Genomic DNA, 46648 nt, shown 5'->3' on the forward strand with positions numbered 1-46648 from the left:
AGCCCGTCTGGCAAATCACCAGGTCGGCCGCCACCAGCCCCGCTTCCAGCGCCGCCACGTCGTCGGCGCCGTCGTCCCCGCCCGCATGGTGCAGGAAGCGTCCGCCGGCCTGCTCGACGGCCTGCTGCGCCACGTGGACGCCGCCCGCAGCCTGGCCCGGCTCCAGATTTGCATAGTTGCCCACGTATAGCACGGCCTTTTCGCGCACGTCGGCCCGCAAGCCCGGCGCGGGCAACCACTGCAGGCGCAGCAACTCGCGCATCAGGTCCTGCACGCGCTCACTGAGCCACTCGACCTTGCGCGCCAGCCGTGCCCGCGTAGGCAGGCCCGGTGCGGCGGCCGCCAGTTCGGCCAATTCATCACGCGCCAGCGCCAGCCGCGTATCGCGGATCACGACTTGCGCCCGCGCGCGCATCAATTCCGACTCCAGCTGCGCGATGCGCGCCGCCTGCGCGGCCAGCTGCGCACTGCAGCGGGCCTGCGCCCGCCCATATTCTCCCATCAGCACGCGATGCTCATGCGCGATCGCGTCCTCGTTGCCATACACACTGCCCATCATGCCCTCCTTCACACCCGTGGCGCCACGGCGCCTGCCCATTGCACCCCCATAGCCACGAATTATAAATGAGAATCATTATTATTTGTGTATGCACATGCACGCAGCAGGGGTATGCGCTCGCCACCGGCGTCACGCGGCGGGCAAGCAGGACAGCAGGCGTTGCCAGACGTCGTCCTGCACTTGCCGCACATGCTGCACGCCATCGGGGCCGCGATAGATGTCCAGCGTATTCGGCCACGCCATGTCGATGAACAACTGCCGTGCCGGATCGATCAGCAGGGACTGCCCCACATAGTTACCCTTGATCTCGCCCTTGTTGACGGCCAGCAGGCGCGCGCCGCCCGCAAGCGCCCGCTCGTCCAGCGCCACGCCGCTGCGCTCGGCCACGTCGCGCAGCCAGCGCTCGCGCCAGCGCGCCTGCTCCTCGAACTGTCCCTTGGGTGGACGGTCCAGCTTGACGACGGCCGCCACGGGACCGCCTATGCCCGCCTGCAGCGAAAAGCCCATGCGTTCCTGCAGTTCGACCGTGTAGGCCTCGCCCTTGACGTCGATCTGGTAGCGCCCCGTCCCGTCCTGTACCAGCAGGTCGGCCTGATGGTAGGCAGGTTTGACGCAATTGGCGTACTGATAGACGAGCACATCGAGGAACGGCGGTGCGGCCGCGGTGGACGCCGCCATGGCGGGCGACAGGCTGGCCCATAAGGCCGCAGCGGCCGCGTATTTGATCTTGCTCATGCTTGCTCCTGTTCACGTAAAAAGACGATGACGGCCGAAAACACCTGCGGCACGCCATCGCGTCGCTCATATTATCTATTTTGAATCTTTCTTTCTGGCACACGATTCAATTGAATCGCGCTTGTTCGATCACTATTTCTAGTGTGTAATCTTGCAAACAAGTCATTACATCAACTGCCAGTACGAATACCTCACCACACGGATTCCCAAACAATGTCCGCATTTTTCCATGCAAGCGCATCTTCCTTACCCATCGATCACGACGGCAGCCGGACAAGATGAACAATCTTCCATTCACCGAGCGGCGCCGCCAGCAATTTCTGGATGAAGAACTGTATGTCAAAACGCGCAACAATCAATTTGCGCTGATTGCAGGAGGACTGGAAAACAAAAAAGTCACCGACTCAACGCAGGAAAATGCTTCCGTCCATCATTTTTTGTATTTAGAAGAATTCTGGCTCTGGATGCTCGACTATACGGCTGGCGAGCCGATTGATGCGCTGGCGCCGCGCATCGCGGACATCGTGGATAAGTTTGAAGAATGGAATGCGGTCGATCAACTCTATCAGCAGGATGCGGCGCTTGAGTTTCCAGAGTTTGGACCCTATGAATATCAGGGAGCACCAGAGTTTTACATCCTGTCCGACTATCAGGACACCTTGCAACTGCTGAGCATTGCAATCCTGCTGCGCGATCAGCGTTCGGTACTGCGCATCATCCACGTGCTGCGCAGCCATCGTGGCCGCGATGGCCTGTTCGAGCAATTGATCGACGGATATGTGGAGGATGGACAAGCACTCGACGCCTGCATCATCGCCAGGCCCTATGACACCCTGCTGCAAGTGTTCTATGAGGAGGATGAGGAAGCTACCTTGGCCCTGCTCCAGAAATACCTGAAACAATGGTATCCGGCCATGAAACATCATCCGCGCTGGTACAACGAGCATCTCAATATCAGCGAGGAAGGCTATGCCGGCTACTACGGCTACTGGGCATTCGAAGCGGGGGCGACGGTTTTCCTGCTCGACCTGGACGATAGCCAGGCCGGGCATCTGGTGTACCCCAGGGATCTGGTCGACTATGCGCGCCAATTACGCAAGGAAGGCCGCCACACCAGCCTGTATACGAATCCATCGGCGAATCCATCGGCAAAACGAAAAGCCGGCGAATAGCATGGAAAATAAGCCATTCAACGCTCGTCGTCGCCAACAATTCCTTGATCAGGATCAATATGAAAAAACCCTGGAAAATTCACGTGCCCTGCTACAGGTTCAGCTGAAAAACAAGGAATTGGCTGAATCCGCTGAAGATAGCAGTTTGGCGCACTATTTCTTATATCTCGAAAATTTCTGGATCTGGATGCTCGATTACACGGCCGGCGTGCCTATCGAAGAACTTGCACCACGGCTATCAGGCATCGTGGACAGATTTTCGCAATGGAACGAGGTCGACCAGCAACATCAACAGGAAACGCTGTCGCAGTATCCTGAATATGGCCCATACAAATACAGGGCAGCAACGAATTTCGGGGATTTTTCCGATTATGCAGATACCTTGCAATTATTAGGCATCGCCATATTATTACGCGATCAACGCTCGGTCAGGCGCCTTATCCGAATATTGCGCAGCCACCGTGGGCAAGACGGCCTGTTCGAACAGCTGATTGGCGCGTATGTGGACGATGCGATGGAGCTCGACACTTGCATGTTTGCAAAACCCTACGCTACCTTGCTGCAGGCAGTTCATGCAGACGACGAACCTGCGGCACGCATGCTGATCGAGAAGTATTTACAGCAATGGTACCCAGCCATGAAACAGCATCCGCGCTGGCACGACGGCCATCTGCGCATCAGCGAGGAAGGCTACGCACCCTATTATGGTTATTGGGCATTTGAAGCCGGCGCAATGGTCTTTGTTTTTGATGTCGACGATGACGGCATCAACCATATGGTCTATCCCAGGGACCTCGTTGACTATGCCCGAAAATTACGCGCAGAAAACCGTCACACCAGCACATGACCAGTTTCACCCGAAAAAGGAATCCAGGCATGGAAGATTTGCCATTTCACGAGCGGCGCCGCCAGCAATTTCTGGATGAAGAACTGTATGTCAAAACGCGCAACAATCAATTTGCGCTGATTGCAGGAAGACTGGAACATAAAAAGGTCGCCGATTCAGCGCTGGAAAATGCTTCCGTTCATCATTTTTTGTATCTGGAACTGCTCTGGCTCTGGATGCTCGACTACACGGCGGGCGAGTCCATCGAGGCCCTGGCGCCGCGCATCGCGGACATCGTGGACAAATTTGAAGAATGGAATACGGTCGACCAGGTCAGTCAGCGGGAAGCGGCGCTTGAGTTTCCAGATTACGGGCCGTACGCCTACTCCGGCGCGCCAGACTTTTCCATCCTGTCCGACTACCAGGACACCTTGCAACTGCTCAGCATTGCCATCCTGCTGCGCGATCAGCGCTCGGTGCTGCGCATCATCCACGTGCTGCGCAGCCACCGTGGCCGCGATGGCCTGTTCGAGCAATTGATCAGCGCCTATGTCGACGACAGCCAGGATCTCCACGCCTGCGTCCTCGGCAAGCCCTACAGTACCCTGGCGCAAGTCTTCTTTGAAGAGGACGAGCATGCCACGCTCGCCCTGCTCCAGAAATACCTGAAACAGTGGTATCCAGCCATGCGACATCATCCACGCTGGCATGACGGACATTTGAGAGTCAGGGACGCAGGTTATGCACCTTATTACGGCTACTGGGCATTCGAAGCGGCGGCGACGGTTTTCCTGCTCGACCTGGACGATAGCCAGAGCAGATCCCTGGTGTATCCCAGGGACCTGGTCGACCATGCGCGACGGCTACGAAAAGAAGCGCGCTACACCAGTGAAGTTGCATGGCCGCAACCATAATCAGCAAGGGACAAGAATGCAAACGCTGAACGAACAGGATTTTTTGGCGCGGCGCAGGGAAGCGCGGCTGTCCTACGCCATCTACCTTGAAAGCAAGGAAAGCCAGGACGAGTGCTACGACATGGTGGCAGCCGGCTTGCAACAGCCGGCGCACGTGCTGCAACATATCCCACCAGAAAATTTCATGACGGCCACGCGCCAGCGGGCCTGGGATGGCATCGACCAGCTCGCCCTCGCCTATAGCGCCGGCCACCCGCTCGACGAGTTGCGCGGCGCGTATCCGACGATACTCGCTTACTGGCTGACGTTTGCCCGCCATGACATGGCATTTGACGCTCAGGCCGGCGAAGCCGAACAGGGATTTCCCCACTTCACCCTGCCCGGCGACGGCTACGAACAGGTCAACCGCATGGTCTGCCTAGGCATTTTGCTGGGCTGCGGCAGTTTGCTGCCCCGGCTGGCGCCCGTCATCGATTTCAATAACCATGAAAAGGATGGCTTGCTGGAGCGGCTGCTGGCATGCTTCGTCGCCGGCAGGGATGCCGCCTGGCCAAAGTGCACGCGCCATCTGCCCTACGTCAATACACTCAAGATATTCGCGGCAGAAAAAGATGCCCGTCCCGCGCTGATGCAGGCCTATCTGCAGCAATGGTATGAGGCCAGCCGCCGCGAGCCCTATTACGACAGCCATCGGCGCGACACCTCGTTCTGGGGCTACTGGTCCTGGGAAGCGGCCGCCATCACCTGCGTGCTCGATATCGACGACAGCGGCTATCGCGGCGCAGAATTCTATCCGGCCGACCTGGTGGCGTTCCGCAGAAGGCAAGGGAAAGGTCCCGGCGCATGAAAGCTACCAGCGCCAGCATCGCCATCGCCACCGCCGTCACCGTGGTTGCAGGACTCTGCTTCGCCCTGCCCAGGCAGTCGCCTGCCGCCACCGATCCCTTTCCGGGCATTTATTCCATCATCGACCCTGTCACCGGCGAGACCAAGGATGTCCTGAAAGTGGTGCCGTTGCTGAATGAGTACCTGGTACGCGCGCGTTTTGGCGGCGACGGGCCATGGACGGGCCCCATCTACGCCAAAGTCATGGGCAGCAGCGACAGCTATGCGTCGCCGCCACTGTTTCAGCAGGACCGCATGGTCAGCGCGCTAGCGCTGGGAGAGATCGGCTACCTCTACCACACGCCGGGAAACAAGAACTCACGCGTCGGCCCGTCCGATACCGGCTATATCAGCAATATCGCGGCCTTCGGCATTACCACCCTGTTCCACCGGCCACTACTTGCGGACGAGCGCGGGGAGCGGGGCCGGGACGGCTCCACGTCCGGCGCCGGTGAACGGCAGTTGTCGGTCAGCACCTTGAACTACAGCCCGCGCATGATACAGGTGGGCATCAGTTCCGCCAGCAATCCCGACAACGCTGTCGATACCGATCCACTGCATCCTTACATGAGCAGCGCCGCCAGCTGCTGCCTTTTCCTGCCGGCGCAGGCCGCCGCGCCATTGCAGGTCAAGCTCGAATATCGCTGGCTGCCCAAGGGCAAGCCTGAAGTGCTGGCCCTGACCTTGCCGGCCTACGGCGACGCCGACGAACTGCTGATACTGGTGCAGGCGGATGGCAGCATGAGCGTGGAATTTCGCGCTCCCGGCAAGGACCTGGATCTGACGCCCGAGGGCGTCAAATCCATCAATGGCAAGCCGTATCCCCTGCCACCGGCCGCCGAGCGCAAGGCGCGCCTGGCTGCGGAACTGGTGCGAAGAAAACGCTTCTTGAAAGATATGTACAGGCTGCGGGACAAAGGCACGGGCGAATCTGTCGAGGCGACATATCAGCTGCGCTACCTGATCGACGAGTACGAGAAAACCATCACCTATCTGGAAACGTTTTCCGCCTGCACAGGCAGCCTGGCGACGTGCCACAAGCAAGCCATTGCAGCGGTTCGCGCGCCATAGCGCAGCAACGCCCACGAAACGCCATGCCGAACGGCATCCGGGCCGCCAGCCAGCCTGTCAGCGGCCCGGATGCGCGGGCGCGGCAAGCACGCCGGCAGCGGCGCCCGCGTCGAGCTTGAACACCCCCACTTCCCGCACCAGGCTGGCCGCCTGCTCTTCCAGGCTGCCGGCAGCGGCGGCCGCCTCTTCGACCAGGGCGGCGTTCTGCTGCGTGACCTCGTCCATCTGCGTGATGGCCTGGTTGACCTGTTCGATGCCCAGGCTCTGCTCCTGGCTGGCGGCGGCGATTTCGCTCATCAGGTCGACCACCTGCTTGACGGATGTCACGATCTTGTCCATCGTGGCGCCCGCCTCGTCCACCAGCTTGCTGCCCGCATCGACGCGCTCGACCGAGTCGCCGATCATGGCCTTGATTTCGCGCGCGGCGCTGGCCGAACGTTGCGCCAGGCTGCGCACCTCGCTGGCGACGACGGCGAAGCCGCGCCCCTGCTCGCCCGCCCTGGCTGCCTCCACGGCCGCATTCAGGGCCAGGATATTCGTCTGGAAAGCGATGCTGTCGATCACATCGACAATATCGACGATCTTGCGCGAGCTGGCATTGATGGCACCCATGGTATCGACCACGCGCCCGACCACCTGCCCGCCCTGCACGGCAAATTCGGACGCCGATACCACCAGCTGATTCGCCTGCCTGGCATTGTCGGCATTCTGCTTTACCGTGCTGGTCAGCTCCTTCATCGCGGAAGCCGTTTCTTCCAGCGAACTGGCTTGCGCCTCCGTGCGCGACGACAGGTCGAAATTGCCGGCCGCGATTTCACGCGAAGCCACCGTAATGCTTTCCGTGCTGCTGCGCACCTGGCCCACGGTGCGCGACAGGCTGCCATTCATCGCTTCGAGGGCCTGCAGCAATTGACCGGGCTCATCGGAAAAGCGCTTGTCGAGGCGATTGCTCAAATCGCCGGCCGCCACCCTCTGCGCGGCCCGCAGCGCCTCCTGCAGGGGGCCGGTAATGCTCCGGCTGATCAACACGGCACCGGCGATGCTGACGCCCAGCGATGCCAGCAGCAAGCCCGCCAGCAGCACGGTCGCCGAGCGCGCCCTGTCGGCCGACTCGGTCTCGAATGCGCCGGAACGCTTGCTGGTCATGTCGACGACGCGGTTGATGGCCGCCAGATGGCTATCGTAGCTGGCCGCCATCGCCGCCATGGCGGTGGCCACGCCAGCCTTGTCCTGCCCCTGCAGCGCGGGAATGAGGCGCGTGAATGCCATCTCATAGAATGCCACTGCAGGGGCGTGCGCCTGCGTCAGCAAGGTGTCGGCGATATCGTGATCGAGATCCTGGGTACGCCAGAACTGGTGGCGCGTGTCGTACTCAACCTTCAATGCCTTCAGGCGTTCGACCAGCTTGTCTTGCGCGCCCCGCTCTTCGGACGCCATCAGCTGGAAGGCGACCAGGTAGGATTCGAGGATGTATTCGGGCGGCGGCAGCACGTCAGCCACCAGATCCTTGCCCTGCACGATGCGGTGATACACGGGTCCGTTGACCTTCAGTTCGTGCAGCACGCGCAGCGACCAGCCGCCATACACGATCATGCCCAGCGAAAAGATGCCGACCAACAAGGCCAACCGGCGCGACAGTTTGACTTGGCGAAGCAGCTGCATGTGCGTACCCCCTCGGTTGTGCGGACCATGCCGTCCATGCCGCTGGCATAGGCCACGCTGGCCAGGATGAAGTTCTGCGCGGCATTTGCAGATTATGCAACTTTTTAAGGGGTTTGGGAGGGATGGGGGAAAGAATGTATTTTTTGGGGGGGGGCTGAGGCCGAAGTATGTGCTCGCAAAGGCGGCGTATATGCCAGCCGCTACTGCCTGAAGTGAATGCACGGCGCGGATAAAGCTCACTTCGGTCGGTTTGCATTTGACCACCAAAGCGGCTTTGGCGATCTTTAGGCGGATCAGCTTACAGGCGGTCAGCGTGGGCCGTTGGCAAGAAAGTGGAGAGGTGCTCGCGCAGCATCCCTGAACTGGACATGCAAACCATTCAATAGTCCGCTACCTTGGTCAGCATTGCCCCCGAAGGATTGCCGGCGCAAAATATGCTGGCGATACTCTTGTGACATGCCAGCAATCCATCTATCGTTGCGCCCATTTTGAATAGCAAACGGTTATTTAAAGGCGTTCGCTCCAGCAATGCCTCGTCCAGGCAATAACTGTAGACGCTGAATAGTGTGTCACCACCCGCCACCAATGGCTCTGGATTGTACGACGATTTTTTTCTATCCCAGCAGTCAAGCTGGCTTGTAAAGGTAAGATACCAATAGTCTTCGTGCCAAGCGCCCTTGTCATCGATATAAATGGCAGGATGCATATGCAAATCAGGAATATCCTTATCCAGCAGTTGCTCGCGTATATTTTTTTTGACCATGATATCCGCACCATCGAACAGAATGTCTGCGGCAGTATCCTTGATCTTCGCGGCCAGATTTTCCTGTTTCCAGCCGTTAAAAAAAATCAACGGTGGCGAGCCCATGTCTTGTTTTTCAAAGCGAAATCGCCGATCCTCAGTATTTTCATCCGGCATCAGCGATGGCAAATGATCATTATCTGCTTGCTTTTCTATGAAAAAATAATCTTGAGTGTAATTATTCATATTCTATTTTCCAACTTCTAATGTATATCGTCCGTTAGACTTATACTGCATATCTTCCGATCGCTGTCTGGCATGTTCGTTTGCTGGCTGGATTGACCCTCTCAATTTGACCCGTTCTCCATGCCCTCGCGAACGCCGCGATCCTGTCGTAAGACCCCTTGAAACCCAACTCCTTCAAATCCTCACGAATCTGTTTCAGCGTGCGCCGCTGCTTGCGTGATCGCGCCGCCTCGGTCTTCAGGAGTGCAGGAAGCTCACCAGCATCATCAAGCGGATCAGAGTCCGGGGGCGGGTGCATATCACGGCGTCGTTTTTCCCCAGCGCCACCAAGGCAGCAGGCAAGTGGCTGGCTGTTAGAGCGCTCCGTGGGCTTGTGCTCTGGCGCTGCGGCGCTGGCAGTGGCAAGTGACATGGGAAGGATAGGGGAAAGAATTTATTTGGGGAGGCAGAGGTCGGCGCATGCGCTGGCCGCTACTGCCTGAGATGAGGGGGCGGCGTTGGCCGCTGCGCGGCCAACGGGGCCGCGCGCAGCGCGGCAGATGGGCGATTCGGAGAGCCTGCGCGCCCTTCAGGGCGCTCCGTCTTCGAATTTCACCGTTCCGTCCAGACAAATAAAAAAGCCTCCCGCAGGGGAGGCTTTTTTATTTGATTCTGGCGGAGACGGTGGGATTCGAACCCACGATACAGGTATAAGCCGTATGCATCCTTAGCAGGGATGTGCCTTCGGCCACTCGGCCACGTCTCCTAGCTGATTACTCAACTATGTCTCTGTAGCTAACTGCGCTGCAGCGACGAACGTCATAATATCGATTGCCCCCCCTTTGGTCAAGGGCGTGGGGCAATATTTTTGGATATTTACGCTTTTTCCAGCTCGAACGCTTTATGCAGCGCGCGCACGGCCAGTTCCATGTACTTTTCATCGATCAGCACGGAGATCTTGATCTCGGAAGTGGAGATCATCATGATGTTGATGCCCTCTTCCGACAGGGTACGGAACATTTGCGAGGCGACGCCCACATGGCTGCGCATGCCGACGCCGACGACGGACAGTTTCGACACTTTCGCGTCGCCCGTGATGCTGGCCGCGCCCAGCGATTCGCGGTTCGCTTCCAGCACGGCCAGCGCGCGCGTGTATTCGCCGCGCGAGACGGTGAAGGTGAAGTCCGTTTTACCGTCGACCGACTGATTCTGTATGATCATGTCGACTTCGATATTCGCGTCCGCCACCGGTCCCAGGATGTGGTACGCCACGCCTGGACGGTCGGGCACGCCGAGCACGGTGATTTTGGCTTCATCGCGGTTGAAGGCGATGCCGGAGATGACTGCTTGTTCCATGTTTGTATCTTCCTCAAACGAAATCAGGGTGCCTGAATTGGCTTCTATTTCCAGCGGCAACATCGGGTCGGTCAGCGACGACAGCACGCGCGTGGGAACGCGGTAGTTGCCGGCAAATTCCACCGAGCGCGTCTGCAGCACTTTGGAACCCAGCGAAGCCAGTTCCAGCATTTCTTCAAAGGTGATGGTCTTCAGGCGGCGCGCCTCGGAGACCACGCGCGGGTCGGTCGTGTAGACGCCATCGACGTCCGTGAAGATCAGGCATTCGGACGCCTTCATGGCGGCGGCGATCGCCACGGCCGAGGTGTCAGAACCGCCGCGGCCCAGGGTCGCGATGTTGTCGTGTTCGTCGACGCCCTGGAAACCGGTAATGATGACGATCTTGCCCGCATCGAGGTCGCGTTTGACTTTTTCGTCATCGATCGACTGGATGCGTGCCTTGGTAAAGGCGGAATCGGTCTTGATCGCGACTTGCCAGCCAGCATAGGATACGGCTTGTTTGCCGATCGCCAGCAATGCCATCGACAATAGGCCGACGGACACCTGTTCGCCTGTCGAGGCGATCATGTCAAGTTCACGGGGATCGGGTTGATCCATGATTTCCTTGGCCAGTCCAATCAGGCGGTTCGTTTCGCCCGACATGGCGGATGGCACCACCACGATTTGATGCCCAGCGTCGTGCCACTTGGCAACGCGCTTGGCGACATTCTTGATACGGTCAGTCGAGCCCATCGACGTACCGCCATATTTGTGGACGATTAAAGCCATAAGAGTGAAGTTTCCGCTCAAGAAGAATAAAAAAGGAGGGCTTTACTCTACATGCCGCAATGCAAAATAACAAGCTAAAAAGCGCATTAGCTCATACCGATTGCGCATATGGAAATAACCAATCCATGCAGTCCAGCTGGCTTGAGCAGCCACTTGCCGGCCACCCCGAGAGTGGCCGTGGCGGCTGCCCCTGCGCTCAGCAGGAGACCCAACGCAAGGCGACGCGGGGACGATCCAGCAGACTCAGACAATGGCAATCGAGGCCGATACCAGCCGCGTACAGCAATTGTTGCGCCGCACAGACAAGGGGCAGGCGTTCGCGCTCCCAGGCGGGCACGTCGAACGCCTGATAATGGTATTTCAAGCTCTTGGTGGGACGGTTCAGGGCCAGTTTCAGGCGCTCGCCGCCCTGGCGGAAGTCGATGGTCAAGGTTTGAGCTTGCAACCAGGCAATATCGATACCCTGCCCGCCTTCTTCCACCGCATCGAAATGCAGTACGCCGCCATACGCGGGAAAGGCCAGGCTGGCCTCGCCCTGCCACGTAAATTGCTGGCCGGCTTTTTCCAGGCCGGGAATGCCCGCATCGCTTTTGTCGCGCATGCCGGCAAGGTCATTCAGCTTGGGCGTCAGGTACAGCCGGTCGCGGTGGCGCCGCACGTGGCATTCGGGATGCGTGACCAGCAGTTGCGCATCGGGCCGCGCCTCCAGCAGTTGCGCCAGCATTTCCGCCAGCCACGCCGTCGACGGCATGCGCAAGCCGCGCGTGCCGAACCAGTGGCGCAGCAGGTTGTAGCAGCGGTCCGCGCTCAATTCCCGCAATTTCGCCAGCTCGATGCAGTCGCCGTCGAGGCAAGCGGCCAGATCCTGCGTCGCCAGTTCCGTCAGCAGGCGCTGCGCCGATTGCGCATGCTGGGCGCTGCGGGCGAAGCGCTCCTGGAAACCGGGAAACGCCTGCGCCAGCACGGGCATCACCTGGTGCCGCAGGGCATTGCGGGCGAAGCGGGGATCGTCGTTCGACTCGTCGTGGATGTGCGCAATGGCATGCTTGTCCACATACGCTTCGAGTTGCCTGCGCGACACGGAAAGCAAGGGGCGCGCCATCACCAGGTCCGGGTTGCCCAGCAGCTCGGGCGCGCTGTTGGCGCCATCCATGCCGGACAGCCCCGCCGTGCCGGAGCCGCGCAGCAATTGCAGCAGCACCGTCTCGGCCTGGTCGTCCTGGTGGTGAGCCGTGAGCAGCAGGCGCACGCCGTGCGCGGCGCACAGCTCGCCCAGGGCCGCGTAGCGGCGCTTGCGGGCCGCCTCTTCCGTGCCCGTCTTCGCATTCTTTTCCAGGGTGACCTTGCGCGCCTCGAAGGCGATGCCCAGGCCGGCGCACGCCTGCTCGCAGTGGGCCAGCCAGGCATCCGCATTCGGACTCAGGCCGTGGTGCACGTGAAACGCGTGCAAGGCCACGCCCTGCTCCTGCGCCCAGGCATGCGCCAGGTGCAGCAGGGCCGCGGAATCGAGGCCGCCGCTGAGGGCGATGCCGACCGTCTCGCCGGCTTGCGGTCCGCAGGTTTCCAGCGCGCTGGCGAAGATGTCGGGCACGGTGGCGGTTTGTTGCTTTTTCATTCGGACTCCGGGAATGCAAAGAGGGACAGGTGGATAGCCGAATGTGTTCGGCTACCTGCCTGTCCCTGGTGTGTGATGCTTGCTTTAACCCAAGACCTTAACTGCCGGGGTCAGACCCTAAGGGTCTGACCCCAGACTCTGCCGTTGGGTTTCAACAAATTACTCGCTCGGCGTGGTTTCCTTGAACTTGCCGTAGCTCAGCAGTTTTTCATGGCGCGCGGCCAGCAGATCCTTGGTTTTCATGCCCTGGAACTGGCGCAGGGTGTCGGCCAGTGCGCGTTTGAGCAAGGTGGCCATCTGTTTCGGATCGCGGTGGGCGCCGCCCAGCGGTTCGTTGATGATCTTGTCGATCAGGCCCATGGCTTTCAGGCGGTGCGCCGTCAGGCCCAGCGCTTCGGCCGCGTCGGAGGCGCGCTCGGCGCTCTTCCACAGGATCGAGGCACAGCCTTCCGGCGAGATCACGGCATAGGTCGAGTATTGCAGCATCAGCACGGCGTCGCCCACGGCAATGGCCAGCGCGCCGCCGGAACCGCCTTCACCGATGATGGTGGCGATCAGCGGCACTTTCAGCTCGGCCATCACGTACAGGTTGTGGCCGATGGCTTCCGACTGGCCGCGCTCTTCCGCATCGATGCCGGGGAAGGCGCCTGGCGTGTCAACGAAGGTGAAGATGGGCAAGTTGAACTTTTCAGCCACTTTCATCAGGCGCATGGCCTTGCGGTAGCCTTCCGGTTTCGGCATGCCGAAATTGCGCATGGCGCGCTCTTTCGTGTCGCGGCCCTTCTGGTGGCCGATGACCATGCACGGCTGGCCGTTGAAGCGGGCCAGGCCGCCGACGACGGACAGATCGTCCGCGTAGCTGCGGTCGCCATGCAATTCGTGGAAATCGGTAAAGATTTCATTCACGTAATCCATGGTGTAGGGGCGCTGCGGGTGGCGCGCGATCTGCGCCACTTGCCAAGGCGTCAGCTTGGCGTAGATATCCTTGGTCAGCTGCTGGCTCTTCTTGGCCAGGCGGTCGATCTCTTCCGAGATGTCGACGGCCGAATCGTCTTGCACGAAGCGCAACTCTTCGATCTTGGAATCGAGTTCCGCGATCGGCTGTTCAAAATTGAGGAAAGTCGTTTTAGTCATTGTACCTCCAGGTTTTACCGGCCACGGCGCCAGGGCGCGCGGCGTCATCTATGTTTATTTTACCGTACCGGCTGGTGCGCCGGGGGCTGCATCGGGTGCGGCAGGGGCGGCTGCAGGGTCGAGACTGCGCCACAGATACCACGTCGCCACGGTGCGCCACGGTTCCCAATTGGCGGAAACTTCGCGGGCATCGCTGCGGGAAACTGGTTCGCCGGAAAAATAATTGACGCTGATGCCCTGGATCAAACCCGGGTCGTCGAGCGGCAAGACATTCGGCCGGAGCAGATTAAATATCAAAAACATCTCGGCTGTCCAGCGGCCGATGCCGCGGATCTGCACCAGTTCGGCGATGACGGCTTCGTCATCCATCTGATCCCACTGGCTCGCGTGCACGCGCTTGGCCTTGAAATGGTCGGCCAGGTCGAGGATGTATTCGGTCTTGCGTTTAGACAAACCGCAGGCGGACAGTTGCTCGGCGCCGGCCTTCAAGACTTGTGAAGGCGTGCATTTCGGGCAAGCCAGCAGCAGCTTTTTCCAGGCGGCATCAGCCGCCTTGGGCGTGATCTGCTGGCCCACCAGCGAACGGGCCAGGGTGGTAAACGGGTCGCTATGGCCGACCAGGTGCAGGTCGCCAAATTGCGGGATGAGTTTTTTCATGATGCGGTCGCGCTTCATCAGCTCGATCTTCGCCTCTTCCCAGTAGTGCGGCACCTGGATCACTTGCGCCAGGTCCGTCACCTTGGGCGCTTCCCCGTTTTCCCTGGACGTAGCCATCATGCGCGGCGCCAGTTGGTCGAGCCGTCAGGCTTGTCTTCAAGAATAATGCCTGCGGCCAACAATTCGGCGCGGATCTTGTCGGACTGGGCAAAGTCGCGCGCCTTTTTCGCCGCGCTGCGCGCCGCGATGGCCGCTTCGATGCCGGTCGCCTCGTCCTGGCCGCCGGCCGCGCCGACAGTTGCCTGCAGGAATTGCTGCGGCGTGCGCTCCAGCAAGCCGAACACGCCCGCCAGGCCCTTCAATTGACGCGCCAGGGCCGGCGACTTGCTCTTGTTGACTTCCGTTGCCAGGTCGAACAGGGCGGCCACGGCCAGCGGCGTGTTGAAATCGTCGTCCATCGCTTCGCGCACGCGCACGGCATGGGCTTCGCTCCAGTCGATGGCGCCCGCTTCCACCGCCACGTCGGCCAGCGCCGTGTACAGGCGGGTCAGCGACAGGCGCGCGTCGTCCAGGTGCACGTCCGAGTAATTCAGGGGGCTGCGGTAGTGCGCGCGCAGGATGAAGAAGCGGATCACTTCGGCATCGAACTTTTGCAGCACTTCGCGGATGGTGAAGAAGTTACCGAGCGACTTGGACATTTTTTCATTGTCCAGGCGTACGAAGCCGTTATGGATCCAGTAATTGACGCTGGTGTGGCCGAACGCGCCTTCGGATTGGGCGATCTCGTTTTCGTGGTGCGGGAATTGCAAGTCCGCGCCGCCGCCATGGATGTCGAATTGTTCGCCGAGCAAGGCGCAGGACATGGCCGAGCACTCGATATGCCAGCCCGGGCGGCCTTTGCCCCACTTCGAGTCCCATTTGACTTCTTCCGGCTCGGACTCCTTCGACGACTTCCACAGCACGAAGTCGAGCGGATCGCGCTTGCCCGTGTTCACATCGACGCGCTCGCCCGCGCGCAGGTCGTCGAGCGACTTGCCCGACAGCTTGCCGTAGTGGGGGAAGTTGCGCACGGCGTAATTGACGTCGCCGTCCGCGCCCTGGTAAGCCAGGTCCTTCGCTTCCAGCTGCTCGATCAGGCGCAGCATCTGCGGCACGTATTCGGTGGCGCGCGGCGTGTGGTCGGGCGTCAGGATGCCCAGCGCGGCCGTGTCTTCATCCATGTACCGGGTGAAACGCGTCGTCAGCTGGGAAATCGTCTCGCCGTTTTCCACGGCGCGGCGGATGATCTTGTCGTCGATGTCCGTAATGTTGCGCACATACGTGACGTCGAAGCCGGACGCCTTCAGCCAGCGGTAGATGACGTCGAAGGCCATCATCATGCGCGCATGGCCGATATGGCAATAGTCGTAGATGGTCATGCCGCAGACGTACATGCGTACCTTGCCCGCTTCCATCGGGACGAATACCTGCTTCTCGCGAGCCAGGGTGTTGTAAATCTTTAGATTGCTCATCGTACTTTGCAAGTGGAGCGGCCGCCAGCCTGGCAAAACGACAGACAGGCGCGGACACCAGGGGTGCCGCGCCACTGAACTGCCGTGTGCGCCGAGACTGTACGACCCGCTATATTGTTGTTCTTGTTTGTTAGAATTAGGGCGTTAGCGGTCAAGTATAACATTGATAAAAACCATACTGGCCCGATATGAATCAGGTTTTTACGATGTTCAACCGAATTTTCATTTATTTACAATTAAAGCAAGTTTAAAGAAAAATAACGATTAAGGACGCCTTCATGCAAGAAATCAAATCGAAACGCCTGTCTTTCCTGGCCCGCTTTTGCACCCTGTTTGCCGGCCTGACCCTGGGCAGCGCCGTCGTGGCAGCCGCTCCGGCGACCGCCCTCGACCCGACGCCCCACGTGGCCCTGAAAACCAGCATGGGCGAGATCGTGCTGGAACTGGACCAGGAAAAAGCGCCAAAAAGCGTGGCCAATTTCCTGCAGTACGTCAACAGTGGTTACTACAAGGGCACGGTGTTTCACCGCGTCATCGACGGCTTCATGATACAGGGCGGCGGCTTCGACAAGAACATGAAACAAAAAGCCACCAAGGCGCCGATCAGGAATGAAGCGCAAAACGGCCTGCAAAACGTCACCTACAGCATCGCCATGGCGCGCACGGGCGACCCGCATTCGGCCACCGCGCAATTCTTCATCAACGTCAACGACAATGGCGCGCTCGACTATCCTGGCCGCGACGGCTTCGGCTACACGGTGTTCGGCAAAGTCGTCAGTGGCATGGATGTGGTCGACAAGATCAAGGCCGTGCCCGTGGCCGACAAGGGTCCGCACCAGAACGTGCCGGTCACCCCCGTGGTGATCGAATCGGCGACTTTACTCAAGACAGCGCCCGCAAAACTGTAAAATAGCGTTTTTGCGGCGCCGGCCTGGCTGGCACCGCTGAATCAATTATTCATCCAATTTATTAAGGATCATCATGACCTCCGTCATCATCACCACCAATCTGGGCAAGATCACCGCTGAACTGGACGCCGAGAAAGCGCCGAAAACGGTTGCCAACTTCCTCGCCTACATGAAAGCTGGTCACTACGACAACACAATTTTCCACCGCGTCATCGACGGCTTCATGATCCAGGGCGGCGGTTTCGAGCCAGGCATGAAACAGAAGCCTGCCGACACCACCGTGGAAAACGAAGCCAAGAACGGCCTGAAAAACGACACGTACACCTTGGCCATGGCCCGCACGTCGGATCCGCATTCGGCATCGGCCCAGTTCTTCATCAACATCAAGAACAACAGCTTCCTCGACTATCCAGGCCAGGACGGCTGGGGCTACGCCGTGTTCGGTAAAGTCACCGAAGGCAAGGAAGTCGTCGACGCCATCCGCGCCGTGAAAACCTCGCGCGCCGGCATGTTCGCCGATGTGCCAGTAACCGATGTCATCATCGAAAAAGTCGAAGCAGTTTAATTCGGCTACTGCATCATGAATAACAGGCATTGCAGCGTTTGCGCCTCTCCATGCACTTCACTTCTTGGGAGCGTTGAACGATGACAATGCCTGCCGCACTCTTTATTTCCGACCTGCATCTGCAGAGCTCGCATCCGCGCACCAGCGCGGCGTTTCTTTCTTTCCTGGAACACCATGCGCAATATGCGCAAGCGCTGTATCTATTAGGCGACCTGTTCGAATACTGGGCCGGCGACGATGACCTGGAAGACCCGTTCAATGCGCGCATGACGGCCGCCATCCGCGCCGTCAGCGATGCTGGCGTGCACGTCTACTGGATCGCCGGCAACCGCGACTTTCTCGTCGGCTCCGGCTTTGCCGCCGCCGCCGGCGCTACCCTGCTCAGCGAACCGCACGTGGCAACAATTGCCGGCCGGCGCATCGTCTTGCTGCATGGCGACGCCGAATGCACGAAAGACGTCAGCTACATGGAGTTTCGCGCCATGGTGCGCCAGCCCGCCTGGCAAAAGCAGTTCCTGTCCATGCCGCTGGCGCAGCGCAAGGCCATCATCGATGGTTTGCGCCAGAGCAGCCGCGAGCACAATGGCGAAAAATCCATGGACATCATGGATGTCACGCCCGACGCTGTCGCCCAAGTATTTGCCGAAAACGCCAGCACCGTCATGATCCACGGCCATACGCACCGCCCTGCCCTGCATAAAGTTGACGAAACCTTGCGCTATGTCTTGCCGGACTGGGAATGCGACGTGGAACCGCAACGCGGCGGCTGGATCGCCATTGATGCACGCGGCAACATCACGCGCCACAAGCTGAACGGCGACATCATCGACTAGGCGAAAGCTGACTCCGCCACGGGGTTTAGTCCGATAGCGCCATAGGCCGGCCTGCGCTGTAATGGCACCATGCACACTCGCTACATCGGTACGGCCGGATGGAGTATTTCCAGCGCCGCCGCCCGCCACTTCCCCCTCGATGGCAGCCACCTGCAGCGCTATGCCCAGGTGCTGGACTGCGTGGAAATCAACAGTTCTTTCTACCGCCCGCACCAGCCGTCAACCTACGCGCGCTGGGCCGACAGCGTGCCCGAGCATTTTCGCTTCAGCGTGAAATTGCCGCGCAGCATCACGCACGAACGGCGTTTGCGCGATGGCACTGCCGAACTGGACCGCTTTGCGGGGGAAGTATTGCAACTGGGGAATAAACTGGGCTGCGTGCTGGTGCAGCTGCCGCCCAGCCTGCGTTTCGAGGCGGACGTGGCCTTTGACTTCCTGACTGCGCTAAGGCAACGCTTCGACGGCATGCTGGCCTGGGAGGCGCGCCATCCCAGCTGGTTCGAGGAAGGTGCGACCACGCTTTTGACGATACAGCGCATCACGCGCGTGCGCGCCGACCCGCCCGCTGGCCAGCCGGGTCCGCACGTGCCGACCACGGAGGCCGCCTACGTGCGCCTGCACGGCAGCCCGCGGATTTACTACTCGGACTACCCTGCCGACTACCTGGCGGCCCTGGCCAATGAACTGGCCGCACGGGCGCCAGCGAACAGCTGGTGCATCTTCGACAATACGGCGGCCGGGGCCGCCCTGTTCAATGCGCTGGACTTGCAGGCGCGGCTGATGGGCTTGCCAACCGCGCCTGACCGAAGTCCCGCCTAAGGCAACGGCGTCTGGACGATGGCGCGGGCGGTATAACCATACAAGGTTCCGTTGCCAAAAGCCAAAACCTCCACGATGGGATTGCCCCATGCCAGTTGTGGCGTAGAAATGACCCCGGCCGCATCGATCTTGCGCACGCCATCCTGGCCGCTCAGGTACAGGTTGTCGGCCTTGTCGATGGCCAGGCTGGGCATGCCGGCAAAGGACAGGCTGCCCACGCCAGGCGCACCGTCGGCATTTTTAGTCGAGTACAAGGTGCCGGCAAACACGGTCACGGCGCCGGAACGATCCGCCTTGAAGATCACTTGATGATAATAGTCATCAAAATACAGATTCCCCTTGCTGTCAAATACCATGCTGTAGGGCAGAATATCTTGCAAGCCGAGATCACTGTCGCTGAAGGAGCGCGCGAGGGTCTCAAAGGACACAAACAAGGAAAATACGCCACCGGGCGGGCGCCGGTAAATCCCCCCGCCCAAAGCCTCCGTCCAGGTGATATAGCCATCCTTGTCAACCGCCAGGATATATTGCTGAAGGCCAAAACCGTCTGCTGGCAATGGCTCAACGGTGGACATGACCCCGTCGGCATTGATCTTGCGCAAATTAAATGAAGCAGAATTCGGCGCCCTGTCCGCCACATACACGGCGCCATCCGCGCCGCAAGCAATGGCCACGGGGCTGAGCATGGTCGCGCTGAGCCGTGGCCCGTCATCGCTGCCCGCGCGGCCGGCAATCCCCGCATGGACCTCAAGCTTGCCGTTTGGCGCCAGCCGGCGCAATACCTTGTTGGCCGCATCGAGCAGATAGACATTCCCTGCAGGGTCGCCGCACATGCCCGACGCCCTGACCGTACCCACGCGGGCCGCAGCGCCCACGCCGTCCGCCGGCCCGGCTTCGCTCAGCATGACAGGCACGGTCACAATCCTGTTGCCGGCATCCACCCGGCTCAAGCGCGGCAGACTGGCATCGTAGACCAGCATGGCGCCTGACTCCTCGCGCAATATCAGCGCGAGGTTTTTCCAGTCGACAGGTTTCCCCGCAGCATCAGGCACCAGGCGCCCCACGACCGTCGTCACCTCGCCATCGGGCGCCATGCGGCGGATGGCGTCGCGGTCGACCAGCAACAAATTGCCGCTGCGCTCGAACACCATGCTGCGCACGCCCCTGAAGCTGGCATTGACGCCCTTGCCATCATAGCCAGTCGTTCTCGCATTGCCAGCAATCAGGAAAGCCTGGCCATTGTCAAGGCGATATATCTTACTGCCGCCATAGTTACTCAAGTAAATGACGCCGATGGCATCGACCGCTATCTGACCTACCTGCCCTGCCCGCGGCTGGCTGTTCGGTTCGAAAAACATGACAGACATGGAGCTGACCACGCCATCTGGCGTCACCCGGCGAAGCGTGGACTGCCCATCATCGGCGAGCAGCAGATCGCCGTTACGCTCCACGGCCATGCTGCTTATCCATCCGAACCCCGCTTGCGCTCCCGGCCCATCGGCATACACAGGCGTGCCATTCGGCGCGACCGGTGTCGCGCCGCAATTGGTGCGGCGCTTGCCGGCCAGTGTACTGACCACCCCGGCAGGCGTAATTTTTCGCACCAGGCCATTGCAGCTATCGGCCACGTACAGATTGGACTGGCCGTCGATCGCCAGCGGTGCACGGCCGCCGCCCATGTTGAAAGTCGCGCTGGCCCCAGGCCCGTCAACGGCACCAGCCTTGCCCGGCATGCCGGCGTAGATACTCAGGTTGCCGTCAGGGGTGAGCTTGTGGATCACCTGCGTGGACGAATCGGCGAAGTAAGAATTGCCCGCGCCATCCTGCACCATGCCATCGACACGCTGGATCTGTTCCTGCACCCCGGCCAGCAAGACAGGCAGGCAACGCACGGCCAGGGTATCGACATCCGCGTTGCCCATGGTCGCCGCGCCTGGGGCGATGCTGCAGCCCAGGCCGGCGGAGGCGCTGTCGACCTTGCCTTGATACGCAGTGCCCGCCGCCAGCTTGCCGGCAAAGCTGAAGCGACCGTTGGCCGTGACGGTCACTTTATCCGCGCCGTTCGCCAGCACGACGCTGGTGCCAGGCAGCAAGCCGCTGACCGTGCCGCCCAGCAGGTATCGTGGCGTTTCGACAGGTGCTACGGGCGTGGCCGCGCCACCGCCGGAACCGCCGCCACAGGCGCTCAGTAGCGCCAACAGGGCGGCGCCGCAGCCGGCACGCCTGAACAGGTTTTGCACTTCCTCAAAGCAATTTAACATTTCTGCTTTCATGGTTGCTGGCGCCGGTTCGAGCCAAAAGTTATCAAGTAAGATTCTCAAACACGCAACATTATAGTTTCCTCATGGATAGAAAAGCATCAAAATGTTGACATTTGCATTTTCACTGTTATAGTTAACTACAACACCAACTCAATACATCACGGAGCCACCATGCCGACAGCATTTTTTACGCGCCGCACCGCCCCGCCCTTGTCGGAGCGCATCCCATGAGCACGGAATGGAACGACAATAGCCCCATCTACCGCCAGCTCAAGGCCAGGGTGGTGGGCATGATGCTCGATGGCGTGCTGCAATCCGGCGACGCCTTGCCGTCGGTGCGCCAGGTGGCGGCCGATTATCAATTGAATCCCATCACGGTTTCGCGCGCCTATCAGGAACTGGTCGACGATGCCCTGGTGGAAAAACGCAGAGGACTCGGCATGTATGTACTGGAAGGCGCCCGCGACAAATTGCTGGCCAGCGAACGCGAGCGCTTCCTGCGCGAAGAATGGCCGGCCTTGCTGGAACACATCACCCGCCTGGGCCTTGACCTCGATCAACTACTGCAAGCAAGCCGCGACAGCGGCGCACACGGAGAGAGCGCATGAATGCATTGAACAAGGACAGCGTCATCAGCGCGCGCGGCTTGCGCAAGCAGTATGGCAAGCAGACGGCCATCGCCGGCATCAGCTTCGATATCGCGCCGGGGCGCATCGTCGGCCTGATCGGGCCTAACGGCTCCGGCAAGACCACCACCCTGAAAGCCATTCTGGGCCTGACGGGCTTCGATGGCGACTTGTCGGTGCTGGGGCGCGATCCGCGCGTGCAGCGCGACGCGCTGATGGAAGACGTGTGCTTCATCGCCGACGTGGCCATCCTGCCAGGCTGGCTGCGCGTGGCCGACGCCATCGATTTCGTTGCCGGCGTGCATCCACGTTTCGACCGCAGCAAGGCCGAACGCTACCTGGCCCACACCAAACTGTCGCCGAAGATGAAGGTCAAGGCCATGTCCAAGGGCATGGTGGTGCAGCTGCACCTGGCACTGGTGATGGCCATCGACGCCAAACTGCTGGTGCTCGACGAGCCGACTCTGGGCCTGGACATTTTGTACCGCAAGCAGTTCTACCAGAACTTGCTGGAAGATTATTTCGATGAAAACAAGACCATCGTCATCACCACGCACCAGATCGAGGAAGTGGAACACATCCTCAGCGACCTGATGTTCATTCGCGACGGCCAGATCGTGCTGGCCTCGAGCATGGAAGAGGTAGGCGAGCGCTACATCGAAGTGATGGTGGGCCCGCAGCACGTCAATCCCGCGCGCGCCCTGCAGCCGATCAGCGAACGCAGCGTGTTCGGCAAGTCGGTGATGCTGTTCGACGGCGTCGCCCGCACCCAGCTGGCCGCCCTGGGCGAAGTCCGCACGCCCAGCCTGGCGGACCTGTTTGTCGCGACCATGAAAGGATCGTACCAATGAGTATTTCCCCCATGAACAAAATGCAGTGGCTGCTCCGGCGTGAATTGTGGGAACACAAGGGCATGCTGGTGTGGACGCCCGCCATCATCGGCATCGTCATGACGGTGCTGGGCGCCCTGATGGCGGCCGCGACCGTCGCCAGGACCAAGATGCACACGGCGCTCATCGTCAATGGCGAGGAAATTTCCTGGAGCACCGTCTTCAATACCCGCACCTTCGGCCCGCGCCGCGCGGAAATCATCGACGCCGTCGCCAATAACTACACGTACGCGGCCGCGCCGCTGTTCCTGGCACTGGGATTCCTCGTGTTTTTCTATTGCCTGAGCGCACTGCATGACGACCGCCGCGACCGCAGCGTGCTGTTCTGGAAATCGCTGCCCGTCTCGGATGCGCAGACGGTGCTGTCGAAGGCGGCCATCGCCCTGCTGGTCGCGCCGCTGCTCCTGGCCGCCGCCGCCAGCCTGACGTCGCTGGCCCTGATCCTGATCCTCAGCGGCGTGCTGGCGGCCAACGGCATCCACGTGTTTGCCGAACTGCTGGCCTCCCCTGGCCTGTACCTGGGACCGCTGCGCGTGTTCGGCTTGCTGCCCGTGTATTGCCTGTGGGCCTTGCCGACGGTCGGCTGGCTGCTGATGGTCTCGAGCTGGGCCAGGTCGAAAGTCTTCCTCTGGGCCGTCGGCGTGCCGCTGCTGCTGCTCGTCTTGACGGTCTGGGCCGGCAAGCTGACGCAGACGGAAAGCGGCGTCGAGTGGATACAGATGAATGTCATCGGACGCGCCCTGCTGGGCACACTTCCCGGCAGCTGGTACCTGTTCGAACCGGAACTGCTGCCGCACATGCACGCGCTGGCAGAGGGGGGCTCGCACATGACGCGCATCGATGTATTCAGCAATTCCTGGTCCAGCCTGGCCTTGCCTGCCGTCTGGCTCGGTGCGGCGGCGGGCGCCGCGCTGATTTACGCCGCCATCCGCCTGCGCCGCTGGCGCGAGGAAGGCTGACGGCGCAACATCACTGCCCCGTAAAAAAAACGCCCCGCCCGTCGGGGCGTTTTCCATTTCCGCCCCAATCCCCGTCCTGAAAGAATAACTACCGCACTGATAGTTATTATGAAAGATCCCTTACCGCATTCAGGCTATTCAATTGATAGCAATAATACGATATAAGAATTACAAATAATTATTTCTATCGTATTTTATTCCCAATTACATTTGACAATTTCCATACAAAAAAGCAACAGCTTGCAATTCGATAGCGATATGTTTTTTTAATAAACAATGCGGAAATACCGGAGCATGTCAGCAGATTCAGCCGTAAAGTCCCATTTCGTGACAATTCGTGATTATTCACTTGCGCAAAGCTTGACAGAATAGTGGCATGAAAAGTGATCAAAATGAAATTAAAAGTCTCAAAATTGAAACCATCACCAGAGGGGAATACAGTTAGAAACCACATGCCAACACCGATCCCTGCCGCTGAGTATCGCCTGACCAGCCAGTTGCAGGCGAAACAGAATACGAAAAAATGGCGCCATGCGAAACAACTATAAAAATGATATTTTTAATATCTCTGGATAAGTGTTCTGTTGTGCCAGCGCTTTTTTTCCAGTTATGTTTTACTTTCATCACCCACATCAGCAATACCCAAGTTCGACCACGGCCCAAGCCTCGCCGGAGTAATCAAGGAAAAGAATTTCATTATTGATTTTTAATATCCTGAAAAATTGAACGAACACATAACCTATTCCGGAGAATTTCAAATGGCCACCACCCCGAATCCAGCACAAGTTCCCGTCAATGCCGAAGGCGCTGCCGCCAAGATCGCGACACCCGCAAAAAAGGCCGTCAATCCAAAAAATGGCGACCGCAAGCAATATGACGAAGATGAACTGATAAAAGGGGCCGATGCCAGTGCGACCATGCCGCCTGAAAATGTCGTGGAAGTCACGGAAAGCGCCGATAACGGCAATGCCGCCGCCCTGGGCACGGCCGCGGCCGTGACAGCGGCGGCCCTGGCCGCAGGCGGCAGCGGCGCGGCCGCAGGTCAGGCTGGCGCCGACCTCGGCACGCCGCAAAGCGATAACAACGGTGCTGCCACGGGCGCGGCGGGCACTGGCGCGGGCGCCGCCGGCATCCCCAGCGGCAGTGTCGTCGATGTCGCCGGAACATCGGCTGGCGCGGGTGCCGGAGCCGGAGCCGGCGTTACAGATGGGCAGGGCGGACTTGGCGTGCTGGGCGTACTCGGCGGCCTTGGCCTGGTTGCCGCGGCAGCGGGCGGCGGAGGCGGTGCCGCGGCCGGCGGTGCCGGTTCGGGTGGCACGGGGACAGGAGGTAGCGGCACCGGCGGTACGGGTACGGGCACGGGCGGCACCGGTGGCACGGGCACGGGCACGGGCGGCTCCACCGGCGGCCAGGGCGGCACAGGAAATCAGTCCAGCACCACCGTCGTGACCGACGCCGCCGTGCTGGCCGCCGCCGCAGCGGCCGCCGCCGCCGCCAATGCCCTGGCCGATGACGCCGCAGCCGCCGCGGCAGCTGCCACGGCAGCAGCATCGCTGGCCGCGGCGAATGCCGCCATCCAGGCAGACCAGTTGGCGGCGCAGGCCGCCGCCGCCGCGGCGGCAGCCTTGCTCGCCGCCAATGACGCCACCAGCGACGATATGCTGGCGGCCAGCACGGCCGCCGCCGTACCCGGCGCACAAGCGGCCGCTACCGCCGCCACGAATGACGACATTGCTGCCGCTACTGCCACCAACGCCGCCGCCGCGTCCCAGACCGCCACCACCTCGGCACAAAACGCCGATGCGGCTGCCGCCACGGCCGCCGCCAACGCCGCCGCCGCGCACGCCGCCGCCGATGCGGCGCAGACGCAAGCGGACCAGACCAACGCCCCGGCGCTGCAAGCCATCGCCGATGCGGCCGACGTCGTCGCCAACGCCGCCAACACCCAGGCAGCGCTGACCGATGCGGCGGCGCTCGGTGTCATCTCGGCAAATGATGCCGCCGCTGCCGCCGCCGCCACGGCGCTGGCCAATGCCACGGACGCCGCCGCGCTGGACCTGGCGGCAAGCGCCGCCGCCAACGCTGCCGTCGCCACCGGCATCCAGGCCAGCCTGACGGATGCCGCCGCCCTGGCGCTCGTCTCCGATGCCGATGCCGCCAATGCCGCCGCAGCCGCCGGCGTGGCCGCCGCCACCGATGCCGCCACCCTGGCCGCCGCCTCGAATGCCGCCACGACCGCCGCACAAAATGCCGCCCTCCTCGCCGCCGCCACCGACGCCGCCGCACTGGGCATCGCCGCCACCGCCGCAGCGAGTGCCGCCGCCGCGGCCAGCACGCAAGCGGGCCTGACCGATGCCGTCGCCTTGAGCATGGCAGCGGACGCCGCTGCCGGCGTCGCCGCCCAGGACGCCTCGATCGCCAACGCCACGGACGCCGTCGCCCTGCAGGCCGCCGCCAATGCGGCCGCGACGGACGCCGCCAATGCACAGACGCAGGCGAACATGACCGACGCGCCAACCCTGGGGCTGATCGCCGATGCCGCCACCCTGGCGTCGGACGCCGCGCAATTCCAGGCCGGCCTGACGGATGCTGCGGCACTGGCCCTGATTTCCGATGCCGACGCCGCCGCCGCGGCTGCAGCGGCCGTCACCGCCAACGCCACCGATGCCGCCGTACTCGACGCCGCAGCAGCAGCCGCCGCCACCGTGGCCGCGAATGCCGTCGCCGCCGCCAGTCTGAGCGACGCGGCCGCCCTGCAAATCACGGCCGATGCGGCCGCCAGCACGTCCGCCAGCGCCGCCACGCAAGCGGGGCTGACCGATGCGGCCGCGCTGCAAGTGATTTCCGACGCCGATGCCGCCGCCGCGCTGACGGCGCAAACGACGGCCAACCAGACGGATGCGGCGGCCCTGGCCGCTGCCGATGCGGCGGCCGCCAGCGATGCCGCCAATGCGCAAACCGTTGCCGGCCAGACCGATGTTGTTGCTCTTCAACAAGCCGCCGACCAGGCCGATGCCGATGCGGCCGCCGCCAATATGCAAGCCAGCCTGCTGGACGTCAACGTCGCATTGAATGCCTTCAATCTCGCCAACCTCGCCGCCCTGGCCGCCAACGTCACGGCTGGCCAGACCAGCGTCGTCGACCTGACGGCCACCGTCAATACCTTGCAGCTCGATGCCGACAATGCCGATATCACTGCCGCGCTGTTCGATGCGACCATCCTTGCCGGCATTTCCACCGCCGATGCGCTGACGGCGAACATCGCGCAAGCCACCGCCAACCTGACCGACGCCGCAGCGCTTGCCGCCACCGCCGCCAGCGCCGTCTCGGCGGCGGAACTGGCCGCCCAGCTGGGCGGAATCGATATCTCCGCCGTCAGCGCGGCTGCCGCCGCTCAGGCCGCCGCCACGAGCGCCGCCGCCACGGCCGCGCTGACCGACGCCGGCGCGCTGGGCATCATCTCCACTGCCGACGCCGCCGCTGAAGTTGCCGCGCAGACAGCAGTCACCACCTTGACGGCCGCCAATACGCTGGCGCAAAACGCCCTGGCCACGGCGCAATTTGTTGCCAGCCAGACCGACGCCGTGGCCCTGGGCGCGGTATCGTCGGCCGCCGATGTGGCCGCCGCCGCGGCCGTCACGACGGCCGGCCTGACCGATGCCGCCGCGCTGAGCCTCATTTCCACGGCCGATGGCCTGGCCGCCGCCTCGGCCGCCAGCCTGGCGGCGCTGACGGACGCCACGGTGCTGGGACTTGCTTCCACGGCCGATGCGGCCGCCGCTGCCGCCTTGCAGACAACGGCCGACCTGACGGATGCCGCCGCCCTGGGCCTGGCCGCCGCCGCTGCCGCTGCGGCCGCCAATACGGCAAGCAATGTTGCCAATCTGACCGACGCCGTGGCCCTCGGCACCCTCTCGACGGCCGCCACCACCGCCGCCAACACGGCTGCGGCGACCGCCGCGCTGACGGATGCCACGGCCCTGGGCCTGGTCGCCACGGCCAATGCCGCCCTCGCCGCCACGGCCCAGACGACGGCCAACCTCACCGATGCCGTTGCGCTGGGCCTCGTCTCGACGGCCGCCAGCACGGCCGCCAGCCTGGCCGCCACCACCGCCAACCTGACCGATGCCGTTGCCCTGGGCACCGTTTCGACGGCCGCCACGGCCGCCGCCAACACGGCTGCCGCCACCGCCGCGCTGACCGACGCCGTCGCCCTGGGGCTGACGGCAACCGTCGACGCGGCTGCCGCTACCGCCGCGCAAACCACGGCCAGCCTGACCGATGCCGTCGCCCTGGGCCTGGTGGCGACCGTCAATGCCACCGCCGCCGCGACCGCCGCCAGCGTCGCCGGCCTCACCGACGCCGTCTTGCTGGGCACGCAACATACGCTCAATGTCACGGCCGCCACCGTGGCCGCCACCAAGGCCGCCCTGACGGATGCGGCCGCGCTGACCACCGTCGCCAACAACGACGCCGCGAATGCCACTGCCCTGGCAGCCTATTCGGCGGCCCACCCGCTCGACCTGGTGGCCGCGCTGGCCGCCACCGTTGCCGCCACCACGGCATCCTTGTCGCTCGCCGCCGCACAGTCGGCGCAAGCGGACGATGCGGCAGCCGCCTCGGCGGCGGCCACGGCGGCCGCCTCGCTGACGGCCCTGAACAATGCGGTGGCAGCCGACAATGCCGCCACCGCCGCGGCCACCCTGGCCCTGACTTCCCAGGCGGCAGCCACGGCGGCGCAACTGGACGATACGGCTGCGGCGACTGCGGCCGGCGTGGCCGCCACCTCGCTGGCAGCGGCCCAGGCCGCGCAGGCGGCCGATGCGGCCGCCGCCGCGACGGCCGCGACGGCCGCCAATGCCCTGGCCGCCCTGAATGCGGCACTGGCCGCTGACGCGAATGCGGCCGCCACGGCCGCTGCCGCCGTGACGGCAAACGCAGCCACCGCCGCCGCCATCGCCGACGACCTGGCGGCAGCGACGGCAGCGACTCTGGCCGCCACCTCGCTGGCCGCTGCGCAGGCAGCACAAAACGCCGACAATGCCGCCGCCAGCGCCGCCACCATCGCCGCCAACGCGCTCGCTTCGCTGAATGCGGCCCTGGCCGACGATGCGGCCGCCGCCGCCGCCGTGCTGAACTCCACCAATGCAACGGCCGCCGCCGCCGCCGCTACCGCCGCCGACACGGCTGCCGCCACCGCCGCCGCCGTGGCCGCCATCTCGGCCGCCGCCACGCAGCACGCGCAAGCGGACGATGCCGCGGCCGCCGCGGCCGCCCTCACGGCATCCATCTCGCTGGCAGCCACGCAAGCCGCGCAGGCGGCCGATCTCGCCGTCGGCACGACCGCGGCGACGGCAGCGAGCGCGCTGGCCGCGCTGAACCAGGCCCTGGCCGACGACAACGCCGCCAGCGCCGCAGCGACGGCGGCCAGCAACGCGCAAGCGGCCCTGACTGCCGCCACGACGACACTCAACGCGGCGATACTGACTGCCAGCGCCTCGCTCGCTGCCACCAATGCCGCCTTGGGCGACGACGCCACGGCGGCAAGCACGGCGGCGGCAGCAGCGGCGGCCCAGCTCCTTTCCGATGCGGCCTTGCTGGCCGATGGCGCCCTGGCGGCCCTTGCCACGACGGCCAACAACGCACTGGCAGCCGCCAGCGCGGCGCTGGCCGCCGACGATGCCGCCGCCAATGCCGCGCATACGGCAGCCCTCTCGGCGGCCGCCACCCTGGCCGCGCAACTGGCCGACACGGCAGCCCTCGATGCCCATGCCGCGCTGAACGCGGCCATCGCCAACCTGAACGCCGCCGTGACGGCCGATACCAACGCCACGGATGCCGACAATGACAAGACCCTGAAATTGAACCTCCTCCTCGCCGCCCAGAGCGCGGCCGATGACGCGGCCCAGGCCAATGCCAATGCGGCAGCGGCCCATGCGGCACTGGCAGCGGCCCAGGCCGACGATGCGGCGGCCGCCACCGCTGCCACGAATGCGGCTGCGGCGCATGCGGCGGCGGTGGCGGCGCAAAATGCCGATGCCGCCGCGGCAGCCGCGGCGGCGCAAGCGGCCATTTCCCTTGCCGCCACCCTCAATGCCCAGGCCGACGACGCCACGGCGGCAGCGGCCGCCACGGCAGCGGCGAATGCGCAACTGGCGCTCGACGCGGCCCTCGCCGCCGACGCCAACGTCGCCGCCACCGCCGCCGCGGCAGCCGCCGCCCAGCAGGCAGCGCAAAATGCGCATGCCGACGATGCCGCTGCAGCAGCGGCAGCGACGGCCGCCGCCATTACCCTGGCCGCCACGCAGGCGGCACAAGCCGATGACGCGGCGGCAGCGCTGGCAGCGGCCAACGCCGCCAACGCCCAGGCCGCGCACAACGCCGCCGTCGCCGACGACCAGGCTGCAGCGGATGCCGCAGCTGCCGCCTCCCTCGCGCAAGCGGCAGCCACGGCAGCAGCAGCCGCCGATGCGGCCGCCACCGCCAGCGCCGCGGCAGCGGCATCCGCACTGCTCGCCGCGCAGGCAGCGCAAGCCGACGATACGGCGGCCAACCAGGCTGCGGCCAATGCCGCCGCCGCCGCCGCCGCGCACACGGCAGCCATCGCCGCCGACGCCCTTGCCGTCAGCACGGCAGCGACGGCGGCCAGCGCACTGGCAGCGGCCACCGCTGCACAGAACGACGATGACGCCGCCGCGGCAGCTGCCGCCCAGGCCGCCGCCTCGCTGGCCCTCACGCAGCAGGCGCAGGCCGACGACGCGGCCGCGGCGGCGGCCACCCTCAACGCCAATAACGCCGCGGCAGCGGCGCTGGCCGCCCATGCAGCCGATGCGGCCGCGCCGCTGGCGCAGGCACAGGCAGCCGCGTCCCTGCTGGCCCTGCAAGCGGCGCAAGCCGACGATGCCGCCGCCGCCAGCGCGGCAGCGGCTGCGGCGCAAGCGCATGCCAATGCAAACGCGGCGCAGGCGGACGACGCGGCGGCGGCCCAGGCCAATGCCGACGCGCAGGCAGCCGACATCGCCCTGGCGCAAGCGAATGCCATCGCCGCGCAAACGGACGCCAATGCCCTGGCCGTCGTGTCGAATGCGGATGCCGCCCACGCCGCCGCCGTGCAAGCACTGGCCGACCAGACCGACGCACTGGCGCTCACCCAGGCCGCCGATGCGGCAGCGGCAGCGGCGCTGGCGGCGGCGCAGACGGCAGCCCTGACGGACGCCAACGCCCTGCACCTGGCAGCCGACGCGGCCGCCAACGCCGCCCTGCAAGCGCAGGCGCAGGCGGACCTGACGGACGCCAACGCGCTGACGGCGGCGGCGAACGCCGATGCCGCAGCGGCAGCGGCAGCCCAGGCCCAGGCCGACCTGACCGATGCGAGCCAGTTGTTCGTGCTCAGCCAGAACGCCCTGCACAACCCGCTGACGGTGGCCGACTTCAGCACGGGCCTGCCGGCCGCCGGCGGCGACGTGATCGACATGTCGGCCATCGCCCACCTGACGGCATCGGTGGCGGTGAACGTCAACGTGGGCACCGACTTTGGCAACGACAACCTGTTCATCTTCGACGGCACGTCCGTGTCGATCGGCGCGGCCGCCAGCGCCATCGCGGCCGACAACAGCGTCCTGTCCGGCCAGGGCTACATCGTCATCGCCGATGCGCAAAACAGCGGCGCCGTGACGGTGTATCACTCGAGTGACCTGAGCAACGCCAACGCCATCGACACGGCGCTGGTGCTGCTGAGCGGGGTGAACATCACGCAGCTGACGGCGGCCAACTTCGTGGTCTGACGCCGTGGTTCCACGCCAGGCGCCGCGCCTGGCACGGCAGCGGGAGCGCACGGCAGCGCGCTCCCGCCCATACCTTGAAATGCGTCAGGCCTGGTGCCGGAAAAATACGGGATGAGATCAAGCGGTTCCGCAGCATTATTCTCTCTGCCACGCATCGCGGCCTTGCTGGCGGCCGTGGCCATGGCATCGGCATCCCCTTTCGCCGGCGCCCAGGGCGCCACCGCCTGGAGCTTCGACCAGGTCTTGCAGCAGGCGCTGCAAAGCCATCCGGCCGTCCAGGGCAAGCGCTCGGCGCAGGCGGCCGCGCGCGCCGAGCTCGATGGCGCGCAATGGCAGCGCTTTCCCAGCCTGTCGGCTGAAGTGCCCGCCGGTTCGCAGGAAACGGGCGGCGTGGTGCGCATCGAGCAGCCGCTGTGGAGCGGCGGGCGCATCGACGCCGGCATCGATGCCGCCGGCAGCCGGGTCGACGCGGCGGGCGCGGCCATCGAGGAAGAACGCCTGAGCCTATCCCTGCGCGTGATTGCCGCCTACACGGAAGCGCTGCGCCAGACGGCGCGCGTGCGCTCGGCGGAAGCGGGCCTGGCAGAGCACCAGCGCCTGCTGGACATGATCAAGCGCCGCGTGGCGCAGTCGGTCAGCTCGCAGACGGATCAGCGCCTGGCCGAATCGCGCGCCTACCAGGCCGCCAACGACGTGTCGAATGCGCGCCAGGCGCTGGACAACGCGCTGGCGCAGCTGTCGCAACTGGCCGGCAAACCCGTGCGCCTCGTCAGCGCCACCGGCATCGGCGTGGGCGAACCGCTGCCCGACGCCAGCCTGGAGCGAGTCATGCGCCAGGCCATCGACTACTCCCCCACCCTGCACCGCCTCGCTTTCGAGGCGCAGGCCGCCGACTCGGACATCACCCTGCAGCGCTCGGCCTACATGCCGAAAGTAGTGCTGCGCATGGAAAAGCCCACGGGCGGCATGAATGCCGACAACCGCACGCGCGCCATGCTGGTGCTGCAGGCGCAGCCGGGCGCCGGCTTGTCGGCCAAGGCCGGCGTGGATGCCGCCGTGGCCCGGCGCGAAGGCGCGCGCGCCGCGCACGATGCGGCCGAGCGCGACGTGCGCGAACGTTTCACGCTGGACTGGAACGAGGCCGAGGCCAGCCGCCAGCGCCTGGGCAACGCGGGCGAGGCCAGCGCCACCTCGACGCAGGTGTTCGAATCGTACGCGCGCCAGTACGTGATCGGCCGCAAGAGCTGGAACGATGTGCTCAACGCCGTGCGCGAAGCGACCCAGGCGCAATTTTCGCTGGAAGACACGCGCGCGCAGGCGATCGCCGCCAGCCTGCGCCTGGCGGCGCAAACGGGCACCCTGGCCGGGCGCACGGCGCCCGCCGCGTCGATGCGCGCCAACTGACCGCCGCAGAATCTAACCGGGAGACAGCGTGGATACCCCCCTCAAACATGGCTTGCTGACACTCATCGAGCGGGCCGCCCGCCTGACGGGACAGCACGTGCCCGCCGCACGCCTGGCCGACCTGCAGCGCCAGCTCGATGACGTCGACGACAACGGCGCGCCCGCGATGATCCTTACCGCCATCTGGCAGGCGGCCGGACTGGAGGGCGCGGCGCGCGCGCTGCACGCGCCGACGCCGGGCGAGCTGCCGTTCGCCGTCTACAGCGCCAGCACGGGCTGGGGCTTGCTGCAATCGCGCGGCGCCGACGGCGCCTGGCGCGGCGAAGGCATCGATGGCCGCACCTTGCAGCTGGCATCGCTGGCTGGCCTGGATTGCGTGGGCCTGCCGCGCCGTCCCGAAAAGAGCACGGCGCGTCCCGGCGCACTGGGGCTGGTGCGCAACGCCCTGTGGCTGAAGAAAAGCGTGTTTGTCGACGCCGTGCTGGCCACCACGCTGGTGACCCTGCTGACCATGGCCACGTCGCTGTTTTCCATGCAGGTGTACGACCGCGTGATCCCGAACCAGAGTTTCAGCACCCTGTGGGTGCTGGTGGTGGGCGTGGCGCTGTCGATCGGCCTGGAATTCATCCTCAAGCAGGTGCGCAGCCGCATCGTCGACCACTCGTGCAATGACGTCGACCATGAACTGTCCGAGTGGTTTTTCCAGCGCATGCTGGGCATCCGCATGGAAGCGCGCCCCGCCTCGGTCGGCACCCTGGCGGCGCAGGTAAAAGGCTTTGAAATGGTGCGCGGCGTGCTCACGTCGACGTCGCTGTTCGTGCTCACGGACGTGCCCTTCGCGCTGATTTTTCTCGCCATGATCACCATCATCGGCGGGCCGCTGGTGGCGGTGCCGCTGGTGGCCCTGCCGCTGGCCCTCGCGTGCGGGCTGATGTTCCAGCGCGCCATCGAAAGCCATACGCGCAAGAACCTCAACGCCAGCAACCGCAAGGCGGGCTTGCTGGTGGAAGCCGTCGATGGCGTGGAAACCCTCAAGGGCAGCAGCGCGGAATGGATGATGCAGGCGCGCTGGGCCGGACTGGTGGCCGAGACCAGCCACGCGGAGCAGAATATCCGCGACTATGCGGCCCTGTCGCAAAACATCACGGCCGCCTTCCAGCAGCTGACCAACGTGGCGCTGATCTCCATGGGCGCGTGGTTCGTGGCCGAGAACCAGATGACCATGGGCGCCCTGATGGCGTGCACCATCATCAGCAACCGCGCCCTGATGCCCATCGTGCAGCTGCCCGCCGTGATGGTGCAGTGGGCGCACGCGCGCGCCTCGATCGACGGCCTGGAACAGGTCATCAGCCTGCCTAATGAAGCGGACAACGCGCAGTTCGCGCTGACGCCGCGCAGCCTCGATACGGGCTTGCGCTTCGAACGCATCCGTTTTACGTATGGCGGTGCGCAAAAGGTGGCGCTGGAAGTGGACAACCTGGCCATCCGCCCCGGCGAACGGGTGGGCCTGGTGGGCGCCATCGGCTCGGGCAAGAGCACCTTGCTGAAACTGGCCTCGGGGCTGTACCAGCCGGCCGAGGGCAAGGTGTACCTGGGCGACGTCGACATGGCCCTGCTGGCGCCGGCCGTGGTGCGCGAAATGGTCGGCTACCTGCCGCAGGAGACGCGGCTGTTCAGCGGCACCCTGCGCGACAACCTGCTATTGGGGCTGGCCGACCCGGGCGAGGAAGCGATCCTGGCGGCCGCCAAACGCACGGGATTGATCGAGCTGATACTGGGCCAGCCACGGGGCCTGGCGCTGGCCATCACCGAGGGCGGGCGCGGCGTCTCGGGCGGCCAGCGGCAATTGATCGCCGTCACGCGCCTGCTGCTGGCCAAGCCGAAAATCTGGCTGCTCGACGAGCCAACGGGCGCCATGGATGCGAAGACGGAGGCGCGCATCGTCGGACTGTTGGGCGAACTGGGGGCCGAAGGCGTGACCATGGTCGCCACCACGCACAAGAACGCCCTCTTGCCCCTGCTCGACCGCTTGGTGGTGCTGCAGGCGGGCCGGATACTGCTTGACGGGCCGCGCGACTTTGTGCTGGCCAAGCTGTCGGGCAAGCCGCAGGCCGTACCCAGTGCCGCAACTGCGCCCGTGGCGCAAGGAGCCGTCGCATGAAACTGGCCAAGGTCGAAGCGAAAGAGGAAGCCAAACGGGGCCGGGTGCTGATCTGGAGCTGCACGGCGGCGCTGGCGGGTGTCATCGCCTGGGCGTCGTGGGCGGAGCTGGACCAGGTCACGCGCGCCAACGGCCAGGTGATCGCCAGTTCGCGCAACCAGATCATCCAGGTGGCCGACGGCGGCGTGCTGGCCGAGCTGCGCGTGCATGAAGGCAGCATCGTGAAAAAAGGGGAACTGCTGGCCCGTTTCGACCGCACGCGGGCCGAGACGAGCTACCTGGAAAGCACGGCCAAGGCGGCTGGGCTGAAGGCGGCCGTGGCGCGCCTGCAGGCGGAGGTGTTTGGCGGCGCGCCGAAGTTCCCGCCCGAACTGCAGGCGTTTCCGGAATTTCGCGCCAACCAGCTGGCCCTGTTCAGCAAGCGCCAGGGCGCCGTGCAGGCCGAAGTGGGCTCGCTGGACAGCGCCATGAAGCTGATCAGGGAAGAACTGGAAATGAATCTGCCGCTGCTGGAAACGGGGGACGTCAGCCGCGCCGAGGTGCTGAAACTGCGGCGGCAAGTGGTCGATATCCAGGCGCAGATCACCAACCGGCGCAACAAATACCTGCAGGACAGCCAGACGGACCTGGTGAAAGCCCAGGAAGACCTGGCCGGCGTGCTGCAGACGGTGACGCAGCGCAAGGAACAGCTGGGTTCCACCGACATCTACGCGCCCACGGACGGCATCGTGCGCAACGTGCGGCTCACCACCCTGGGCGGCGTGGCCAAGCCGGGCGAGGAAATCCTGCAGATCGTGCCGACGGACGACGACCTGATCATCGAGGCGAAAGTCAAGCCGGCCGACATCGCCTTCATCAAGCCGGGCCTGCCCACGGCCGTGAAACTGGACGCCTACGACTACGGCATCTACGGCCGCCTGCGCGGCACCGTCAGCTACATCAGCGCGGACACCTTGAGCGAAGACAACAAGGGCAACGAGCAGCCCTACTACCGCGTGCAGATCAAGACCAGCGGGCGCAATCTGATGGGCAAGAATGGCGAGCCGATCCTGATCCAGCCCGGCATGACGGCCACCGTCGAAATCAACACGGGCCGCAAGACGGTCTTGCGCTACCTCACAAAACCGATCACCAAGACGTTTTCGGAGTCGCTGGGGGAACGCTGAGGCAGCGGGCTACCGCAACTGGCCAATTTCAGCCGGCCGGCTTCAGGCGGCCGATGACGCTCGCCACCTTGGCGGTAATCATGTCGACCGCGGGGCCATTCGCGCCGTGCGGCAAGATGACATCGGCATTGCGCTTGGTCGGTTCGATGAATTGCTTGTGCATGGGGCGCACGGTTTCCAGATACTGCTCGATGACGCTTTCCACGGAACGGCCGCGTTCCGTGATATCGCGTTGCATGCGGCGGATGAAGCGCACGTCGGAGGCCGTGTCGACAAAGATCTTCAGCGACATCATGTCGCGCAAGTCCTCGTCATACAGGGCAAACAGGCCTTCGATCACGATCACCGGGGCCGGCTTGACCAGAATGGTCCTGTCGGAGCGGTTGTGCAGCGTAAAGTCGTACTCCGGCATCTCGATCGATTCGCCGTTGCGCAAGGCCTGGATGTGCTGTACCAGCAATGGCCACTCGAACGCCTGCGGATGGTCGTAATTCTGCTGGCGGCGTACTTCCGGGGAAAGGTGGGTCTGGTCGCGGTAGTAGTCGTCCTGCATCACGACAGAGACCATGTCGGCGCCGAACGAAGCGAGCACTTGCTGGGATACGGTGGACTTGCCGCTGCCGCTACCGCCTGCGACACCGATGACAAATGGTTGGAAAGAAATCTTATTCATGCCGAATGATACCGGAAACGGGGCCGTACCGACAGGGAGCGGCCGCAGCAACATAGCGTTGCGGCAATTTCGCGGCGCCTGCCGCACGGCCGCCCTGGCCCTGAATCCGCTAATCGACGCGCGGCACTGCCTCGGCAAGCCGCGTACCCTGGCGCGGCCGGCCATCGACAAAGATAAGGGTCTGGATCCTGCCGTCGCCATTCTTATCGAAATGCAATGTAGCATCCTTTTCACGCATGAAGTAATCGTAGTCCCCTGCCGGGATCAATTCCACTGGTACCGGACCGACCGGCGGCCCGGCGATATACAGACGGCCATTCTCGTGGCTGACGCGCAGCGTCGTGTTGGACACGCCAAAATCACCGGCAAACCGGGCGAATAAGGCGGCATTCGGCTGGGCGGCGACGCGTTCCCTCGGGCGATAGTCTTCCCATCCATACTCGGCAGCAATGCTGCGCGCGATTTCTTCTATCAGCATCCAGCCGTTATCCCCATTGGCGAGAATGACCGCGCCCTGCCCCGTACGCTCATACGCAAACAGCAGCGCCTTGTAGCCGGCATTCGAGCCGCTGTGATGGAATGCCGGTTCAGCTGCCGCATGATCGAGTTCGAAACCGAGGCCATAACTGCCGCGCACGGGCGTCAGCATCGCCCTTGCCTGCTGCGGCGTGATCAGTTGCCCATCCTGTCCCGATGCAGCACGCTGGACGGCGAGCGCAAACAGCGCCAGGTCATGGGCCGTGCTCCATAGCCCCGCTGCGGCCAGTTCCGGATAGGCGCGCCAGTTTCCCGCTACAACGCTGCCGTCCGGCGCATGGCCAGATGCGGCGCGCGTGGCGAGCGCTGGCGGCAGCGACTGCGCATAGAGCGTATCGCGCATGCCGAGCGGGGCAAATACCGTTTCACCGGCCAGGACGCCGAACGGCCAGCCAGTCGCGTCATTCAGATATTGCTCAAGCACAACATAACCAAGGCCGGAATACGCGTAGCGGCCGCCCACGCGGGCATCTACCGTGACGGGCGGATTCGTCGCCGGGCGCGAGCCGGCCAATACCTGCAGCAGCGTCGGCTGCGGTGCATCGCTGCCGTAGCCTGGCAAGCCGAATGTTGGCATGCCAGCGGTATGGCTGAGCAGCGCCCGGGCCGTCACGGCCGGCTGCGCGCCGGGCACCTGCCACTGGCGCAGCCGCCGGTTGACGTCTTCATCAAGATCGATCTTTCCCTCGGCCGCGAGCCGCACCGCCATCAGGGCGGCCACCGGCTTGCCGATCGAGGCTACCTGAAACAGCGTGCCGGAGGTGACGGGGCGGCCCGTCCGCGCGTCGGCAACGCCGTAGGAGCCGCTCCATTCCACCGCGCCGGCATTAATGACGGCGAGGCTCACGCCCGGCACGTTCAGGGCCTGCATCCGCTCGGCCAGCCGCATGGCATGGACAGGCGCCCCGCGCACGGCAACGGGCTGCAGCAAGCCGCTCTCAACGCGCGCCTTGCGGGCCGTCACCGCGCCGCTGTCGCCCTGCGCATGCACGTCAATCACCCCTGCCGCCAGCAGCAAGGTCAAGACATTTCGCATCATCATATGGCATCCCATTCGTTGCCGAGGGCGGCTTGCATGCCGTCGGAAGAACCTACTATCCATACTGCAAGGCAGACTGGCCCGCAGCTCCGTGCTCGCCGGCACGTACGCGGCCCGCTTGCACTCCTTCTTTTCTTCCGGCGCAACGGCCGCCGTCATGCCCGGCATGATGAGCTGGGCAGCGGAGTTGTACTTCTTGCGGATGACCTGCTTGCCGTAGGGGGGTATGGAAGCGGTAAATGCCCGATGCGCGTGCAGGCAACGCCACGGCAGGCGGGGCCGTGCTGGTCGAACCACGGGGCGGCCGGGCCTTGCCGGCCGCAGGCGGTCACCGGTGGGTCCCAAACAGACCCAAGGCGAGATACGCCAGAACGACTACGATGAAGGCAATGCCGCAGTAGGCTGACCACATCATGAACTTGCCCTCGGCGCTGCCCTCCTTGCTCAGCCTGGAATAATAAGCCCACGCATCTCCTGGCTCATAGGCTTTTTTCTTGCGGTGCTTGTAGTCGATGATCTGATTGGGAATGCCAAAAAAGATGATAAACAACAACAAGATACCCTTTAACACTAGCATATCGCTCTCCGCCTGTAGTTGCATGCATGTCTGTACCGCCAGGCTGGTCGTCAGCGTGGCGGATGATTCACCGTATGGGATGGCGGCACGAGAGCATAACGAAATGCCATGCAAAAAAAGTCACACATTGTCACATTCGCATGCATGGCGGCTTCTGCCGTCGCGACGAGCCCCTGGCGCAGTCGGTGAGCTCGGCAGCGGCACCTGGCGGGCGGTCAGCTGCCATGCAGCAGCTGCGCATACAGCCCGGCCACCCGCTCGGCGGTGATGCCGTCGCGCTGCTCCACCGCCAGCGGATGGTCAGTCGGCTCCAGCTCGATCGCCGGGCGCAGGCCGTCGTCGCGCAGGTGCACGCGGGTTTTCAGGTTCAGGGTGTCGGGATAGGCAGGCAGGCGCGTGCTGAGCCAGCCGAAGAAGGGGCCGACGTGCGAACGCCTGGCTTCATGGAAGCACGCGTCCCAGGCGTCGAAACTGTCGCCGCTCAATGACACCCACACGCCCCAGCTGAATGGCTCGTCGGAGCCATGCACGGGGACGTCGATGGTGGCGCGCACGAAGCAATATTCTTCGTCGACGATGCAGGCGTCGCTGTCCATCTGGCAGCGCGCCGTCCGTTCGGCGGGCGCCATCTGCTCGTACAGCCACGGTGCGTCGGCGCCGAAGCCGGGCATGCCCGTGTGGGTCTCGCCGCAGGAGCGGCACAGGAAGGAAAAACTCATGCGTAAAAGCCGCTTATTCGAATTGTTTGGGGTGTTGAACGCAAAATAGTTACTTAGGGAAACCGCGCGCTTGGCATTCGAGCAAGATGATATTCTAAACAAGCTCAAGATGCACAGACGGGACGACTCGCGCCACCGGTATTGCATGCCTGACCTCTTTCCGTATCGATTGACTATTTACCAGGGAATAACAATGAACGAAGAAAAATTTTGGCAGCTGATAGAACAAATCGACCGTGCAGCCCTGGAAGACGGCGACGCCGATGCTGCGGTGGAACCATTGATCGCAGCACTCGCCGAGTTGCCAGTCAAGGACATCAAGGGCTTCGAAGAGTGCCTGGCTCAAGCACTGTACCAGCTCGATGGCAAGGTGTTTGCGGACCATGCCGGCAATTCAGGAAAGTCGGATGACGGTTTCCTGCATGCGCGCTGTTTCGTCGTCGGCTCGGGCAAGGCCACGTATGACAGCGTGCTGGCCAACCCCACGCTGATGCCCGATCAAACGGACGAGTGGCTGGAAGAACTGTTGAGCGTCGCTCCCGAGGCTTGGTCCGAGAAGACCGGGCGCGACACCGATGACTGGGAGTTTACCGCCAGCGTCGATTATGAAACCGGAAGCAATTCCGCCGCCTGGCCTGACTAAGGCGGCAATGGACGCCATCGCCGCGAGCAAGGCTCATATAACGCTGGCCGAACGCGATGCCGGGCAATGGGATGCGCACATGGCGGCAGCGGAAGCCGTGTTGCGCAGCGCCTGGCAAGGGGCCCGGCAAGACACCGCCCTGATCACTTGCCTGGGCGCCGTGCTGTGCGACCAGGGCAAGTATCGGGACGCCGTCAACGTACTGGAAACGGCGCTCAAGCTGGGCTCGACGGACAGCCATACCCATTACAACCTGGGGGTGGCCCTGGCGGGACTGGCAAAACCCCGCAGGGCCATGGCGCAATTTGGCAAGGCGCAGGGGCTTGCCGCGTCCAGCCTCACCTGGACCGCCTATTTCGACGCGCAGGCCCAATAGGCGCGTGCCCGGAAAATTATTCGAACTGCTTGCGGAACGCCTCGAACTGCGCCGCCAGGCCATCGAAATCGCTGCGCAATTGCAGCACTTCCTGTTCCAGCTGGGCGACACGGCTGCCCTGCTGCGGCGCGCTGACGGCGCCGGCGAAACCGGCCGCCGTCTCGCTCTGCGCCAGCGCTGCCTCGCCGCCCAGCAAATGGCCGTAGCGCGGCTCCTTGGCGCCGGGGGCGACGGCCAGCTTCGCCACCAGCGGCGGGTATTTGTCGATCAGAAACTGCAGGCCGGATTCCACTTCCGCCACGGACTTGAATTCATGCACGCGGCCGCTGCGGCTGCGGATTTCGCCCGCCGTCTGCAAGCCGCGCAGCATCAGGATCGTCAGGATGGCCAGCTTGTCCTGTTCCAGCGACCATTTGATGCGCATGCGGTGTTCATACTTGGCGACCCGGGCGCCCGCCTGCGTGATGCCGTTGACGAATTTGCGCTGCATCAAACGCTGCAGCACGTCGTAGACGGTTTCCTCGGACAGGGCCATGACCGGGTCGCGGCTGGACAATTGATTGCAGCCGTTCGTCAGCGCGTTGAGCGACAGCGGATAGCTGTCCGGCGTCAGCGCTTCCTTTTCGGCCAGCACGGCCAGCACGCGGATCTCGAACGGGTCGAGCAGATTCGGATTGTCATTGCTTTTTTCGCCTGCCGTCACATCAGTGTTCATGCCTGTATCCTTAATCAACCAGCTTGTTCATTTGCTCAGAATCAAATTTATCACATTCAGGCACGCCCTGGCAGCAGATGCCCGCCGCCTTCAGGGTGGCGAGGATGGTCTCGATGCGCTGTTCCTGCGCCACGGCATGCGTGATCAGGCCCTGCAGGGCTTTCGACAGGGGATCGTCGCCGTTGGGCGTGACGCCATACGCGGCGAACAGGTGCGCCGTGCTGCCTTCGCGCAAGGCGCTGACATCCTTTTGCACGATGTGCGCGGGGTTGCCGACGGCCGTGGCGCCGGACGGCACGGGCTTGAGCAGCACCGCGTTCGAGCCCACCTTGGCGTACTCGCCCACGGTAAAACTGCCCAGCACCTGCGCGCCGGCGCCGACGATGACGCCCCGCTCCAAGGTCGGATGGCGTTTGCTGCCGCTGTGCAGCGAGGTGCCGCCCAGGGTGACCCCCTGGTAGATGGTGCAATCGTCGCCGACGACGGCCGTCTCGCCGATCACCACGCCGAAGCCGTGGTCGATGAAGACGCGGCGGCCGATGACGGCGCCAGGGTGGATTTCGATGCCCGTGATGATGCGGGCGATATAGGAAATGAAGCGCCCCACCCACTTCATGCGCCGCGTCCAGCACCAGTGCGCCCAGCCGTGCATGACGATGGCGTGCAGGCCCGGATAACAGGTCAGCACCTCCCAGCCATTGCGGGCGGCGGGGTCACGTTCAATGATGCTGTTGATATCTTCGCGCAGGTGGTGGAACATAATGAAAATGGATAAGGTGGAACGCAAATGGTAGCGTATTCGGCGGCGTGCCGCCGGAGAGGCAGATAAACAACCGCCGCCTCAAGGGCGGCGGCTTATCAAAGAAGCGCTACAAAACGTTCAGGGCAAGGCGCATTGCCGAAGACAGTACGCAAGTACGGCGAGGCAATGCAACGCCGCCCTGGACGTTTTTTTAGCCTTCTTTCGCGATACGCTGGCGGCGGGCTTCGTAGAGACACACGCCCGATGCCACGGACACGTTCAGGCTCTCGACGGAGCCGAACATCGGGATGCTGACGAGGATATCGCAGGTGTCGCGCGTCAAACGGCGCATGCCTTCGCCTTCGGAACCCATGACAAGCGCCGTCGGGCCCGTGAAATCGGCTTCGTACAAGCCTTTTTCGCCGTCGTCCGAAGTGCCGATCAACCAGATGCCGCGCTCCTTCAGTTCGCGCATGGTGCGCGCCAGATTCGTCACGGTGATGTAAGGCACGGTTTCGGCGGCGCCGCTGGCGACCTTGGCGGCCGTGGCGTTCAGGCCCACGGCGCGGTCCTTCGGCACGATGACGGCATGCGCGCCGACGCCGTCGGCCACGCGCAGGCAGGCACCCAGGTTGTGCGGGTCGGTAATGCCGTCGAGAATCAACAGCAGCGGCGGACCATCGATGGCGTCCAGCAGCTCGTCGAGATTGCGCGCCAGCGACAGTTGCGACGCAAACGCGATCACGCCCTGGTGGCGGCGCGTGCCGACGATCTTGTCGAGACGCGACGAATCGACGGGCATGACGCGCACGTTGGCCGCCTTGGCGGCGGCGATCATGTCCTTCATGCGGCCGTCGACGCGGCTGGCATCGACGAAAATTTCTTCCACGGACGACGCTTCATGACGCAGGCGCGAGGTGACGGCGTGGAAGCCGAAAATCATTTTATTCTTCATTATTTATCGTTTCTTCTTGCTTGTTTTTGATGCAGATACAGTTTTTGCTGCTCGTGGTGCCGCCGCAGCGGGTGCCGCGGCTGGTTTTTTGCTGCGCTTCGGCGCGGCTGCCTGGGGCGCTGCTGCCGCCTTCGGCGCTGCCTTGGCTTGCGCCTTGGCGGCAGGCTTGGCGCCATTGGAACGGCCGCCGGAACCATTGCCGGATTTGCCGCCGTTGCTGACGCTGGCCTTGATCTCGTGGCGCTGCTTGGTCGCGGGACCGGGCTTGACCATGGATTTCTTCTCGCCCTTGCGCTTACCGCCGCCGTTCGGCTTGGCCGGCGCATCTTCGCCCGCCAGTTCCGCATCGGTGACCAGGCGCAGGTCGATCTTGCGCGTTTCCAGGTCGACACGTGCCACTTGCACCGTCAGACGGTCGGTCAATTGATAACGCTTGCCCGTGCGTTCGCCGCGCAATTCATGGCGCGCATCGTCGTACTGGAAGTAATCGGTGCCCAGCTCGGTGACGTGCACCAGGCCTTCGACAAACAGGGTGTCCAGTTGCACGAACACGCCGAAGGTGGTCACGCCGGTGATGGTGCCGGTGAACTCTTCGCCCAATTTATCTTGCATGAAGTAGCACTTCAGCCAGGCTTCCACGTCGCGCGACGCTTCGTCGGCGCGGCGCTCGTTGGCCGAGCAATGCACGCCCAGCGCGTCCCAGATGGTCAAATCGGTCTTCTTCGGCTTGCCGTCGGCCTTGTCCTTGGCCTGCTGCTTGCGCGTGGCATTCGACACATTCGTGTTCAGCACGACTTTATCGGACAGCTTCGGCTCGTATTTCTTGCCTTGCAGAATGGCCTTGATGGCGCGGTGCGTCAGCAAGTCGGGATAGCGGCGGATCGGGCTGGTGAAGTGGGCATACGCCTCGTAGGCCAGACCGAAGTGGCCGATATTGTCCGGGCTATAGACGGCTTGCTGCATCGAGCGCAGCAGCATCGTCTGCAGCAGGGCCGCGTCGGGACGCTGCTTGATCTGCTGCATCAGGGTCTGGTAATCGGATGCCGACGGCGTGTCGCCGCCCGTCAGGTTCAAGCCGACCTGCTTGAGGAAGGTGCGCACTTGCGTGAGCTTTTCCTTGGTCGGGCTGGCGTGGATGCGGTAGGTGCCAGGATGCTTGTTGCGCAGCAACAAATCAGCCGCGCAGACGTTGGCCGCCAGCATGCACTCTTCGATGATCTTGTGCGCTTCGTTGCGCGTGCGGGGGATGATCTTTTCGATCTTGCCGGCGCTATTGCAGACGATATACGTTTCCGTCGTCTCGAAATCGATGGCGCCCCGCTCCGTGCGCGCTTTCAGCAAGGCGCGGTAGACGGCTTCCAGGTTTTGCAGGTGCGGCAGGATGTCCGCGCGGCGTGCCGCTTCGGGTCCCTTGGTGTTGCCCAGCACGGCAGCGACTTCGTCATACGTGAGGCGCGCGGCAGAGTGGATCACGGCCGGGTAGAACTGGTAGGCCTTCAACTCGCCCTTGTCGCTGACGACGGCGTCGCAGACGAGGGTCAGGCGGTCGACGGCCGGGTTCAGCGAGCACAAGCCGTTCGACAGTTTTTCCGGCAGCATCGGAATCACGCGGCGCGGGAAGTAGACGGAGGTGCTGCGCTCGAGCGCATCGATATCGAGCGCGTCGTTCGGCTTCACGTAATGGCTGACGTCGGCAATGGCGACGATCAGGCGGAAGCAGTTGGCGCGGCCAACCTTGACGGGTTCGCAATACACGGCATCGTCGAAATCGCGCGCATCCTCGCCATCGATGGTTACCAATGGCACGTCGCGCAGGTCGACACGGTCTTTCAGGTCGGCGGCGCGCACTTCGAACGGCAGTTTTTCAGCTTGCTTGAGGGCGGCGGGAGAAAAGATGTGCGGCACGTTGAATTTACGTACAGCAATCTCGATTTCCATGCCGGGGTCATCCAGGGCGCCGAGCACTTCGACGATCTTGCCGACCGGCTGCTTGAAGCGCATCGGCTGCTCGGTCAGCTCGACGCTGACGATCTGGCCGGCCTTCGCCTTGCCCAGCGAACCGGTGACGAGGATGTCCTGGCCGATGCGCTGGTCTTCCGGCGCCACGACCCAGGTGCCGTTTTCCTGGATCAAACGGCCGATGACGTGGGTATTGGCGCGCTGCGTGACTTCGACGATCGTGCCTTCCGGGCGGCCGCGGCGGTCCGTGCCGACGATGCGGGCCATGACCTTGTCGCCATGCAGTACTTTCTGCATTTCTTTCTCGGGCAGGAACAGGTCGGCGCTGGCGTCATCGGGAATGACGAAGCCGAAGCCGTCGCGGTGGCTGGTGACGCGACCGGCGACGAGCGCGCTCTGGTCGGCCAGGCTGAAAACACCGCTGGCATCAGACTTGAGCTGGCCGTCGCGCTCCATCGCCTTCAGGCGACGGACCAGGACATCCATGGAATCGGCATGCACTTGCAGCGTTTTCCCGAGAGACTGCGGATCGAGAGGCGCGTTGACGCTGCGGAATATGCCGAGAATGTCCTCCCGGCTGGGGATGGTGTGGTTATTTTGGCTCAAAAGTATTTCTATAGTTGTTATTGACAGTGATCAAACGGAAGACAAAGACCGATGACATCACCGTCAATATTGACACGGTGATGTCCGGTAGTGTACCGGAGGACGCCTTGGTTTGCCTAACGGACAGCGTGTCGGAAACAGTACAAGACGCCCGCCGATGAAAAAAAGGAGAAAAGCTGCGCAATGCATTTGACTTCGGCAAATATTGCTCTATAATCTCGGTCTCTTGCAGCGACAAACCTTCACGGGGATGCAGTTGCAGGAAAGCGGTACAGGGTTGATGTGCAGTATGGAGCGAAAGCTCATCTGGCGCAAAACTCTTCAAGCCGCTATAATAGCAGAATTGCTGTAAAGTTATTTTGCAACAAGTACTCGAGCAGTAAAAGTAATAAGTCACAGCAGCATCAGTGCCCACGTGGCGGAATTGGTAGACGCGCATGGTTCAGGTCCATGTGCCTTCGGGTGTAGGGGTTCGAGTCCCTTCGTGGGCACCATTACCTAATTCGCAAAAGAGCCGCAAACTTTCACGAGTTTGCGGCTTTTTTCATTTCCGCGCCAGACATCCCTCCCCCCCCCCCAACATAACTTGGCTGGCCGCACAGCGGCGACCGGGCCACGCGGCAAGCCCAAGGACAGAAACAGGCGAAAAAGCGCTGAAAAAAGAGGCAGATTTAGCCTTTTCTCATAGGGAACAGCCATTTTCAGCTGAAAAAACATGTTTCTTGAAGAAAAGTGCAAAATGTTGATTGACCGAATGCGCGCCAGCCCTTATGATTTTGTCCTCGCTGCAGAACACGCAGCGACAAGCAGCAAGCAGTAACAATGCCCACGTGGCGGAATTGGTAGACGCGCATGGTTCAGGTCCATGTGCCTTCGGGTGTAGGGGTTCGAGTCCCTTG

Annotated in this window: 37 protein-coding genes, 2 tRNA genes and 1 pseudogene (1 of these 40 only partly in view); 19 read left to right on the forward strand and 21 right to left on the reverse strand. The window is 63.3% G+C overall.

Annotated elements, in window-relative coordinates:
• Positions 1 to 559 carry the 5' portion of a DUF2325 domain-containing protein gene (locus IGS61_RS18125; protein ID WP_230540950.1) on the reverse strand. 125 nt of this gene lie to the left of the window's left edge, so only the first 559 of its 684 coding nucleotides appear in the window; it begins with the start codon at positions 557 to 559; its stop codon lies beyond the left edge, outside the window.
• 129 nt (positions 560 to 688) lie between these two features.
• The gene (locus IGS61_RS18130; RefSeq protein ID WP_230540951.1) at positions 689 to 1294 is read right to left on the reverse strand and encodes a hypothetical protein; all 606 of its coding nucleotides are present in this window, start codon (positions 1292 to 1294) and stop codon (positions 689 to 691) included.
• A gap of 278 nt (positions 1295 to 1572) precedes the next feature.
• Between IGS61_RS18130 and IGS61_RS18135 the strand changes: the two genes are divergently transcribed.
• Genes IGS61_RS18135 through IGS61_RS18155 form a run of 5 tightly spaced genes read left to right on the forward strand, consistent with a single transcriptional unit; the run spans position 1573 to position 6162 of the window.
• Entirely contained in the window at positions 1573 to 2466 is an 894-nt protein-coding gene (locus tag IGS61_RS18135; protein WP_230540952.1) for a PoNe immunity protein domain-containing protein, read from the forward strand.
• A 1-nt stretch (position 2467) separates the two neighbouring features.
• Positions 2468 to 3313 (forward strand): PoNe immunity protein domain-containing protein, encoded by an 846-nt coding sequence (locus tag IGS61_RS18140; protein ID WP_230540953.1) that lies wholly within the window; start codon positions 2468 to 2470, stop codon positions 3311 to 3313.
• Positions 3314 to 3342: 29 nt separating this feature from the next.
• A complete protein-coding gene (locus tag IGS61_RS18145) occupies positions 3343 to 4206 on the forward strand; it encodes a PoNe immunity protein domain-containing protein (protein WP_230540954.1) in 864 nt (287 codons plus the stop codon).
• A 16-nt stretch (positions 4207 to 4222) separates the two neighbouring features.
• Positions 4223 to 5053 carry a PoNe immunity protein domain-containing protein gene (locus tag IGS61_RS18150; RefSeq protein WP_230540955.1) on the forward strand — a complete coding sequence of 277 codons (831 nt, stop codon included), beginning with the start codon at positions 4223 to 4225 and terminating at the stop codon, positions 5051 to 5053.
• Positions 5050 to 6162 (forward strand): hypothetical protein, encoded by a 1113-nt coding sequence (locus IGS61_RS18155; RefSeq protein WP_230540956.1) that lies wholly within the window; start codon positions 5050 to 5052, stop codon positions 6160 to 6162. Before IGS61_RS18150 ends, IGS61_RS18155 begins: the two co-directional genes overlap by 4 nt.
• A gap of 57 nt (positions 6163 to 6219) precedes the next feature.
• Here the strand turns inward: IGS61_RS18155 and IGS61_RS18160 are convergent, their stop codons facing one another.
• The 9 genes and pseudogenes from IGS61_RS18160 to cysS all read right to left on the reverse strand — a co-directional run bounded on the left by IGS61_RS18160 (position 6220) and on the right by cysS (position 15832).
• Entirely contained in the window at positions 6220 to 7824 is a 1605-nt protein-coding gene (locus tag IGS61_RS18160) for a methyl-accepting chemotaxis protein (RefSeq protein ID WP_230540957.1), read from the reverse strand.
• A gap of 379 nt (positions 7825 to 8203) precedes the next feature.
• Positions 8204 to 8812: a hypothetical protein gene (locus IGS61_RS18165; protein WP_230540958.1), complete on the reverse strand. Its 609-nt coding sequence runs from the start codon at positions 8810 to 8812 to the stop codon at positions 8204 to 8206.
• 100 nt (positions 8813 to 8912) lie between these two features.
• A pseudogene (locus tag IGS61_RS28025) lies at positions 8913 to 9074 on the reverse strand (IS21 family transposase); the annotation flags it as partial.
• A gap of 390 nt (positions 9075 to 9464) precedes the next feature.
• Positions 9465 to 9557: transfer RNA gene (locus tag IGS61_RS18170), tRNA-Ser, on the reverse strand.
• Positions 9558 to 9667: 110 nt separating this feature from the next.
• Positions 9668 to 10915: an aspartate kinase gene (locus tag IGS61_RS18175; RefSeq protein WP_034756957.1), complete on the reverse strand. Its 1248-nt coding sequence runs from the start codon at positions 10913 to 10915 to the stop codon at positions 9668 to 9670.
• 196 nt (positions 10916 to 11111) lie between these two features.
• Positions 11112 to 12530 (reverse strand): tRNA lysidine(34) synthetase TilS, encoded by a 1419-nt coding sequence (tilS, locus tag IGS61_RS18180; RefSeq protein ID WP_230540959.1) that lies wholly within the window; start codon positions 12528 to 12530, stop codon positions 11112 to 11114.
• Between the two features lie 159 nt (positions 12531 to 12689).
• The gene (locus tag IGS61_RS18185) at positions 12690 to 13664 is read right to left on the reverse strand and encodes an acetyl-CoA carboxylase carboxyltransferase subunit alpha (RefSeq protein ID WP_034784047.1); all 975 of its coding nucleotides are present in this window, start codon (positions 13662 to 13664) and stop codon (positions 12690 to 12692) included.
• A 54-nt stretch (positions 13665 to 13718) separates the two neighbouring features.
• Positions 13719 to 14438: a DNA-3-methyladenine glycosylase family protein gene (locus IGS61_RS18190; protein WP_230541027.1), complete on the reverse strand. Its 720-nt coding sequence runs from the start codon at positions 14436 to 14438 to the stop codon at positions 13719 to 13721.
• Positions 14438 to 15832: a cysteine--tRNA ligase gene (gene cysS, locus IGS61_RS18195; RefSeq protein ID WP_230540960.1), complete on the reverse strand. Its 1395-nt coding sequence runs from the start codon at positions 15830 to 15832 to the stop codon at positions 14438 to 14440. Before cysS ends, IGS61_RS18190 begins: the two co-directional genes overlap by 1 nt.
• 278 nt (positions 15833 to 16110) lie before the next feature.
• Between cysS and IGS61_RS18200 the strand changes: the two genes are divergently transcribed.
• From IGS61_RS18200 to IGS61_RS18215, 4 genes are all read left to right on the forward strand, one after another.
• On the forward strand, positions 16111 to 16740 hold the full coding sequence (locus tag IGS61_RS18200) for a peptidylprolyl isomerase (protein WP_230540961.1): 630 nt from the start codon (positions 16111 to 16113) through the stop codon (positions 16738 to 16740).
• Positions 16741 to 16813: 73 nt separating this feature from the next.
• Positions 16814 to 17305: a peptidylprolyl isomerase gene (locus IGS61_RS18205; RefSeq protein WP_034784044.1), complete on the forward strand. Its 492-nt coding sequence runs from the start codon at positions 16814 to 16816 to the stop codon at positions 17303 to 17305.
• 86 nt (positions 17306 to 17391) lie between these two features.
• Positions 17392 to 18138 carry a UDP-2,3-diacylglucosamine diphosphatase gene (locus IGS61_RS18210; RefSeq protein ID WP_230540962.1) on the forward strand — a complete coding sequence of 249 codons (747 nt, stop codon included), beginning with the start codon at positions 17392 to 17394 and terminating at the stop codon, positions 18136 to 18138.
• 69 nt (positions 18139 to 18207) lie between these two features.
• Complete coding sequence (locus IGS61_RS18215; protein WP_230540963.1) at positions 18208 to 18957, forward strand: DUF72 domain-containing protein; 750 nt, start codon at positions 18208 to 18210, stop codon at positions 18955 to 18957.
• On the opposite strand, the gene IGS61_RS18220 is transcribed toward IGS61_RS18215, so the two are convergent.
• Positions 18954 to 21029 (reverse strand): hypothetical protein, encoded by a 2076-nt coding sequence (locus IGS61_RS18220; RefSeq protein WP_230540964.1) that lies wholly within the window; start codon positions 21027 to 21029, stop codon positions 18954 to 18956. The genes IGS61_RS18215 and IGS61_RS18220 overlap by 4 nt on opposite strands.
• Before the next feature lie 416 nt (positions 21030 to 21445).
• Between IGS61_RS18220 and IGS61_RS18225 the strand changes: the two genes are divergently transcribed.
• From IGS61_RS18225 to IGS61_RS18255, 7 genes are all read left to right on the forward strand, one after another.
• On the forward strand, positions 21446 to 21826 hold the full coding sequence (locus tag IGS61_RS18225; RefSeq protein ID WP_230540965.1) for a GntR family transcriptional regulator: 381 nt from the start codon (positions 21446 to 21448) through the stop codon (positions 21824 to 21826).
• Positions 21823 to 22695: an ABC transporter ATP-binding protein gene (locus tag IGS61_RS18230; RefSeq protein WP_230540966.1), complete on the forward strand. Its 873-nt coding sequence runs from the start codon at positions 21823 to 21825 to the stop codon at positions 22693 to 22695. The genes IGS61_RS18225 and IGS61_RS18230 overlap by 4 nt, the downstream gene beginning before the upstream one ends.
• Positions 22692 to 23693, forward strand: a complete 1002-nt coding sequence (locus tag IGS61_RS18235; RefSeq protein ID WP_230540967.1) for a hypothetical protein — start codon at positions 22692 to 22694, stop codon at positions 23691 to 23693. Before IGS61_RS18230 ends, IGS61_RS18235 begins: the two co-directional genes overlap by 4 nt.
• A 758-nt stretch (positions 23694 to 24451) precedes the next feature.
• Positions 24452 to 31477, forward strand: a complete 7026-nt coding sequence (locus IGS61_RS18240) for a hypothetical protein (RefSeq protein WP_230541029.1) — start codon at positions 24452 to 24454, stop codon at positions 31475 to 31477.
• A 180-nt stretch (positions 31478 to 31657) separates the two neighbouring features.
• Positions 31658 to 32881, forward strand: a complete 1224-nt coding sequence (locus IGS61_RS18245; protein ID WP_230540968.1) for a TolC family protein — start codon at positions 31658 to 31660, stop codon at positions 32879 to 32881.
• Between the two features lie 28 nt (positions 32882 to 32909).
• On the forward strand, positions 32910 to 35042 hold the full coding sequence (locus tag IGS61_RS18250; protein WP_230540969.1) for an ATP-binding cassette domain-containing protein: 2133 nt from the start codon (positions 32910 to 32912) through the stop codon (positions 35040 to 35042).
• Positions 35039 to 36208: an HlyD family type I secretion periplasmic adaptor subunit gene (locus IGS61_RS18255; RefSeq protein WP_230540970.1), complete on the forward strand. Its 1170-nt coding sequence runs from the start codon at positions 35039 to 35041 to the stop codon at positions 36206 to 36208. Before IGS61_RS18250 ends, IGS61_RS18255 begins: the two co-directional genes overlap by 4 nt.
• Before the next feature lie 28 nt (positions 36209 to 36236).
• Here the strand turns inward: IGS61_RS18255 and udk are convergent, their stop codons facing one another.
• The 4 genes from udk to IGS61_RS18275 form a co-directional block, all read right to left on the reverse strand.
• Complete coding sequence (udk, locus tag IGS61_RS18260; protein WP_230540971.1) at positions 36237 to 36881, reverse strand: uridine kinase; 645 nt, start codon at positions 36879 to 36881, stop codon at positions 36237 to 36239.
• Between the two features lie 109 nt (positions 36882 to 36990).
• Positions 36991 to 38442, reverse strand: coding sequence for a serine hydrolase domain-containing protein (locus IGS61_RS18265; protein ID WP_230540972.1), 1452 nt, complete (start codon positions 38440 to 38442; stop codon positions 36991 to 36993).
• Positions 38443 to 38785: 343 nt separating this feature from the next.
• A complete protein-coding gene (locus IGS61_RS18270; protein WP_230540973.1) occupies positions 38786 to 39034 on the reverse strand; it encodes a hypothetical protein in 249 nt (82 codons plus the stop codon).
• A 215-nt stretch (positions 39035 to 39249) separates the two neighbouring features.
• Complete coding sequence (locus IGS61_RS18275; protein ID WP_230540974.1) at positions 39250 to 39753, reverse strand: DUF2199 domain-containing protein; 504 nt, start codon at positions 39751 to 39753, stop codon at positions 39250 to 39252.
• A 193-nt stretch (positions 39754 to 39946) separates the two neighbouring features.
• On the opposite strand from IGS61_RS18275, the gene IGS61_RS18280 reads away from it, so the two are divergent.
• Both IGS61_RS18280 and IGS61_RS18285 read left to right on the forward strand, forming a co-directional pair.
• Positions 39947 to 40396, forward strand: a complete 450-nt coding sequence (locus tag IGS61_RS18280) for a DUF4240 domain-containing protein (RefSeq protein ID WP_230540975.1) — start codon at positions 39947 to 39949, stop codon at positions 40394 to 40396.
• Positions 40397 to 40403: 7 nt separating this feature from the next.
• A complete protein-coding gene (locus tag IGS61_RS18285; protein ID WP_230540976.1) occupies positions 40404 to 40772 on the forward strand; it encodes a tetratricopeptide repeat protein in 369 nt (122 codons plus the stop codon).
• Positions 40773 to 40788: 16 nt separating this feature from the next.
• Here IGS61_RS18285 and IGS61_RS18290 read toward each other — a convergent pair whose 3' ends face one another.
• The 4 genes from IGS61_RS18290 to rnr form a co-directional block, all read right to left on the reverse strand.
• Positions 40789 to 41487 (reverse strand): YceH family protein, encoded by a 699-nt coding sequence (locus tag IGS61_RS18290; RefSeq protein WP_076570898.1) that lies wholly within the window; start codon positions 41485 to 41487, stop codon positions 40789 to 40791.
• Between the two features lie 10 nt (positions 41488 to 41497).
• A complete protein-coding gene (gene cysE, locus IGS61_RS18295) occupies positions 41498 to 42247 on the reverse strand; it encodes a serine O-acetyltransferase (RefSeq protein ID WP_230540977.1) in 750 nt (249 codons plus the stop codon).
• 193 nt (positions 42248 to 42440) lie between these two features.
• A complete protein-coding gene (gene rlmB, locus IGS61_RS18300; protein ID WP_034784003.1) occupies positions 42441 to 43184 on the reverse strand; it encodes a 23S rRNA (guanosine(2251)-2'-O)-methyltransferase RlmB in 744 nt (247 codons plus the stop codon).
• Between the two features lie 3 nt (positions 43185 to 43187).
• Complete coding sequence (rnr, locus tag IGS61_RS18305; protein WP_230540978.1) at positions 43188 to 45749, reverse strand: ribonuclease R; 2562 nt, start codon at positions 45747 to 45749, stop codon at positions 43188 to 43190.
• A 409-nt stretch (positions 45750 to 46158) separates the two neighbouring features.
• On the opposite strand from rnr, the gene IGS61_RS18310 reads away from it, so the two are divergent.
• Positions 46159 to 46243, forward strand: a tRNA-Leu gene (locus tag IGS61_RS18310).
• A gap of 188 nt (positions 46244 to 46431) precedes the next feature.
• Here IGS61_RS18310 and IGS61_RS18315 read toward each other — a convergent pair.
• Positions 46432 to 46648 (reverse strand): hypothetical protein (locus IGS61_RS18315; protein ID WP_230540979.1); only part of this gene is annotated, 217 nt, incomplete at its 5' end.

The organism is Janthinobacterium sp. FW305-129 (assembly GCF_020858115.1).
In the GTDB taxonomy this organism is placed as follows: domain Bacteria; phylum Pseudomonadota; class Gammaproteobacteria; order Burkholderiales; family Burkholderiaceae_D; genus Janthinobacterium.

Excerpts from the sequence above, each read along its gene's own strand:
- IGS61_RS18130 (WP_230540951.1), bottom strand. The coding sequence starts at position 1,294 with ATGAGCAAGATCAAATACGCGGCCGCTGCGGCCTTATGGGCCAGCCTG.
- IGS61_RS18135 (WP_230540952.1), top strand. The coding sequence starts at position 1,573 with ATGAACAATCTTCCATTCACCGAGCGGCGCCGCCAGCAATTTCTGGAT.
- IGS61_RS18140 (WP_230540953.1), top strand. The coding sequence starts at position 2,468 with ATGGAAAATAAGCCATTCAACGCTCGTCGTCGCCAACAATTCCTTGAT.
- IGS61_RS18145 (WP_230540954.1), top strand. The coding sequence starts at position 3,343 with ATGGAAGATTTGCCATTTCACGAGCGGCGCCGCCAGCAATTTCTGGAT.
- IGS61_RS18150 (WP_230540955.1), top strand. The coding sequence starts at position 4,223 with ATGCAAACGCTGAACGAACAGGATTTTTTGGCGCGGCGCAGGGAAGCG.
- IGS61_RS18155 (WP_230540956.1), top strand. The coding sequence starts at position 5,050 with ATGAAAGCTACCAGCGCCAGCATCGCCATCGCCACCGCCGTCACCGTG.
- IGS61_RS18160 (WP_230540957.1), bottom strand. The coding sequence starts at position 7,824 with ATGCAGCTGCTTCGCCAAGTCAAACTGTCGCGCCGGTTGGCCTTGTTG.
- IGS61_RS18165 (WP_230540958.1), bottom strand. The coding sequence starts at position 8,812 with ATGAATAATTACACTCAAGATTATTTTTTCATAGAAAAGCAAGCAGAT.
- IGS61_RS18175 (WP_034756957.1), bottom strand. The coding sequence starts at position 10,915 with ATGGCTTTAATCGTCCACAAATATGGCGGTACGTCGATGGGCTCGACT.
- tilS (WP_230540959.1), bottom strand. The coding sequence starts at position 12,530 with ATGAAAAAGCAACAAACCGCCACCGTGCCCGACATCTTCGCCAGCGCG.
- IGS61_RS18185 (WP_034784047.1), bottom strand. The coding sequence starts at position 13,664 with ATGACTAAAACGACTTTCCTCAATTTTGAACAGCCGATCGCGGAACTC.
- IGS61_RS18190 (WP_230541027.1), bottom strand. The coding sequence starts at position 14,438 with ATGGCTACGTCCAGGGAAAACGGGGAAGCGCCCAAGGTGACGGACCTG.
- cysS (WP_230540960.1), bottom strand. The coding sequence starts at position 15,832 with ATGAGCAATCTAAAGATTTACAACACCCTGGCTCGCGAGAAGCAGGTA.
- IGS61_RS18200 (WP_230540961.1), top strand. The coding sequence starts at position 16,111 with ATGCAAGAAATCAAATCGAAACGCCTGTCTTTCCTGGCCCGCTTTTGC.
- IGS61_RS18205 (WP_034784044.1), top strand. The coding sequence starts at position 16,814 with ATGACCTCCGTCATCATCACCACCAATCTGGGCAAGATCACCGCTGAA.
- IGS61_RS18210 (WP_230540962.1), top strand. The coding sequence starts at position 17,392 with ATGCCTGCCGCACTCTTTATTTCCGACCTGCATCTGCAGAGCTCGCAT.
- IGS61_RS18215 (WP_230540963.1), top strand. The coding sequence starts at position 18,208 with ATGCACACTCGCTACATCGGTACGGCCGGATGGAGTATTTCCAGCGCC.
- IGS61_RS18225 (WP_230540965.1), top strand. The coding sequence starts at position 21,446 with ATGAGCACGGAATGGAACGACAATAGCCCCATCTACCGCCAGCTCAAG.
- IGS61_RS18230 (WP_230540966.1), top strand. The coding sequence starts at position 21,823 with ATGAATGCATTGAACAAGGACAGCGTCATCAGCGCGCGCGGCTTGCGC.
- IGS61_RS18235 (WP_230540967.1), top strand. The coding sequence starts at position 22,692 with ATGAGTATTTCCCCCATGAACAAAATGCAGTGGCTGCTCCGGCGTGAA.
- IGS61_RS18240 (WP_230541029.1), top strand. The coding sequence starts at position 24,452 with ATGGCCACCACCCCGAATCCAGCACAAGTTCCCGTCAATGCCGAAGGC.
- IGS61_RS18245 (WP_230540968.1), top strand. The coding sequence starts at position 31,658 with ATGGCATCGGCATCCCCTTTCGCCGGCGCCCAGGGCGCCACCGCCTGG.
- IGS61_RS18255 (WP_230540970.1), top strand. The coding sequence starts at position 35,039 with ATGAAACTGGCCAAGGTCGAAGCGAAAGAGGAAGCCAAACGGGGCCGG.
- udk (WP_230540971.1), bottom strand. The coding sequence starts at position 36,881 with ATGAATAAGATTTCTTTCCAACCATTTGTCATCGGTGTCGCAGGCGGT.
- IGS61_RS18270 (WP_230540973.1), bottom strand. The coding sequence starts at position 39,034 with ATGCTAGTGTTAAAGGGTATCTTGTTGTTGTTTATCATCTTTTTTGGC.
- IGS61_RS18275 (WP_230540974.1), bottom strand. The coding sequence starts at position 39,753 with ATGAGTTTTTCCTTCCTGTGCCGCTCCTGCGGCGAGACCCACACGGGC.
- IGS61_RS18280 (WP_230540975.1), top strand. The coding sequence starts at position 39,947 with ATGAACGAAGAAAAATTTTGGCAGCTGATAGAACAAATCGACCGTGCA.
- IGS61_RS18285 (WP_230540976.1), top strand. The coding sequence starts at position 40,404 with ATGGACGCCATCGCCGCGAGCAAGGCTCATATAACGCTGGCCGAACGC.
- IGS61_RS18290 (WP_076570898.1), bottom strand. The coding sequence starts at position 41,487 with ATGAACACTGATGTGACGGCAGGCGAAAAAAGCAATGACAATCCGAAT.
- cysE (WP_230540977.1), bottom strand. The coding sequence starts at position 42,247 with ATGTTCCACCACCTGCGCGAAGATATCAACAGCATCATTGAACGTGAC.
- rlmB (WP_034784003.1), bottom strand. The coding sequence starts at position 43,184 with ATGAAGAATAAAATGATTTTCGGCTTCCACGCCGTCACCTCGCGCCTG.